The sequence below is a fragment of the Gordonia jacobaea genome (genome assembly GCF_001186365.1).
Lineage (GTDB): Bacteria > Actinomycetota > Actinomycetes > Mycobacteriales > Mycobacteriaceae > Gordonia > Gordonia jacobaea.
On record NZ_LDTZ01000022.1, the window covers coordinates 1 to 57,671 of the forward strand.

50 protein-coding genes and 1 pseudogene (1 of these 51 running past the window's edge) are annotated in these 57,671 nt (G+C 65.5%); 30 read left to right on the forward strand and 21 right to left on the reverse strand.

The features are described 5' to 3' along the window. From ABW18_RS18630 to ABW18_RS18645, 4 genes are all read left to right on the forward strand, one after another. On the forward strand, positions 1 to 997 hold a 997-nt coding region (locus ABW18_RS18630), incomplete at its 5' end, for a glycosyltransferase 87 family protein (protein ID WP_049700500.1). Positions 998 to 1,075: 78 nt separating this feature from the next. Next, positions 1,076 to 1,537: a hypothetical protein gene (locus tag ABW18_RS18635; protein WP_049700501.1), complete on the forward strand. Its 462-nt coding sequence runs from the start codon at positions 1,076 to 1,078 to the stop codon at positions 1,535 to 1,537. A gap of 109 nt (positions 1,538 to 1,646) precedes the next feature. Then, positions 1,647 to 3,215 carry an acyl-CoA synthetase gene (locus ABW18_RS18640; protein ID WP_049700502.1) on the forward strand — a complete coding sequence of 523 codons (1,569 nt, stop codon included), beginning with the start codon at positions 1,647 to 1,649 and terminating at the stop codon, positions 3,213 to 3,215. 76 nt (positions 3,216 to 3,291) lie between these two features. Further along, positions 3,292 to 5,721 (forward strand): DNA polymerase III subunit gamma and tau, encoded by a 2,430-nt coding sequence (locus ABW18_RS18645; protein WP_049700503.1) that lies wholly within the window; start codon positions 3,292 to 3,294, stop codon positions 5,719 to 5,721. A 39-nt stretch (positions 5,722 to 5,760) separates the two neighbouring features. Here ABW18_RS18645 and ABW18_RS18650 read toward each other — a convergent pair whose 3' ends face one another. Together ABW18_RS18650 and ABW18_RS18655 are read right to left on the reverse strand one after the other, a co-directional pair. Then, on the reverse strand, positions 5,761 to 7,092 hold the full coding sequence (locus ABW18_RS18650; protein ID WP_049700504.1) for a class I SAM-dependent methyltransferase: 1,332 nt from the start codon (positions 7,090 to 7,092) through the stop codon (positions 5,761 to 5,763). Further along, positions 7,089 to 8,480 carry an FAD-binding oxidoreductase gene (locus ABW18_RS18655; protein WP_049700505.1) on the reverse strand — a complete coding sequence of 464 codons (1,392 nt, stop codon included), beginning with the start codon at positions 8,478 to 8,480 and terminating at the stop codon, positions 7,089 to 7,091. The genes ABW18_RS18650 and ABW18_RS18655 overlap by 4 nt, the downstream gene beginning before the upstream one ends. An 80-nt stretch (positions 8,481 to 8,560) precedes the next feature. Here ABW18_RS18655 and ABW18_RS18660 point away from each other — a divergent pair, with 80 nt between their 5' ends. From ABW18_RS18660 to ABW18_RS18690, 7 genes are all read left to right on the forward strand, one after another. Then, positions 8,561 to 9,001 (forward strand): SRPBCC family protein, encoded by a 441-nt coding sequence (locus tag ABW18_RS18660; RefSeq protein ID WP_049700628.1) that lies wholly within the window; start codon positions 8,561 to 8,563, stop codon positions 8,999 to 9,001. Between the two features lie 28 nt (positions 9,002 to 9,029). Continuing rightward, positions 9,030 to 10,010 (forward strand): pseudouridine synthase, encoded by a 981-nt coding sequence (locus ABW18_RS18665; RefSeq protein ID WP_083444459.1) that lies wholly within the window; start codon positions 9,030 to 9,032, stop codon positions 10,008 to 10,010. A gap of 152 nt (positions 10,011 to 10,162) precedes the next feature. Then, entirely contained in the window at positions 10,163 to 10,534 is a 372-nt protein-coding gene (locus ABW18_RS18670; protein ID WP_049700630.1) for a hypothetical protein, read from the forward strand. A 23-nt stretch (positions 10,535 to 10,557) separates the two neighbouring features. Further along, entirely contained in the window at positions 10,558 to 10,926 is a 369-nt protein-coding gene (locus tag ABW18_RS18675) for a YbaB/EbfC family nucleoid-associated protein (protein WP_039856699.1), read from the forward strand. Positions 10,927 to 10,932: 6 nt separating this feature from the next. Continuing rightward, positions 10,933 to 11,544 carry a recombination mediator RecR gene (gene recR / locus ABW18_RS18680; RefSeq protein WP_049700506.1) on the forward strand — a complete coding sequence of 204 codons (612 nt, stop codon included), beginning with the start codon at positions 10,933 to 10,935 and terminating at the stop codon, positions 11,542 to 11,544. Between the two features lie 5 nt (positions 11,545 to 11,549). Then, complete coding sequence (locus tag ABW18_RS18685; protein WP_049700507.1) at positions 11,550 to 12,092, forward strand: uridine kinase family protein; 543 nt, start codon at positions 11,550 to 11,552, stop codon at positions 12,090 to 12,092. Positions 12,093 to 12,110: 18 nt separating this feature from the next. Further along, a complete protein-coding gene (locus tag ABW18_RS18690) occupies positions 12,111 to 12,836 on the forward strand; it encodes a uracil-DNA glycosylase (protein WP_049700508.1) in 726 nt (241 codons plus the stop codon). A gap of 491 nt (positions 12,837 to 13,327) precedes the next feature. Here ABW18_RS18690 and ABW18_RS18700 read toward each other — a convergent pair whose 3' ends face one another. Beyond that, complete coding sequence (locus tag ABW18_RS18700; protein WP_049700510.1) at positions 13,328 to 14,050, reverse strand: type 1 glutamine amidotransferase; 723 nt, start codon at positions 14,048 to 14,050, stop codon at positions 13,328 to 13,330. Continuing rightward, complete coding sequence (locus ABW18_RS18705; protein WP_049700511.1) at positions 14,047 to 15,372, reverse strand: MurT ligase domain-containing protein; 1,326 nt, start codon at positions 15,370 to 15,372, stop codon at positions 14,047 to 14,049. The genes ABW18_RS18700 and ABW18_RS18705 overlap by 4 nt, the downstream gene beginning before the upstream one ends. A gap of 179 nt (positions 15,373 to 15,551) precedes the next feature. Between ABW18_RS18705 and ABW18_RS18710 the strand changes: the two genes are divergently transcribed. The 3 genes from ABW18_RS18710 (at position 15,552) to ABW18_RS23515 (ending at position 17,506) form a co-directional block, all read left to right on the forward strand. Then, positions 15,552 to 16,610 carry an alpha/beta hydrolase gene (locus tag ABW18_RS18710; protein WP_049700512.1) on the forward strand — a complete coding sequence of 353 codons (1,059 nt, stop codon included), beginning with the start codon at positions 15,552 to 15,554 and terminating at the stop codon, positions 16,608 to 16,610. 140 nt (positions 16,611 to 16,750) lie between these two features. Then, complete coding sequence (locus ABW18_RS18715) at positions 16,751 to 17,116, forward strand: DUF732 domain-containing protein (RefSeq protein WP_049700513.1); 366 nt, start codon at positions 16,751 to 16,753, stop codon at positions 17,114 to 17,116. Between the two features lie 210 nt (positions 17,117 to 17,326). Further along, on the forward strand, positions 17,327 to 17,506 hold the full coding sequence (locus ABW18_RS23515; protein WP_414651987.1) for a hypothetical protein: 180 nt from the start codon (positions 17,327 to 17,329) through the stop codon (positions 17,504 to 17,506). A 274-nt stretch (positions 17,507 to 17,780) separates the two neighbouring features. On the opposite strand, the pseudogene ABW18_RS23520 reads toward ABW18_RS23515, so the two are convergent. From ABW18_RS23520 to ABW18_RS18730, 3 genes and pseudogenes are all read right to left on the reverse strand, one after another. Continuing rightward, positions 17,781 to 18,851: pseudogene (locus ABW18_RS23520) on the reverse strand (MinD/ParA family ATP-binding protein); the annotation flags it as partial. A 194-nt stretch (positions 18,852 to 19,045) separates the two neighbouring features. After that, on the reverse strand, positions 19,046 to 20,038 hold the full coding sequence (locus ABW18_RS18725) for an EamA family transporter (RefSeq protein ID WP_049700515.1): 993 nt from the start codon (positions 20,036 to 20,038) through the stop codon (positions 19,046 to 19,048). 196 nt (positions 20,039 to 20,234) lie between these two features. Then, positions 20,235 to 21,257: an LLM class flavin-dependent oxidoreductase gene (locus ABW18_RS18730; RefSeq protein WP_049700516.1), complete on the reverse strand. Its 1,023-nt coding sequence runs from the start codon at positions 21,255 to 21,257 to the stop codon at positions 20,235 to 20,237. 116 nt (positions 21,258 to 21,373) lie between these two features. Between ABW18_RS18730 and ABW18_RS18735 the strand changes: the two genes are divergently transcribed. Further along, complete coding sequence (locus ABW18_RS18735) at positions 21,374 to 22,258, forward strand: LysR family transcriptional regulator (RefSeq protein ID WP_049700517.1); 885 nt, start codon at positions 21,374 to 21,376, stop codon at positions 22,256 to 22,258. 5 nt (positions 22,259 to 22,263) lie between these two features. On the opposite strand, the gene ABW18_RS18740 is transcribed toward ABW18_RS18735, so the two are convergent. Further along, the gene (locus tag ABW18_RS18740; protein WP_049700518.1) at positions 22,264 to 23,517 is read right to left on the reverse strand and encodes an MFS transporter; all 1,254 of its coding nucleotides are present in this window, start codon (positions 23,515 to 23,517) and stop codon (positions 22,264 to 22,266) included. A gap of 63 nt (positions 23,518 to 23,580) precedes the next feature. Between ABW18_RS18740 and ABW18_RS18745 the strand changes: the two genes are divergently transcribed. Next, a complete protein-coding gene (locus ABW18_RS18745) occupies positions 23,581 to 24,456 on the forward strand; it encodes a LysR family transcriptional regulator (protein ID WP_049700519.1) in 876 nt (291 codons plus the stop codon). 25 nt (positions 24,457 to 24,481) lie between these two features. Here ABW18_RS18745 and ABW18_RS18750 read toward each other — a convergent pair whose 3' ends face one another. The 3 genes from ABW18_RS18750 to ABW18_RS18760 form a co-directional block, all read right to left on the reverse strand. Next, positions 24,482 to 25,510, reverse strand: coding sequence for a type IV toxin-antitoxin system AbiEi family antitoxin (locus ABW18_RS18750; RefSeq protein ID WP_049700631.1), 1,029 nt, complete (start codon positions 25,508 to 25,510; stop codon positions 24,482 to 24,484). Positions 25,511 to 25,656: 146 nt separating this feature from the next. Further along, entirely contained in the window at positions 25,657 to 27,033 is a 1,377-nt protein-coding gene (locus ABW18_RS18755) for an FAD-dependent oxidoreductase (protein ID WP_235434449.1), read from the reverse strand. A gap of 290 nt (positions 27,034 to 27,323) precedes the next feature. After that, positions 27,324 to 28,664, reverse strand: a complete 1,341-nt coding sequence (locus ABW18_RS18760; protein ID WP_049700521.1) for a DUF1254 domain-containing protein — start codon at positions 28,662 to 28,664, stop codon at positions 27,324 to 27,326. Positions 28,665 to 28,789: 125 nt separating this feature from the next. On the opposite strand from ABW18_RS18760, the gene ABW18_RS18765 reads away from it, so the two are divergent. The 6 genes from ABW18_RS18765 (at position 28,790) to ABW18_RS23410 (ending at position 35,953) form a co-directional block, all read left to right on the forward strand. Then, on the forward strand, positions 28,790 to 29,242 hold the full coding sequence (locus ABW18_RS18765; RefSeq protein ID WP_049700522.1) for a DUF6325 family protein: 453 nt from the start codon (positions 28,790 to 28,792) through the stop codon (positions 29,240 to 29,242). 94 nt (positions 29,243 to 29,336) lie between these two features. Then, entirely contained in the window at positions 29,337 to 29,636 is a 300-nt protein-coding gene (locus ABW18_RS18770) for an SHOCT domain-containing protein (RefSeq protein WP_049700523.1), read from the forward strand. 76 nt (positions 29,637 to 29,712) lie between these two features. Next, positions 29,713 to 30,120: a DUF7144 family membrane protein gene (locus tag ABW18_RS18775; RefSeq protein WP_049700524.1), complete on the forward strand. Its 408-nt coding sequence runs from the start codon at positions 29,713 to 29,715 to the stop codon at positions 30,118 to 30,120. A gap of 24 nt (positions 30,121 to 30,144) precedes the next feature. After that, positions 30,145 to 31,584: a DUF2252 domain-containing protein gene (locus ABW18_RS18780; RefSeq protein WP_082937867.1), complete on the forward strand. Its 1,440-nt coding sequence runs from the start codon at positions 30,145 to 30,147 to the stop codon at positions 31,582 to 31,584. A 5-nt stretch (positions 31,585 to 31,589) separates the two neighbouring features. Continuing rightward, the gene (locus ABW18_RS18785) at positions 31,590 to 33,107 is read left to right on the forward strand and encodes a hypothetical protein (protein WP_049700633.1); all 1,518 of its coding nucleotides are present in this window, start codon (positions 31,590 to 31,592) and stop codon (positions 33,105 to 33,107) included. 92 nt (positions 33,108 to 33,199) lie between these two features. Beyond that, entirely contained in the window at positions 33,200 to 35,953 is a 2,754-nt protein-coding gene (locus tag ABW18_RS23410; protein ID WP_064868902.1) for a winged helix-turn-helix domain-containing protein, read from the forward strand. A 55-nt stretch (positions 35,954 to 36,008) separates the two neighbouring features. Here ABW18_RS23410 and ABW18_RS18795 read toward each other — a convergent pair whose 3' ends face one another. The 5 genes from ABW18_RS18795 to ABW18_RS18815 form a co-directional block, all read right to left on the reverse strand. Then, positions 36,009 to 37,313 carry an ion channel protein gene (locus ABW18_RS18795; RefSeq protein ID WP_049700526.1) on the reverse strand — a complete coding sequence of 435 codons (1,305 nt, stop codon included), beginning with the start codon at positions 37,311 to 37,313 and terminating at the stop codon, positions 36,009 to 36,011. A gap of 52 nt (positions 37,314 to 37,365) precedes the next feature. Continuing rightward, positions 37,366 to 38,592, reverse strand: a complete 1,227-nt coding sequence (locus ABW18_RS18800) for a DUF2254 family protein (RefSeq protein WP_049700527.1) — start codon at positions 38,590 to 38,592, stop codon at positions 37,366 to 37,368. Positions 38,593 to 38,941: 349 nt separating this feature from the next. Further along, positions 38,942 to 40,792: a 2-isopropylmalate synthase gene (leuA, locus tag ABW18_RS18805; protein ID WP_049700528.1), complete on the reverse strand. Its 1,851-nt coding sequence runs from the start codon at positions 40,790 to 40,792 to the stop codon at positions 38,942 to 38,944. 208 nt (positions 40,793 to 41,000) lie between these two features. Further along, on the reverse strand, positions 41,001 to 42,644 hold the full coding sequence (locus ABW18_RS18810) for an FUSC family protein (RefSeq protein ID WP_049700529.1): 1,644 nt from the start codon (positions 42,642 to 42,644) through the stop codon (positions 41,001 to 41,003). Positions 42,645 to 42,668: 24 nt separating this feature from the next. Beyond that, positions 42,669 to 43,526: a glycoside hydrolase family 16 protein gene (locus ABW18_RS18815; RefSeq protein ID WP_049700634.1), complete on the reverse strand. Its 858-nt coding sequence runs from the start codon at positions 43,524 to 43,526 to the stop codon at positions 42,669 to 42,671. A gap of 238 nt (positions 43,527 to 43,764) precedes the next feature. Here ABW18_RS18815 and ABW18_RS18820 point away from each other — a divergent pair, with 238 nt between their 5' ends. Further along, positions 43,765 to 44,199, forward strand: coding sequence for a hypothetical protein (locus ABW18_RS18820; RefSeq protein ID WP_049700530.1), 435 nt, complete (start codon positions 43,765 to 43,767; stop codon positions 44,197 to 44,199). Between the two features lie 6 nt (positions 44,200 to 44,205). On the opposite strand, the gene ABW18_RS18825 is transcribed toward ABW18_RS18820, so the two are convergent. Beyond that, positions 44,206 to 44,772: a nitroreductase family protein gene (locus ABW18_RS18825; protein ID WP_049700531.1), complete on the reverse strand. Its 567-nt coding sequence runs from the start codon at positions 44,770 to 44,772 to the stop codon at positions 44,206 to 44,208. A 69-nt stretch (positions 44,773 to 44,841) separates the two neighbouring features. Next, the gene (locus ABW18_RS18830) at positions 44,842 to 46,392 is read right to left on the reverse strand and encodes an MFS transporter (RefSeq protein ID WP_049700532.1); all 1,551 of its coding nucleotides are present in this window, start codon (positions 46,390 to 46,392) and stop codon (positions 44,842 to 44,844) included. A 140-nt stretch (positions 46,393 to 46,532) separates the two neighbouring features. Here ABW18_RS18830 and ABW18_RS18835 point away from each other — a divergent pair, with 140 nt between their 5' ends. Beyond that, positions 46,533 to 47,213, forward strand: coding sequence for a TetR/AcrR family transcriptional regulator (locus ABW18_RS18835; RefSeq protein ID WP_049700533.1), 681 nt, complete (start codon positions 46,533 to 46,535; stop codon positions 47,211 to 47,213). Between the two features lie 25 nt (positions 47,214 to 47,238). On the opposite strand, the gene ABW18_RS18840 is transcribed toward ABW18_RS18835, so the two are convergent. Then, positions 47,239 to 48,699 carry an MFS transporter gene (locus tag ABW18_RS18840; protein ID WP_049700534.1) on the reverse strand — a complete coding sequence of 487 codons (1,461 nt, stop codon included), beginning with the start codon at positions 48,697 to 48,699 and terminating at the stop codon, positions 47,239 to 47,241. Positions 48,700 to 48,935: 236 nt separating this feature from the next. Here ABW18_RS18840 and ABW18_RS18845 point away from each other — a divergent pair, with 236 nt between their 5' ends. Beyond that, a complete protein-coding gene (locus ABW18_RS18845; protein WP_160318057.1) occupies positions 48,936 to 49,553 on the forward strand; it encodes a TetR/AcrR family transcriptional regulator in 618 nt (205 codons plus the stop codon). Between the two features lie 147 nt (positions 49,554 to 49,700). Here ABW18_RS18845 and ABW18_RS18850 read toward each other — a convergent pair whose 3' ends face one another. Then, positions 49,701 to 51,107: a hypothetical protein gene (locus tag ABW18_RS18850; protein WP_414651985.1), complete on the reverse strand. Its 1,407-nt coding sequence runs from the start codon at positions 51,105 to 51,107 to the stop codon at positions 49,701 to 49,703. A gap of 150 nt (positions 51,108 to 51,257) precedes the next feature. Here ABW18_RS18850 and ABW18_RS18855 point away from each other — a divergent pair, with 150 nt between their 5' ends. From ABW18_RS18855 to ABW18_RS18870, 4 genes are all read left to right on the forward strand, one after another. Then, entirely contained in the window at positions 51,258 to 52,523 is a 1,266-nt protein-coding gene (locus tag ABW18_RS18855) for an aspartate kinase (RefSeq protein WP_005209522.1), read from the forward strand. A gap of 3 nt (positions 52,524 to 52,526) precedes the next feature. Beyond that, positions 52,527 to 53,555 (forward strand): aspartate-semialdehyde dehydrogenase, encoded by a 1,029-nt coding sequence (locus ABW18_RS18860; protein ID WP_049700535.1) that lies wholly within the window; start codon positions 52,527 to 52,529, stop codon positions 53,553 to 53,555. Between the two features lie 65 nt (positions 53,556 to 53,620). Beyond that, positions 53,621 to 54,652, forward strand: a complete 1,032-nt coding sequence (locus ABW18_RS18865; protein ID WP_049700536.1) for a fused (3R)-hydroxyacyl-ACP dehydratase subunits HadA/HadB — start codon at positions 53,621 to 53,623, stop codon at positions 54,650 to 54,652. 63 nt (positions 54,653 to 54,715) lie between these two features. After that, the gene (locus ABW18_RS18870; protein ID WP_235434450.1) at positions 54,716 to 56,005 is read left to right on the forward strand and encodes a lipase family protein; all 1,290 of its coding nucleotides are present in this window, start codon (positions 54,716 to 54,718) and stop codon (positions 56,003 to 56,005) included. An 86-nt stretch (positions 56,006 to 56,091) separates the two neighbouring features. Here the strand turns inward: ABW18_RS18870 and ABW18_RS18875 are convergent, their stop codons facing one another. Beyond that, on the reverse strand, positions 56,092 to 57,258 hold the full coding sequence (locus ABW18_RS18875; protein WP_049700538.1) for a hypothetical protein: 1,167 nt from the start codon (positions 57,256 to 57,258) through the stop codon (positions 56,092 to 56,094). Positions 57,259 to 57,364: 106 nt separating this feature from the next. Here ABW18_RS18875 and ABW18_RS18880 point away from each other — a divergent pair, with 106 nt between their 5' ends. Next, on the forward strand, positions 57,365 to 57,671 hold the 5' portion of the coding sequence (locus ABW18_RS18880; protein WP_049700539.1) for a TetR/AcrR family transcriptional regulator. Its footprint extends 308 nt past the window's final position; the window shows 307 of its 615 coding nt (coding positions 1-307); its start codon is at positions 57,365 to 57,367; its stop codon lies beyond the right edge, outside the window.

Here is a 57,671-nt window from a genome sequence, read left to right on the forward strand (position 1 = left end):
CATCGCGCTGTACCTGGTGATCATGCTGTGCTTCCGGTCGCTCGGCAGGCAGGCAACGTGGCCGCTGCGGCTCATCGCGCTCTCGCTGATCGCCGTCTCGCTGCTGCTCGAACCGGTCCGCACGACGGTCTGGTACGGCCAGATCAACGTCTTCCTGTTGCTCATCATCCTGGCCGACCTGCTGCGTGTCGACAGACCCAAGGGCGACAACAGTCGGGGCATGGGGGTCGGCACCGGGATCGCCGCGGGTATCAAGCTGACCCCGTTGATCTTCATCTTGTACCTGGCGATTCTGCGTCGATGGCGCGCGATGTTCGGGGTCATCGCGGGTTTCGTCGGCACCATCGTCGTCGGATTCATCGTGCTGCCAAGCGAATCCTGGTCGTACTGGACCGACAAGCTCTTCGACTCCAATCGAGTCGGAGCGCCGCAAACCGTTGGAAATCAGTCGATCCGCGGGTGGTTGGCCAACCTCATCCACACCGACGCGCCGAATTCGTTGCTGTGGGGTGTCCTGGCCCTCGCGGCGCTCACGCTTGGCATGTATGCGGCCGTACTCGCGCACCGGCACGGCCAGGAACTCCTCGCGCTGAGCATGGTCGGCATGACGGCATGCGCGATCTCGCCCATGTCATGGGGACACCACTGGGTGTGGTTCGTGCCGATCTTGGTGATCTGCGTGAATCTTGTGCTGCGCATTGATCTGTCGCCGCTGCGTCGAGTACTGGCAGGCGTGGCGGGTGTCTGCCTGATTCTGGTGGCGTTCTCGTGGCGCACCTACCTCGCGCACCCGATCTGGTTCGTCAACAAGACGGTTCCCGACGCCTACCTCATCGGACTGTTTTTCAAACACGGCATCAGTTGGCTCGAATGGTTCACCGTTTATCCCTACAACGCGGTGTTCCTCTGCACGGCAATCGCGACAATCGTCGTCTATCGGTCGTCGAACAACACGGTTGTGACCGGCGCCGATAACGTTCGCGACACGGTCGGCTAGTTGCGCTAACGACTCGTCGCTGCAACTCGACGTGAATGGTGAAGGGTCCGAGGCTCCACATTCTCAAGGAGGCGCACCATGATTCGACGTTCGATGACACGCAGAATGATCACTGGGCTCGTCGGTGCCTGCGCGGTAGCCGCAGCCACGATCGGGGCAGGGCACGCCGCGGCTGATGAATCGGTCTACGGCGAGGTCGGAGTGCGGTGTTACAGCCTCAACCCCAACGTCTTCGATTTCCCCTCGTACGCGGGCATACATGTCCAGCGGCGAGCGGGAGACAACACGTTCACCATGTGGGGAGACAGCAAGAGCTTCTTTCGCTATTACTCGGACACGAGAGTCGCCGTCACCCAACTCTCCAATGGCGCGACGCGCACCTACAACACGCACTGGGTCCACACGATCGCCGACGACAGCGGCTATCGGATCGACGACATCCCGGGCCGCGGCAAGGTGAAGATCACGATCAATGCCGTCAACCGCGGACTGCTGACGCTGCGCGCACCCGAATGCTCCGGCGTCGTCGATCTGCAGTAGCACTACTCGGTTATTGTCAATTCACTGAACTCGGACACGGGTGGGCAATAAGCTGTCGCCAACTCGGCGGAGTCGCGAGCATGCTCCGCCCCGATGGTGGGAGTCAGTCATGGCAGGACGAGTGGTGGTACCCGATTCGATGGATCTCGGTTCGTGGATTGCGCGACGCGCAGCGATCATCCCGGATCACCCGGCACTAACCTTCGACGGTGAGACACTCACCTTCGCCGAATTCCAGCGTCGAATCGACCTGCTGGCCGAGCGATTGGTCGACGGCGGAGTCGCCCACGGCGATCGCGTTGCCTACCTCGGACCGAACCATTCGGCTTTCTTGGTCGCGCTGTTCGCCTGCGCGCGAGCGGGCGCGACGTTCGTCCCGCTCAACTTCCGGCTCACCGGACCCGAGCTCGCGTACATCCTCGATGACTGCGGCGCAACAACTCTCATCGCCGACGCCTCGCTGACCGGCGTCGTCGACGACGTGCGCGCAGACATCGACGTGCAGCGGTTCATCGCGGTCGGCGGTGCTGACGGATGGGAGAACTTCGACGACGTGCTGGCATCGGGTGTGCCGGTCGCCGATCCGGTGTTCGCCGACGCCGAGGATGTCGCGGTCATCATGTACACCTCGGGGACCACCGGCCGTCCCAAGGGTGCCATGCTCACGCACGGAAACCTGTTCTGGAACAACATCAATGCGCTACTCAGCTTCGACACCGTCTCCACCGACATCACCTACACCGCGGCGCCGCTGTTCCACATCGGCGGCCTCAACGTCACCACACTGGTCACGCTCCAGAAGGGCGGCCACGTGATCCTGTCGGGAGCGTTCGACCCAACACAGACACTCGCCGACATCGAAAAATACCGTGTGACAACGATGTTCGGCGTGCCCGCGATGTTCCTGTTCATGAGTCAGGTGCCTGCTTTCGTCACCGCCGATCTCTCGTCCCTGCGATACCTCATCTGCGGTGGCGCTCCGGTACCCGAGCCGTTGATGCGCACCTACGCCGACCGCGGAGTCACGTTCGCGCAGGGCTACGGCCTCACCGAGACGGCTCCGCTCGCACTCGTGATGGGTATCGACGAGTCGGAGAAGAAGATCGGAGCCGCGGGCAACAGGGTGCTGCCGCTCTCGAACGTGCGACTCGTCGACGCCACCAACGCCGAGGTGGCGCCGGGGCAGCCGGGCGAGATCTGTGTTCGTGGACCCCAGGTGATGGTGGGCTACTGGGACAATCCCGGCGCCACCGATGCCGCGATCGACGACGACGGGTGGTTCCACACCGGGGACGTCGGACGTGAGGACGAGGACGGTTACGTCTACGTCATCGACCGCGTGAAGGACATGGTGATCAGCGGTGGCGAGAACGTGTACCCCGCCGAGGTCGAGAGCGTGCTCTACAGCCATCCGGCGGTTGCCGAGGTCGCGATCGTCGGACTCCCGGATGACAAGTGGGGTGAGGCCGTCACCGCGGTCGTCGCGACGGCGCCCGGCGAGACCGTGACACTGGAAGAACTGCGCGAGTTCGCGGCCGACCGACTCGCCCGCTACAAGCTCCCGCTGCGTCTGGAGTTCATCGACGCGCTGCCGCGCAATCCGTCCGGCAAGGTGCTCAAGTTCGCGCTGCGCGACCGGTTCGGGGCTGAGAACACCACGGCCAGCCCGGCAGTCTGACCTGCCGCGACAGGTCGCTGTGCACAGCCGTAGGGGAGGGGGCTGCGCTGTCGGTGATCGCCGGTAGTCTCGACGCGTGGCTCTGTATCGCACCTATCGTCCGGCAACGTTCGCCGAAGTCGTCGGGCAGGAGCACGTCACCGATCCGCTCAGCCGCGCCCTCGACGGAAACCGCATCAATCACGCGTATCTGTTCTCCGGACCGCGCGGATGCGGCAAGACGTCATCGGCCCGCATCCTTGCGCGCTCACTGAACTGCGAGCAGGGCCCGACGTCGACGCCGTGTGGCGTCTGCTCGTCGTGCGTGGCCCTCGCGCCGGGCGGGCCGGGCAACCTCGACGTGATCGAACTCGACGCAGCCAGCCACGGAGGCGTCGACGACACACGTGAACTGCGCGACCGCGCCTTCTACGCACCGTCGGAGTCGCGATATCGCGTGTTCATCGTCGACGAGGCGCACATGGTCACCAACGCGGGGTTCAACGCGTTGCTGAAGATCGTCGAGGAGCCGCCGGAGCACCTCATATTCGTCTTCGCCACCACCGAGCCCGAGAAGGTCTTGCCGACCATCCGCTCGCGCACCCACCACTACCCGTTCCGGCTGCTCGCGCCGCCGGTCATGCGCGGGCTGCTCGAGAACATCTGCGCCAAAGAGGGCGTCGTCGTGGCGCCGGATGTCTATCCGTTGGTCATCCGCGCGGGTGGCGGCTCGCCCCGCGACTCGCTGTCGATCCTCGACCAGCTACTCGCTGGTGCATCCGACGAGGGCGTCACCTACGACCGCGCCCTCGCACTGCTCGGCGTCACCGACATCGCACTCATCGACGACGCCATCGACGCCCTTGCCGCCTCCGATGGCGCAGCGCTGTTCGCGACGGTCGAGAAGGTCGTCGACGCCGGGCATGATCCTCGACGCTTCGCCGTCGACCTACTCGAGCGGCTGCGCGATCTCATTCTGCTGCAAGCAGTTCCGGACGCTGCCGAACGCGGACTGGTTGAAGCACCGGGAGACCAACTCGCGCGGATGCAGGGGCAGATCGAGCACCTCGGACCGGGCGGACTCACCCGCTTCGCCGAGATCGTGCACGAAGCTCTCGGCGAGATGCGCGGCACCACGTCGCCGCGCCTGCTGCTCGAGGTGATGTGCGCGCGGATGCTGCTGCCATCGGTCTCCGCCGACGACGCAGCGCTGCTCCAGCGTCTCGAACGACTCGAGTCGGGCGTCGCTCCGGACGGAGGGAACGCCGGCGGTGCAACGCCCTCGCCGTCCGCGCGCGCCGAGGGTGCACCCACCGCGGCACCCGCCCCGCCGCCCGTCGACCCGCCCAAGTACGTCCGCCCCTCGCAGCGCAAGACGGCCGACGAGCCCGCCGCCCAGGCTGACGCGGCTCCCGCAGAGGCCGTGGCGCCCCCCGCTCCGCGCGATGAGGCTGCCCCGGCCGTCGGCGGCGATACTCCCGCTGGTCGAGCAGACCGGAGCGCCAGCGAAGGCGTCACTCCCGCTGGTCGAGCAGACCGGAGCGCCAGCGGAGGTCGTGTCGAGACCACCCCGCCCGAGCCCACGCGCGGTGATGCTCCCGCTGCCGCGTCCGCGGGCGATTCCCTCGCTGCCGCTGCCGAGCCCGCGAGCGATTCCCTCGCTGGTCGAGCAGACCGGAGCGCCAGCGGAGGTCGTGTCGAGACCACGCCCTCCGAGCCCACTCCCGCGGCGGCAGCACCCGCCGAGCCCACGCGCCCGATGCCGAAGCGCGAAGCGCAAGCGACGCCCGAACCTGCCCCGACGCCGGAACCGGCCGCGGTGGTAGCCGCAGACGACGACATCCCGCTGCCCGACGAGCCCGTCGACGACTACGACGCGCCAGTCCCCGACGACGGTCGACCGTCCATGCCGCGCAGCGTCGAACCCGAACCCGAACCACAACCAGAACCCGAGCCGCAGACCGGCCTCGACGTAGAGACCGCGCGCAAGCGTTTCCAGGAAGTGCGCGCCGCGGTCCGTGAGCGGTCGAAGAGTCTCGAGCCGATGCTGTCGAACGCCGTCGTCGACGAGATCCGCGACAACATCGTGGTCTTGGCGCATCCCGTCGAGGTGTTGGTCGGCAGGTTGTCGGCGCCGCACGCGGTGAACATCATGCGCGAGGCGCTGCGCGAGGTCTTCGGAACCGAACTCGACGTGCAGACGATCCACAAGATCGTCGACGTGAGCGCGCCCGCGAAAAACGCAGCGGGCCAACCGGATCGGCAGCAGCGTCGTGCTCAGACCTTCTCGCGTCCGAGCCGCGCTCGGGGCAGCTCGGGCGAGCAGTCCGACGCTGCCGCGGCACCGGAGGCCCCGGCCGAGCCCGAGGAGCCCGAACCGCCACGCCAAGACGACGACATCCCCGACGCGGAGCGTGCGGAGATGGTCGCCGAGGTGCAGAACGCCACCCCCGAGGGACGCTTCGACCCGAACAAGGTCGCGATGGAACTGCTCAAGACCGAGCTGGGCGCCCGGCCGCTGGAGTAGCGCGAACCTCGCGCCGCTACCAGCGGATTCGAGTCGCCTCTATGCGTCCCACCACGGGCGCAGCGGGAGATCGCTCTGACCGTACTCGTCGAGCTTGGTCGCGAGGACGTGGTGGAGCTGAACGATGTTGCGCTCGAAGCCGATTCGGCATCCGGCCATGTAGAGGCCCCACAGTCGGGCGGTACCCTCGGTGACCTCTTCGACGGCCTCGTCCCAGTGCTCGACGAGGTTGCGGTTCCAGTCGCGCAGGGTCATGGCGTAGTGCGGGCGGAAGTCCTCCTCGTGCAGCACCTCGAGCCCGCCGATGTCCTGGATCTTCGAGATGATCTTGCCGGAGCCGGTGAGCTCGCCGTCGGGAAAGACGTACCGGTCGATGAACGATCCGGCGCGTGCGTTCTTGAAGTTGTCGGGCCGAGTGATGCAATGGTTCAACATCATTCCGCCGACCCGGAGCTTGTCGCGGATGAACGAGAAGTACGCCGGGTAGTTGTGGACCCCGATGTGCTCGGTGAGTCCGATCGACGAGACGGCGTCGAAGTCGCTCTCGGTCACGTCGCGGTAGTCGCTGAACCGCACCTCGGCGAGGTCGCTGAGTCCCTCGTCGACGATCTTCTTCTGCGCCCACTCGGCCTGTTCCGCGGAGAGTGTGACGCCGAGCGTCTTGACTCCGCGCGACGCTCCGTAGCGCACCATTCCGCCCCAGCCGCAACCGATGTCGAGGAGACGGTCACCCGGCTTGAGTCGCAGCTTGTCGAAGATCAGACGGTACTTGTTCTCCTGGGCGGTCTCCAGCGACGCCTCGAGATCGGGGTAGACCGCGCAGGTGTAGGTCATCGACGGTCCGAGGACCCACTCGTAGAACGTATTCGACACGTCGTAGTGATGATGGATCACCTCGGCGTCGCGAGTCTTACTGTGCCGCAGTCCTTCCGCGAAGCGTCGCCAGCGCGGCAGTGCCTCCTGGGGCGGCGGCGCGATCGGCTTGAAATGCTCGATGCCCAGCGAGCGGGCCACATGTGCCAACGTCAGCGGAGACGGACGCTTGAATTCGAGGTCGGCGGCCAAAGCACGCAGCGCCTCGTAGGGGTCACCGGGGTGGGCACCGATCAACTCGAGGTCGCCTGAGACGTATGCGCGCGCCAACCCGAGATCCCCGGGGGCGGTGACGAGATACGTTGTGCCACGGGCGTTCTTGAGGTTCAATCCGTACTCGGCGTCGGCGGGACCTGCCGAGCTGCCGTCGTACGCGGTGACCCTGATGCTGAGATTGCCGCCGACGAGCGACTCGAAGATCTGCGCCAGAGTCATTTTGCCCTGCGAGGTGTCCGAGGGAGAGGGAGACGCGGGTACGTTGTCCTTGAACGTGGTCATTGCCGTTTCACCGCTTTCGCATAGAGGTCGAGAAGCCGGCCGCGAGGGTCGTACCGCTTCTTCAGGAGTCGATAGTGTTCGCCACCGTAGAGTTCGTCGAACTCTTCGGGGGAGTAGAAGGATTCCGAATACAGCGATTTGTGGCCGTCGAGATCGGCCACCTCTCGCTCGATGAGCTTGTTGGCGTGTCCCGGGTCGTCGGGCGTCACGGGCACCGCAGACCAGAACCCGACGTTGACGTAGGTGCGCTTGGGCTCGAGCGGGTAGAGCGGCCAGGGGCGTGCGGCGTCGGCGACAGCCAGCGCCGGCTCACGTAAACGCAACGGGCACAACCACACCGGCTCGATCGGAATGTTCTCGAGGAACCACTCGAGGTACGCGGTGGTGTTCTCGATGGGAACCTCGATGTCTTGCACCACCCGCTCGTTGGCGGGCAAACCCTTGCGCTTGTTGAGTCTGTCGGCGATGTCGAAGCGCTGGTCGTAGCCGATCAACTTCCAGTAGAAGCTGCTGCGCAGCAACTTCTTTGGCCAAAGCCGTCGAATCTTGGGGTTCTGGGCACCGAAGGCTCGTGAGCACCAGAACCAGTCGGTGTCCCAGCGCCAGAGGTAGTCGTGGATGGTCAGGCGGTCGCGCTTGATCCCCGAGGCGTGCTGGATGGACCGGTAGTAGATGTCCATCCCCGTGTAATCGCTGACCGGACCGGCCTCGTCGGTTTGGCGGCCGACGGTCAGGTAGGCCTCGTCGGCGGTGAAAACCACACCATCGAGGTAGTCGACGCGCTCGCCGTCGTAGCTACGCTCGTCTGCGATGGTGTTCATCGTCGACTGCAGTGCCGCAAGATCGTGAAAACGTATGTGGCGCAATGCGACGTACGGCTGAACGGTTTCGAGCTCGATCTTCAGTCTGACCGAATACCCCAGCGTCCCATATGAATTGGGGAAGCCGAAGAAGAGTTCGGAGTTCTCGTTGGTCGGGGTTGCGGTGACGATGGAGCCGTCGCCGGTCAGAATGTCTATCTCGAGCACCGACTCGTGCGGCAAGCCGTTGCGGAAGGATGTGCTCTCGATGCCGAGACCCGTGACCGCTCCGCCGAGGGTGATGGTCTTGAGCTGCGGCACCACCAGCGGCGCCAGCCCGTACGGCAGCGTTGCGGCGACCAGGTTCTCGTAGGTGCACATCCCCGCGACGTCGGCGGTCTTGGCCACCGGGTCGACGGAAATCACCCTGTCGAGACCCGATACGTCGAGGCCGGGATGCGGATTCTTGGCGCGTGCACGAAACAGGTTCGACGTCTTTTTCGCGAGACGGACCGTTGCTCCCGGCGGAATTGCCCGATAGCTGGCCAGAAGGGTGGCAACCCCGTCGTCGAATGCCTGTGCCCCCATCTCCAACCGTCCAGAAGTCACTTGGCTAGCCTAGGACCTGATCAGCACGCCCGCCAATCTGCCATGAAGGAGTGCCCGTCGTGGGTGAGATTTCCGCCAGTCAATCGATCGACATCGCCGCAAGTGCCGACCAGGTGATCGGGGTGCTTGCCGACTACGTCGACGCGCGTCCGGCGATCCTTCCCGAGCAGTACCGCGACTACAAGGTCATCAGCGGCGGCCAGGGCGACGGCACGGTGGTGCATTGGATTCTGCAGGCGACCTCGAAGCGTCAGCGCGACGTCAAGGCGACCGTCAGCGTCGTGCCGGACACCATCACCGAACGCGACGAGAATTCGTCGATGGTCACCACCTACAAGGTCACCCCGGCCGGTAGCGGTTCCAAGGTCACCACGACCACCACGTGGAACTCCAACGCCAGCGGCATCGGCGGCTTCTTCGAGAAGACGTTTGCGCCCAAGGGTCTCGCGAAGATCCAGGCACAGTTGCTCGCGAACCTGAAGGCGCGGGTCGAGAAGTAAAGGCCAGTTCTGCGGACCGGTTCGCACGATGAGTCCGCAGGACGACGCCCGGACGCCACGACGTCGCGGTCGCGCCCGGCCCTCGCCGCTGCCGGTGCGCGACGGCGTCGACGCGACGCGCGTCGTGGTGCGCCACGGCGAGGAGCGGACCGTCGGGGAGTCGCTGCTGGCCAGCCCGTCGCTGGCCGACCTGACCGTCGACGGCCTACGGGAGCGGACTGCCGCTGGCGAAGTGGTCGACGCAGATGGCAATCGCGCCGACCTCGACGCTCCCGCCCGTGCCAACACGTCGTATTACCTGTATCGGGACCTGCCCGACGAGATCGAGATCCCGTTCGACCTGCCGATCCTGTACCGCGACGAGAACATTGTCGTCGTCGACAAACCGCCGTTCCTCGCGACCATGCCGCGCGGGCGGCACGTCGCCCAGACCGCTTTGGTGCGGCTGCGGCGTGAACTCGGCAACGACGCGCTCGCGCCCGCTCACCGGCTCGACCGCCTGACGTCCGGGGTGCTGTTGTTCACGGCCCGCCCGCAGGTGCGCGCGGCGTATCAGGACCTGTTCGCCCGACGACTCGCGCGCAAGGAATACCGTGCGCTGGCACCGCTCGACGACGCGCTGCGCACCCCGGCGACCGTGCGCAATCGCATCGAGAAAACGGCCGGTGACCTGCGGGCTCTGGTCGTCGACGGCGAAGTCAACGCGGTCAGCGAGATCACTCTGATCGAGGATGTCGGGCTTGGCCACGGCCTCTACCGTCTGCGTCCGCACACCGGACGCACCCACCAACTCCGCCTGCACATGGCATTGCTCGGGGTGCCCATCGTCGACGATCCGCTGTACCCCGACGTACGCCCCGACCTCGCTGAACTGCCCGATCGAGGCGACTTCACCCGGCCGCTGCGCCTACTCGCGCACAGCCTGGAGTTCGACGACCCGCTGACCGGCGAACCGCGGAGATTCGTCAGCGGTCGGCACCCGGAACAGTCGCCCGCCCGGGCCGGGTGAGCAAGTGCGTACACAATCGTGTCGTCAGCGGAGGGCCATCGAAATTATTGTCGCGGCCCCTCGCTCAGGTACGAGTTGTGTACGTAGTAGTGGCAGTTGCGGGCCCGGACGTGGGCTCGATCAGCCTCGAATGCGTCGCTAGGCTGACATTCGTGACCATCCACGCCTCCTACGAGCGACACCCCGATCTCGGGTGCGAGGCCGTCGTCTTCATCGACGACGAATCGATGGGCTGCTTCCAGATTCAGCGCGACCTGGTCAGTGACTCCGAAGCGGGTGGCCGTGTGGGCCCTGGCCTTGGAGGCTCTGGCCGCGAAGGCTATTGCGTCACCACGGGAGCCAGTGCGCCCGTCTACGGCGGGGTGGTCGAGTGGCGTCGCGTCGACAACGACCGGATCGAGTTCGCGCTCACCCCGAAGGCGGGCAGGCTTTTCGGCGACAACCTGCTCTCCTTCCAGATCACGCCGGTCGGCGACGAGAGTGTCGACGAGATCATCGAGCATGTCGAGCGACTGCTGCGGTGAGCGCACCGACTATCCTGGTGAACGTGACTCAACCTTTTGACCCCAGTTCCCTGTTCGGCGGCGGTGACGGCGGCGAGAATCCGATGGCGGGCCTGCTCGCTCAGGCGCAGCAGATGCAGGAGAAGTTGCTCGCGGCGCAGGAGGAGATCGCGGCAACCGAGGTCACCGGTTCGGCCGGCAACGGGCTGGTCACCGTGACCGGAACCGGTACCGGCGAGGTCACCGCGGTGACCATCGATCCCAAGGTCGTCGACGCAGACGACGTCGAGACGCTGCAGGATCTGGTCCTCGGTGCGCTGTCGGATCTCGCGTCCAAGCGTGACGAACTGACGAGCGCGAAGATGGGACCGCTCGCAGGCGGACTCGGCGGCGGACTTCCCGGCCTCGGCTGACACTTCATGTACGAGGGCCCCATCCAGGATCTGATCGACGAGCTGGCCAAACAGCCAGGGCTCGGCCCCAAGGGTGCGCAGCGCATCGCCTTCCACCTGCTCGCCGGTGAGAAGTCCGACATCGACCGACTCATCGCTGCCCTCGGCCACGTCCGCGACGACGTCACCTTTTGTGCGGAGTGCGGCAATGTCTCCGCGGATCGGCTTTGCCGCATCTGTTCCGACGCGCGTCGCGATGCCACCAAGATCTGCGTCGTCGAGGAGCCCAAGGATGTCCACGCGATCGAGCGGACCAAGGAGTTCCACGGTCGCTATCACGTGCTCGGCGGTGCGCTCGATCCGCTGTCGGGGATCGGGCCCGATCAACTGCGCATCCGCGAACTGCTTCGACGCCTCGCCAATCAGCCCGACGGTATCGACGTCAGCGAGATCATCGTCGCGACCGACCCCAACACCGAGGGCGAGGCCACCGCGACCTACCTCCTGCGCATGCTCAAAGACTTCCCGGGGCTGTCGGTGACTCGCCTGGCTTCGGGTCTGCCGATGGGTGGCGACCTTGAGTTCGCCGACGAACTCACACTCGGCCGGGCGTTGTCGGGGCGGCGGGTGCTGGCCTGACCGCCATGACACCTGAACTCGATATCCAGCTCGACGAACTCGCCGCGGAAATGGTGTCCGGCATCGTCGCCATCGACGGGCCATCCGGATCGGGAAAGACCACCGTGGCGGACGCGCTCGTCGAGAAGTTGCGCGCTCGCGGCACCGGCGTCGTGCTCGTCCGCACCGACGATTTCGCCACCTGGGACGACCCCGTGGCGTGGTGGCCGGAGATGGAATCCGATGTGCTGCATGCCTTTGTCCGACGTCGCGACTACCGGTATCGCCCACGGGAGTGGGTCGACGGTGAGCCACGCGTCGGCAAAAGGGTCTGGTATCGCTGGGAGCCCTTGCTGATCATCGAAGGGGTGTCGGCGGCGCGGCGTCGTATCGCCGACCGGTTGACGTACTCGCTGTGGCTCGACGGCGGCGCTCCCGACGAGCGACTCGAACGCGCTATTGCGCGCGACGGCGAGGCATCCCGGCCTCACCTCGAGAAGTGGCAGCAGTTCGAGCGCGGCTGGTTCGCCGTCGACCGCACGCGCGAGCGGTGCCGGGTGCTGGACTGACCCGCGTACCGTGAGCTCATGGCCTACCGCAGCATCGCGACACTCGACGCGGCGCTGATCCAGTGTCGTGCGTGCCCGCGGCTCGTCGCGTGGCGTGAATTGGTCGCCAGGGAGAAGCGTGCGGCCTTCGCCGACCAAACCTATTGGGGCAGGCCGATTCCCGGCTTCGGTCCGGCCGACGCCGCGATGCTGATCCTCGGGCTGGCGCCCGCGGCGCACGGCGCCAACCGGACCGGCCGAATGTTCACCGGCGACCAGAGCGGCGACGTGCTCTACCGTGCGCTCTACGACGTCGGGCTGGCCAACAAACCCACTGCGGTCTCGATCGACGACGGCCTGGAACTGACCGGCGTGCGGATCACCGCGCCCGTCCACTGCGCGCCACCGCAGAACAAGCCGACTCCGGCTGAGCGCGACCAGTGCGCGCACTGGCTACACAACGAAATCGACCTTCTCGCACCGACTTTGCGATCGGTCTTCGTCCTTGGCGCATTCGGTTGGCAGGCGGCGCTGACCGGGTTCGCAGGTCTCGGGTGGGAGGTCGCGCGGCCCCGACCGAAGTTCGGTCATGGAGCGCAGACCGTGATTCGACGCGGCGACCGCGAACTCACCTTGTTCGCGAGTTATCATGTGAGCCAACACAATACGTTCACCGGACGCCTGACGCCCGCCATGCTGCGCGAGGTACTGCGCGCCGCGGGCCGCCACGCGGGGTTGCCCGTTGTCGACGACGCGAGCGCGTGACTGATCGACCCGCTGAGGTGAGCCTTCGTATCGGAGCCGGCGGCCGAGTGGATACGATCGGCGTCAACAACGGTGTCCGCGTCGAAGCGGTGTGCAGCAGAACGGAAGTGACGGCGTCCATGAGCGAGAAGATGCGACGGCTCGCAGGTCGCGATCCCGACTCGACGTGCCGCTGCGGTCATCCCCGCGCAGCCCACGAACACTTCCGATCGGGCACCGACTGCGCCATCTGCGGGCCGGAGAAGTGCCCGCGCTTCCGCCGGGCGTGGTCTCGACAGGCTCGACCAGCGGAGTAGCGCTCGGCCGGCGGGTGGTCTCGACAGGCTCGACCAGCCGCGTGGGCGCTCGACCTCTCCCGCCGATTGAGCAGGGGGCGAACGCAGTGAGCACCCGTGTCGAAATCAGCCTCGACGCGGGGTGGTCTCGACAAGCTCGACCAGCGGGCTGGGCGCTCGACCAGCGGAGTAGCGCTCGACCAGCGAAGGTGGAGCTCAGCCTCGACGCCCGGCGGCGAGCCGCTCGCGGCGCAGCCGGTCCACTTCGGGCAGGTCCAGCGGTGCCAGCGAGTCGACGCCCATCGCGCGTGCCAAGAGCAGGTCGGCGAGCTGCGGGTTCCTTGCCAGCGCCGGACCGTGCATGTACGTCCCGAGCACCGAGCCCTGCACGACGCCCTCGGTCCCGTCGCCGACACCGTTGCCGACGCCGTGGCGGACCTTCGCGAGCGGCGCTGCGTCGGACCCCAGCGTTGTACCCCCGCGGTGGTTCTCGAATCCGGTGAGCTGATCGGTCAGTCCGGGCATCACCGGGTCGGTGACCACCTCGCCGATACTGCGTGTGGCCTGCGGCGACGTGGTCAGGTCGAAGAGTGAGATGCCGTCGACGCGTTCGCCTGCCGACGTCTCGTACCAGTGGCCGAGCACCTGGATCGCGGCGCAGATGGCGAGCACGGGACGTCCGGCGGCGGCGGCCCGCTGCAGACCCGGGTATCGCGTGAGATGCCGAGTGGCGAGCCGCTGGGCATAGTCTTCAGCGCCGCCGAGGGTGTAGACGTCGAGCGAGTCGGGCACCTCGTCGTCGAGGGTGATCTGCACGATCTCGGCGTCGACCCCACGCATGCGCGCCCGCTGACGCAGGATCAATGCGTTGCCGCCGTCGCCGTAGGTGCCCATGACGTCGGGCAGGACGAGGCCGATGCGCAGCGTCGACGTACTCATTGCTGTCCCTTCCGTGCGCGCTCGGCGCGTTCGATTGCGACGCCGAGGTCGCGGAACGCCGTGTAATTGGCCAACACCTCGACGCGTCCGGGCGGGCACGAGGCGATGGCTTTCGTGGTGTCGGGGATGGTGGTGTGCTCGGCGCCCGCGTAGAGCAGTCGGACCGACAGGTCGGCGGCGCGTTCGCCGGCCGCGACCACCTGCATCGTCTCGAATGCCTCGAAGCGCACGTCCCACAGCCAGGAGAGATCCTCGCCGTCGGGGACCTGACCGTTGACGGCGATGACCAGGCCGTCGGCGTCCTGATCGATCATCGAGAGCGCTTCCTGCCAACCCGCGGGATTCTTGGCGAGCAGCGTGCGCACGGAATGGTTGCCCACCTGGTGGATGCCGTAGCGTCCGGCCACCTCGCCGACGGTGCTGACGGCGGCAACGGCCTTCGCGGGGTCGGCGCCCATCGCGACGGCAGCGGCTACCGCCTGCGCGGCGTTGCCCCGGTTGGCGCGGCCGGGCACGCTCAGCGTCATCGGGGCCTCGAATCCGTCAGGGCCATAGATCTTTTCGTCGTCGACCCACCACTGGGGCGTCGGACGACGGAACGTCGGATCGCCTGTCGAATACCAGTCGACGCCGCTCTGAATCGACGGGTCGGTGGGGTCGCCGGAGGTGCGCGCGATCGGTTCGCCGGTGCGCGGGCAGCTCACCGAGTCGCCGACCCAGCTCGCACCCGCAGCCACCCAGACGACCTTCGGAGCGTCGAACGCGGCAGAGGTGATCAGGACGTCGTCGCAGTTGGCGATCACCGTCGTATCGGGGTGGCGTGCCAGGCCTTCGCGGAGTCGTCGTTCGATCATGTTGATCTCTCCGACGCGGTCGAGCTGGTCGCGTGAGAGGTTGAGCATCACCACGACCTCGGGGTCGACGGCGTCGCTCACGTGCGGAACGTGCAACTCGTCGACCTCGAGTGCGGCGACCGGCGCCGTCCGCTGCAAGCTGAGCGTCGCGATGATGCCCGCGTCCATGTTGGCGCCGTCGGCCTGGGTGGCGACCTCGCCGAGTTCCGCCAGAGCCGCGGCGGTCATGCGTGTTGTCGTCGACTTTCCGTTCGTCCCGGTGATCAGCGCGGTCCGTTTTCCGGCGGCGAGACGCCCCATGATGTTCGGGTCGATCTTTTCGGCGACCAGGCCGCCGATCATCGATCCCTTGCCACGCCCCGCGGTGCGCGACGCCCAGCGGGCAGCCGACGCAGCTCCGAGGGCTAGCGACGTACGAAGGGGGACACGGGTGGTCGAGCCACCCGGAGCGGGGACGCGGTCGGGCATGGGGAGAGTCTTTCACAGCGCCCCACGGCGCGCCGTCGGGGCGCAGCGCCCGCGCTGGTCGGGCCGCTCTTCGCTGGTCGAGCCGCCCCCTCGCTGGTCGAGCCGCCCCCACTGGTCGAGCCGCATCCCGCTGGTCGAGCTTGTCGAGACCACGCCCTCGTGCGGGTAGTCTCGCGGCCGTGAGTCGCGCCTCCAATCCCACGCTGTCCCCGCCGCTACGACCCGTTCGCTCGCTGTTGCGAGTCATCGGCCACGTACCACCGCAGGTGTTCGGTGCAGTGTCGCGATGGTGTCCGGTCAACGCTGACGGCGACCACGTCAGCGTCGAGATGCTGGCCGCGGCGGTGGCCACCGCAGTCCTCCCGGATGCCGACATGGGAGGCCCGACCATCGGCAGGGCGCGCAGCGGTTTGGCGCGGGTCGCAGCGCTCACCGCAGAAAAACTCCCGGTGCTTGCCGTCGAGGAGGATTTGGAGTTCGACGGCCCGGCAGGCCCGATCCCGGTGACGCGCTACCGCGCGGGCGTCGAGAGCCGCGGGTTGATCCTGTTCTTCCACGGCGGAGGGTTCACCACGGGCAGTCGCAGAAGTCACGACCCACTGGCGCGCAGGCTCGCCCTCGACACCGGCGCCGACGTCGTCTCGGTCGAGTACCGACTCGCGCCGGAGAATCCCTTCCCCGCAGCGGTCGACGACGCTCTCGCCGCCTGGCGCGGTGTGGTCGACGCCGCCCCGGGCTGGGGTATCCCCAGCGACCGGATCGTCGTGGCAGGCGACAGCGCAGGCGGCAATCTCGCGGCGGTCATCGCGCAGCAAGTTCGTGGCGAGCAGGTGACGCCGCTCCTGCAACTCTTGCTCTACCCCAAGACCGATTCCGTCGGCGAATACGGCTCAACCCGCGAGTTCTCGAAGGGCTACTTCTTGACCGCCGAGCGCATCGCTGACTTCACGGACATCTACGTGCCCGATCCTGCCCAGCGCGCCGATCCACGCGTCTCTCCGCTACTGGCACAAGACCTTTCAGGACTACCGCCTGCACACGTGGTAGTTGCTGGATTCGATCCTCTGCGCGACGAGGGCATCGCATACGCCGACGCTCTCGGTGCTGCGGGGGTGCCCGTCACGCTGCAGCGCGAGGGTTCGCTGATCCACGGGTTCGCCAACATGGCTGCGTTCAGTTCTGTTGCAGGTCAAGCGATCTCGCGGTTCACCGCCGTGGCTTCCGATGCCCTGCGCTGACGCGGGCCGCGCATCAGTAGAGTGGTCGACGGTTCGGGGCGAGTTCAGCTGTTTTACATGGGGGATGTGGCGTGAGGATGCCGAAAAGTGGACGCCCGGTGATCGGGGCAACGGGGATCAGGACGACGGGGATTAGGGCAATGCTGATTCCTGCGGCGGCCGCGGTGGTCGTCGGACTCGCGGGATGCGGCGGAGGCGAGAGCGATTCGACGCCGCCGAGCTCCTCGACTCCCGACGCTGCGAAAGCGTCACCGCTGCAAGGTGATCAGCTCTACCTCGCAGGGCTGAAGCAGCTCAACGTGCGCTTTCCCGACGACGCCGCCGCGGTCGCAGCGGGCAAGCAGGTGTGCGCGAATCTGAAGGCGGGCGACGGCCTCCTCGACGCCATACGCAAGGTGGGCAACGGACTCGACGACGCCGAGTCCGGCCAGGTCGTCGGCCTCGCAGCACAGACCTATTGCCCCGATCAGCTCGGAAAGCTCAGCGGCGTCCAGTCGGAGAACTGACTCAGAAGCGTTCGTCGGGCTGCGGGATCGACCCCGGTGGTGCCGGCTCGTAATGACTCTGCGCCGCAGCCGGATACGGCTGCGGCGGGGTGTCGGACTCCCTGGTCGGATACCCCGGTGCGCCCGCCGGAGGCTGGTATCCAGGCGGGGGCCCCTGATACCCGGCAGGAGGCCCCTGATACCCGGCAGGAGGCGCCTGGTAGCCGGGCGGTGGCCCTTGGTACCCGGGCGGAGGCGGCTGGTAGCCGGGCGGTGGTGCTTGGTATCCGGGCGGTGGCCCTTGGTACCCGGGTGGAGGCGGCTGGTAGCCGGGCGGTGGTGCTTGGTATCCGGGCGGTGGTCCTTGGAATCCCGGGATTCCGACACCAGCGGCAGGCATGCCCGGGTTGAACGAATCAGACACTGTCGCAGCGAGTTCCAGGAACGCATTACGGGTGTCGCGATTCATCTGGTCGAGGTCTATCTGCGCACCGGTCGCGAGATGGTCGTCGAACGGGATGATCTGCACCGCCCTTGTGCGGCCGAGGAAGTGCTGCGTCAGCATGTCCAGGTCGATCGGCGCACCTCCCGGCTTCGACGCAGAGATCACCACGACAGCTTGCTGGACGAGTCGCTGATAGCCGTGAGCGTTGAGCCAATCGAGTGTCGCTGCGGCACTTTCGGCACCGTCGACGGCCGGTGACGTGACCAGGACGATAGCGGTCGCCGAACTCAGGACCCCCTCCATCGCCGAGTGCAACAGACCGGTACCGCAGTCGGTCATGATGATGTTGTAGTAGTTCTCCAGAATTCCGATGACGTCGAGGTAGTCGTCGGCGCTGAAAGATTCCGATACTGCCGGATCACGTTCGGATGCAAGCACTTCCAGACGGCTCGCGGACTGCGACGTATGGCGCCGAACGTCGCCGTATCGGGTGACGTTCGGATCGTTCAGTAGTGAGCGCACAGTCGAACCGGTTTGCTGCGGGACACGTCGGCCGAGCGTCCCGAAGTCGGGATTCGCATCGACCGCGATCACCCGGTCGCCGCGCAGCGACGCGAACGCCGACCCGAGACCGATTGTGGTCGTGGTCTTTCCGACGCCACCCTTGAGGGAGAGCACCGCCAGGCGGAAATCGCCGGCCATCGGCCGACGGATGCGTGCGACCATTTCGTCGAGTTGTTGCTGCGACTTGCTTTGGCCCAGATTGATCAGACCGCCCGACACGGTACTCAGTGCACGACGCCATCCGGTTCCGCGCGCCGAAAACGGTATCGCTGCCTGTTGATTCGGATTGCCGGCACCGGGCCCTCCGGGGAATTGAGCACCCGGGTGCATTCCCGGCTGTTGCGCGCCACCCACGTAGAGGCCGCCGTACTGACCGGGCTCGGGATGGTGGGGCCACGGGGGAGTGGGCTGCTGTGCAGGCGCATTCGGGTAGGACGTGCCGGGCGCAGTCGGGTTGGGAGCGGCTGGTGCGGGGCTCGGCTGCTGTGGTTCGAAATGCTGATCGGGCGGGAGGTACTGCGCGACCGGCGGTGCTGGCGTCTGTGGCGTCTCGCCCGAGCGGCCCGTGTACCAGTTGACCTGCGCGGCGGGTGGCGCGAACTGCGCTTGCGGCGGTTGGGGAGCGTCTGACGGATGCTGACCCGCACCGACCGGCGCGTCGAGACGGCTTTCGTCGTCTTCGTGGCTATCGGACTTCGGCCACGATGACGGCTGTGAGCCTTCGGCGTGCGACATCTCGTTGATCATCCCCTCGTGCGTCCCTCGGCGGGCTCATCGCCCACCCCCTGATGCTGGTTCGACCACTGAATACTAGGGCGTCTAACAGTTGCGGTCGTGACGACGTCCTGCGACGACGCCATGTGCAGCGGGGCGGCTATCGATGGCAACGTATCGATCGCGCCGGAGCTTTCGGATGGGGAGCTAGTTGCCGCGCCCCGTTTTCAGTCATTTTCGGCGGCGCTGCCTACTCCGACCTGGTCTTTTGCGGCGGAGTCGCCGTGGGAATGACTGAAAACGGGAGGGGGTGTGGTGTGGGCGCGTGATCGTGGGGCGGCGAGCGCTCCTGCCGCGCATCCGGCGATGACCAGCGCGGCTCCGCCGATCTCGACGTAGGTAGGTTGCTCGCCGAGGAAGAGCCACGCTGCGGTGATCCCCACGACGGGAACCAGCAGCGACATCGGCGCGACTCGGCTGGCCGGGTAGCGCTGCATCAGCGACGTCCACAGACCTGACCCGGCGATGGTCCCGAGCAGCACCACATATGCCAGCCCAGCCAGCGCGATGAGACCTGACGTGGAGCCGAGTGTGGCCATGGCGTGGAAGCCCGCGGATGGTCCATCGACAGCGAGACTCAGCAAATACAGCGGGATCGGCGGCACCACCGACATCCACAGCGTCATCCGCAGCGCATCACCGGAGTTCGGCGGCAACGCGAGGCGGTTTCCGATGTTGCCGAATGCCCAGGACAGTCCCGCCAGAACGGTGAGAAGGATCGGAACGACGATGCCGACTCCGAGCGAACTGTGGCCCGCGCGGTCGACTCCGATCAGAACGATTCCGCCAACTGCGACTGCGATTCCGACCACCTGCGCCGGCACGAGTCGCTCCCGCAAGAACACGACGCCGAGCAGCACCGTGAACGGGGCCGACGTCTGCAGCACCAGCGACGCGAGGCCTGTCGGCATTCCGATGTTCATCGCGAGAAAAAGGAATGCGAACTGTCCGACGCCGAATCCGAACGCGTACAACAGAAACCATTTGATCTGCATTCGCGGGAACCGCACGAACAGCACCACCGGCACGGCCATGCCCGCGAACCGGAGTGCGGCGAAGAAGAACGGAGGGAAGTGGTTGAGGCCCAGGCGAATCGCGATGAAGTTCAAACCCCACAGCACGACGACGGTGAGTGCCAGCATGCGGTCGCGCGTTGTCATGTACTCATGTTCGAGGCTTCGGGAGTGAAGCACAATCGAAATAAAGTGCACTAAAGATGTAGGACAGCTTCATAAAATCGCCGCGCCGGCGCGCTGACGGCGTCGAAGGATCGCAGCCCACAACGCAAAACGCCGACGGCACCGGAAGTCGGTGCCGTCGGCGTTGGGTCAGAGGCGTATTGCCGCCAGCGGAGCGTTACCGCCAGCCGAGTGCGGGAGCGACGTCGTTGAGGATCGACTCCATCACGTGGGCGTTGTATTCGACGCCGAGCTGGTTGGGGATCGTCAGCAGCAGCGTGTCGGCGGCCGCGATGGCCTCGTCTTCGCGCAGCTCCTCGATGAGCTTGTCGGGCTCTGCGGCGTAGCTACGTCCGAACCGTGCCAGTCCGCCTTCGAGGTGACCGACCTGATCCTGGTCGTTGCGATCACGTCCGAAGTAGGCGCGGTCCATGTCGGTGGTCAGCGGGAAGATGCTGCGGCTCACTGAAACTCGTGGCTCGCGAGTGTGGCCGGCCTTCTCCCACGCGTCGCGGAAGCGCTCGATCTGCTCGGCCTGCAACTTGTGGAACGGGATGCCCGTGTCCTCGGTCAGCAGCGTCGAACTCATGAGGTTCATGCCCTTCTCGGCCGTCCACTTTGCGGTGGCCCGGCTGCCCGCGCCCCACCAGATGCGGTCGCGCAGACCCTCGGAGTAGGGCTCGATGCGAAGCATGCCCGGCGGGTGGGGGAACATCGGCCGCGGGTTCGGCTGTGCGAACTCCGCGCCCTCGATCACCTTGAGGAAGACGTCGGTGTGCTGGCGTGCCATGTCGGCGTCGGTTTCACCCTCGGCCGGGACGTACCCGAAGTACTTGTACCCGTCGATCACCTGCTCGGGGGATCCCCTGCTGATGCCGAGTTGGAGTCGACCGTCGGAGATGAGGTCGGCTGCGCCCGCGTCCTCGGCCATGTACATGGGATTTTCGTAGCGCATGTCGATCACGCCGGTGCCGATCTCGATGCTGTTGGTCTTTGCGCCAACCGCTGCGAGCAGCGGAAATGGTGAGCCGAGCTGGCGTGCGAAGTGGTGCACGCGGAAGTACGCGCCGTCTGCGCCGAGCTCTTCGGCGGCAACGGCGAGGTCGATGGATTGATGCAAGACATCTGACGCCGTCTGGGCTTGCGAACCCGGAGACGCCGACCAGTGTCCAAAGGACAGGAAGCCGATTTTCTTGGTCATGTGATATACAACCGGACCGCGGTCCAGTTATTCCGCTCCTCGGCGGCGTAGGTCGGTCGCGGCGCGACCGTTAAGCAGATAGACCCCGAGGTGAAGCGTCGTCGTAGCATCGCTTCATGGATGTCAAGCGCCTGCGGCTGCTCAGGGAGTTCGCCGACCGCGGTTCCGTGGGAGCGGTCGCCGACGCGATGCACATGACGCCGTCGGCCGTCTCGCAGCAGTTCAAGGTGCTCACCAAGGAGGCGGGCGTCGAACTGCTCGAGGCCGACGGTCGGCGGGTGCGACTGACTTCGGCGGGGCAGGCTCTCGTGCTGCGCGCCGACGAGGTGATCGCTGCGGTCGAGCGAGCGCAGGAGGAGATGGCCGCGTACCGCTCGGGTCGATCGCGGGTCCGGCTCGCGATGTTCCCGTCTGGCGCGACACTCCTTTTGCCGACCGTCCTCGACCGTGCCGCCTCCGATGCGATCGAGATCGACGCGTCGCACCTCGACGTCGGCTACCCCGACGCTCCGCCCGCTCTCGCCGACTTCGACGTCGTGGTGACACACCGAGACGAGCGCACGCCACCCGTCAGTTCGCCGCGTGTGCGCGTCACCGAGCTGATGCGCGAGCCGCTCGACGTCGTCGTATCGCGCAACTCGTCTCTTGCAGAGCGTGATTCGGTCGCGGTCACCGAGCTTGCGGACCATGACTGGATCAGCGTCGAGGGCGGCTTTCCTGTCGACGATGTACTGCTGTCGATCTCGGCCATCACAGGCGTTGCGCCGAGAGTCACGCAGCGAATGCTCGACTTCACGACCATCGAGGCACTCGTCGCGGCTGGTCACGGAATTGCCTTGATGCCGCGTCACGCATCACGCCATCCGGGAGTGAAACCACTTGAATTGCAGGGTGTTCGGGCAGCGCGCGTGTACGAGGCGCTGACCAGGCCGCGACCGCGTCGCGCGGTGACATCGGTAGTCGACGCCCTCGCTGCCGCGGCCGCTCGGTACGGCGCCTGAGCGCATTACGCCGAACGTCGACGCCGCGGAAGCGCCGCCAGCAGAACCCCTGCGGCAGTAAGAGTTCCGACGTACGCCGCGACCCCCGCCCAGCCGAATGCCGAGTACGTCAGACCGCCGAGCGCACCCACCACGGAGCTGCCGAGGTAGTAGTGGAAGAGATACAACGACGACGCCTCGGCGCGATGCTCGGTCGCCCGTGCGGACACCCAGCCGCTCGCCACCGAGTGCGCGGCGAAAAAGCCTGCGGTGAAGAGGAATAGCCCGACGATCACCGACCACAGATGGTCCGGAATCGTGATCAACAATCCCACGAGCATGATCGACGTCGCAGTCACGAGAACCCGGCGTCGACCAAGCCGGTCGGCCAGCCTGCCACCCCACGCCGACGACACCGTGCCCGCCAGGTACATGAAGAAGATTGCTGCCACGATTCCCGCCGGCAGCCCGAAAGGACCACCCAGAAGCCGATATCCGATGAAGTTGTAGACGGTGACAAAGCCACCCATCAGCACGAAGGCCAGGGCGAAGAGCGACAGCAGGCCCGGATCACGAAGGTGCGCAACCAGATTGCGTCCGGTCGTGCGTAGGGAGACAGGCTGCGGAGTGAAGAACTGTGAGCCGGGAACCATGCGCCAGAACGCAATCGCGAATGCCAGAGACACCAGCGCGGCAATCTCGAGTGCCCACTGCCAGGACACAAAGTCGACAGCAAAGCCCGGAATGAGCCGCCCGACGAGACCGCCGATCGTCGTGCCCGCGACGTAGCGGCCCATCGCACCGCCGAGCGACATGCCGTCGACCTCTTCGGCGAGATACGCCATGGCGACGGCGGGCACGCCCGCACAGAGCAGTCCCTGCAGGGCGCGGCCGGCCAGGAGCAACTCGATCGACGGCGCCCACGGAAGCAGTAGTCCGATGACCGAGGCGGCAACCGCGGACCCGACCATGAGGCGCACCCGGCCATACCGCTCCGACAGCGCGCTCGCCGGGATGATTGCGACGGCGAGCAGGCCGGTCGTGAGCGAGACCGCCAGAGCCGACGTCGTCGGCGAGACGTCGAAGTGTGACGACAGTTGGGGCAACAGACCCTGCACGTAGTACAGCGCCATGAACGTCGTCATCCCGGCCGCGAACAGCGAGAGTGTGGCACGCCGATACCCGGGCGAGCCGGGTAAGTGTTTGACGGGTGCGCGGTCGGTGGTCACTGGGAGGACGGTTGCTGTCACTCCATCGAGTCTGAGCCGCGCAGTGGTCATTAGGAAATGAATGTTTGACCACTGAGTCATTCAATAATGAATAACCACAGCTAGAATGGCCAGATGTACGACGACCTGCGGTGGTTCATCGCCATCGCCGAGGCAGAGAACCTGACCGCGGCCGCCGACCGGGTCCACTCGTCGCAGCCGACGCTCTCGCGCTTCCTGGGCCGTCTTGAACGCGACCTCGGGGTGCCGCTCTTCGACCGCGATGGTCGACGCCTCGTGCTGAACCGGTTCGGACGTGCCTACCTCGACAGGGCGCGTCGCGCGGCGTCGCAATTGGAAGCCGGACGTCGGGAGATCGAGGAGATGCGCGCTCCAGCCCGCGGTGCGGTGCGGTTGGCGTTCCTGCATTCGTTCGGACTGGGGTTGGTGCCCGACCTCATCAGCCGGTTCCGGGTGGAGAACCCATCGGCACGTTTCACGCTGACCCAAGACGCGGCGGCAACCGTCGTCGGGCATGTGGTCGACGGCGACGCCGACCTCGCGATCGTCGCGCCCCGCCCGATGCGTACCGACATGGCGTGGGCGCGCGTCGCCGAACAAGAACTCGCGCTCGTGGTACCCCGTGATCACCGCTTCTCGGGCCGGGAGACGATCGGCATCGCCGAGGCCGCAGACGAGGAATTCATCGTGATGCAACACGGCTACGGCATGCGACGGATCTTCGACGAGATCTGCGCCGCACACGATCTCACGCCCGCGATTGCCTTCGAATCGTCGGAGCTCGCGACGGTGTCCGGCCTCGTCGCCGCAGGGCTCGGCGTCGGACTGGTGCCGGTCGAGGAGTCGGCGCGCCATCCCGGCGTCGAACTCGTCCCGCTCGCGGGTGAAACGCGCGAGATCGGGCTGACGTGGTTTCGCGGTCGGCCATTGAGCGACGTCGCGTCGCGCTTTCGGGACTTCGTCCTCGCGGGGAGCACGTCCGACGGATGAATCGCGCTGCCGTGCGGGCTCCCGCTCACCCGTTTCCCTCCCGCTTATTGAAATCAATAAGCGGGAAGTAAGCCGGTGAGCGCGAACCGTGGTGGGGCGGGATGATCTCGTAGGTGACGAGCCATGGGCGCAGCAGGTCGGCGAGCAGACGTCGCTCGAGAGTGGCCCAAATCCAGCGGACCACCATGGTGTCGAGGCCGCGGAGTTCGTCCTCGCGCAGCTTCTCCCGGACCACCGCGTCCTCGGGCGACTCGCCTTCGCGGAGCAGACGGCCGTACTTGGCCAGACCGTCGAACTCGCCGATCAGCTTGCCGTCCCAATCGAAGTCCGTCTCGTACGTGCCGGACGGGCAGACGAAGCGGTGCTGCTGACGCGGTACAGGCAGGTCCGCCTCGTACATCTGTGCGCTGCTCCATGATTCGCCGACGCTCTGGGAGAGGCCGTTCGCGAGGGGAAGTGCCCGCCGAGCGTGTTGCGCACCGCGTCGACGTCGAGAGCCCAGGATCTCCGACATCTTCGCCCGGTCGGCGCCCAATGCCAGAGCCGCCTCGAGGACGGTCAGTGCCTGCGCGAAGTCGCCGCTCGACGCGACGTCGACCGCTGTTCGCTCGATAGACGTGACCCGGATGCCGTCGACCTCGGTGACCTCGTCGTCGCTGAGCGGCGCCCCGTGAAGGTGGCGCAGGCTGCGGACGGATCCTCCCGATCTGCGGCCGGTCGTCATGTGAACGTGCGAGAGGTTCGGTTTGAGCATGCGCAGCCCATGCATCGTCGCCGCCGACACATGACTGAGCACGTGCGGCGTGTCGCCGCTCAACTCCGACGTGACGACTGCGATCGAGGTGAGCCGGTGCAACGCTTGGGCACCGGCATGGCCGTCGAATTGTGTTGTGCGCGGGACCAATACACCGGGTACCAGCCTGATCAGCTTGCCACGATCGACTGCGGCGCAGAGCTCGTTGTCGCTGAACGCCGCTGTCTTCGCGGCGCCGCGTCGGATCAGGCCGAACTCGTCGAGCGGGTAGCCGGGGAGACCGAGAGTGGAGTCCGTCATGCAGCTTCGACGCCGCGCCGGGCCGCGCGGTTCCACTCCGCACCGATTCAGATCGACGTCGACCTTCTCGCTCACCCATTTCCCTCGCGCTTATTGAATTCAATAAGCCGCAAGGAAATCGGTGAGCGGGAGGCACGCTCACGGGGTCAGATCCGCTCGGACACCCGCCGAGAGGCCAATTGCACTGCCTCCCAAACGGTTGCGAACGGCGGGGCGTACGCGAGGTCCATCTCGGCGAGATCGTCGACGGTCATCTCGCCCCACAGCGCCGCGGCGACGGTGTCGATCCGCTTACCCGACTGCGCTCCGCCGACGATCTGAGCGCCGAGGATGCGGCGGGTCAACTTGTCTGCGGTGAGTAGCACGGTGATCGGGGTGGCCTCGGCCATGTAGCCGCTCGCGGTGTCGCTCTGGGTGATCAGCGTGAGGGCGTCGTGACCGAAGCGCGCGGCGACCTCGGTGTTCATTCCCGTCCGTGCGATCTCCAGATAGGTTGGGCCGGAAGAGAATCGGGTGATCGCCGTCGCCAACACCCCGGCGAATCGTTTACTCTCGTCGCCGCCCAGATTGAAACCGCACACCCGCCCCTGCTTGTTGGCGTGTGTTCCGAGCGGTGCAAAGATTCGCTCCCCGGTCATCCGGTCGAGAGACTCGCAGCAGTCTCCCGCCGCCCAGATGTCGTCGGCGACGCGCTGATGGTCGTCGGGTAGGTATCCGCCGTGAACTCCGATCGGCAACCCGGCCGCGGCGCCCAGCGAGGTCGACGGCCGAACGCCCAGCGCAAGTACCACGACGTCGGCTTCGATTGTGTCGCCGGAAACCGTTGTGACGGAACGTATTCTGCCACCCTCGGCGTTGGCGCTCGCGACGACGGTATCGGTCAGGACGGTGACGCCTGCGGCGCGCATACCTTCTTCGATGCGGTCGCTCATCTCCGGGTCGAGCTTGCTCATCACCCTGGTGCGCGTGGCGAGAGTGGTCTGGAATCCGCGCTCCGCCAACGCCTCTGCCATCTCCACGCCGATGTAGCCGCCACCGACCACGACTCCTCGACGGCCGGAGCCGGCAATCAGATCGAGCCAATACCGCGCGTCCTCAAGGGTCTTCGCCGGATTGACACCGTCGATCAGCGATCCGTCCGCGTCACGCGCCCAGTCCGGGACCATCGCCGAGGCACCGGTGCACAAGACGAGTTGGTCGTAGGCGACCTCCGACGACTCGTCGAACTCCGACGTCACCGAGACGACCTTCCGATCACGGTCGATTCCGGTGACCGTCGTTCCCATGCGGAGGTCGACGCCGAGTTCCCGGTGTTGCGCGGCGCTGCGCGCAACGAGATCAGTGTCGGAGTCGACGAGGCCTGCGACGAGGTACGGAATGCCGCATGCCGAGTACGACGTATCCGACGTCTGCTCGAGCGCGATCACCTCGACGCTGCGCCCGGTGACCTCTGCTGTCCGAAGTGCCTGATGAGCGGCACTCATACCGGCGGCGTCCGCGCCAACGACGACGATGCGTTCCACCCGCGTCACGCTACTCGCGTTCGACGATCCGCCGCGCCGGCAAGGGTCAGAGATCGGCGCCCGCGACCTTACCCATGACAACCCCGATCCCCGCGACGACGAGCGGCAACGCGACGAGCACCGAGACCAGGAGAACTAGCATCTGCATGCCTCAATGGTCCGCGCGGTTCCGCGCGTTGTCGCTGTGACCAGGCAAATCGTAGTCGGCCTCACAATTGGTACGGGTGACGCAGTTTTGGTCGGCAGACAGTGATTCGACGCTATCGACGTGGTTGAGATGCGGCGTCCGATCAGGCATCGCTGTCTGGAGATGCGCGCTTGACGCGCTGCACAGCGGGCGGCGCCCATGTCCCGTCGAGTACCTCGGCGCGCGGAGCGTACAGGCGCATCGTGACGCCGAGCGCGGCCTGTGGCGCGGGAAGCCAGTTGTCGGTCTTCTCGCCACCCGGATTCTCGTGCTGCAGATACAAGACGAGCGAGCCGTCGTCGTTGAACCGCAGTTCGTCGCGATCGCCCAACGCGAACCGGTCGAGTTCATTGGCGACCTGATAGCCCTCGGCGTCGTACATCGTGACCGACCAGAAGGCATTCACGGGTGGAAGGCCATCAGCGGGAAACGTGATTGTGTAATCGTTGTGCCCGTCGAGTGGCTGACCGTCGGCGTCGGCCACGACGACTGGATAGATCGCATCCTCGGGAGGGTTGGCACCCAACCCGATCAGCGCGAGCTGTGCTCGTTGAAAATAGTCGTTGCCGTAGACGCCGACCGATCGCGACATGATCTGCCAGCCGTTCACGCGATCACCGAGGCCGGAGATGTCAGGCAGCTTCTTCCTCGCCGACGCGATGCCCGACTCGAGTGCCGTGAGGCCGGCCTCGTCGAATCCCGATGTGTCGAACTCCAGTCCGGGGACGATCCCGATTGCAGCGATACGCGCCAGCACGGACTGATCCGTGAGGTGCGGTGGCGTAGTTGTCAGAACCTCTGCTGCGAGTGTGAAGAACTCAGGAGCAGACAGTTCCGCGACGATGCGCAGTGGTTCGGTGTCCAGGTCGATGGGAGTGCTCGACTCTGGTCGGGTCGGGCCGCCCAACGGAGTGATGGTGAAGCCGTCCTGGAACTTGCCGACGGCGTCGTAGTCGCTCGGGCCGTTGGTCTGCGACCGACCGATGGCCCACACGTACGGTGTCGGGGCCTCGATGATGAGGGCATCGTCGGGGACATCGCCGTCAAATCCCGGTGGTATCACCATGATTCGCGTGCCTGTGTTTCCCGTCGTACGGGATCCCGGAACCGCGAACACGTCGGTCCACATGTCCAGTAGTGGCAGCATGTAGTAGCGACCGTCGCTGTCGGGAAGTTCGATCAGGACTGCTCCACCGGTCAGGTCGAGCCAGGCGGACGAGTACAGCGTGTCGAAATTCGGACGGACGATAGCGCGGAAATCCGCAGTCGGAAACGCCCGCATGTGGTGGAAGGCGTTCGAGGCTCCGAAGCCCGGTTTGCCCGAGGATCCCCGTGCTGTTTGTTGTCGACGGCTGACCTCCATGATGACGAGGGGATACATATAGACGTAGGCCTCCGCTGCCAAGCTCGCGGTATCACCGGTAAGGGGTTTCGATGTCGTCATGGTCTAAGACTCGACGATCGACCCGTGATTTCAGTCATTCGAATCGTATGAGCGCTCATCATCAGCGTATGTCTCACCCGATACGGGTGATGTAGTCGCATCCTATTGATGCCAGCATCGGGAATATGACCGAAACCTCTGCCGATGTGCCCGTCGATGTGGAAACGGGGCCTATCGATTACCTTCTCGTCGAATTTCCCGCCGATCACAATCCAGACGGCTCGGCGCTGATACACCTGCTCGATCTTGTCGATCGAAATGTGATCAGCGTGCTGGATCTCGCAGTGATCCGACGAGACGGCGATAGTGTTGCTGCGCTTGCGGTCTCGGATCTCGACGTCGGTGCTGATCTGGACGCCAATGTCCTCGCAGAGGCGTCGAGCGGACTGCTCGACGATCAGGACCTCGCCGACGCGGCGTCGGTGCTGGCGGACGGCTGCCTCGGCGTTCTCGTCGTCTACGAGAACGTGTGGGCTGCTCCGTTCGCCACTGACCTGCGGCGAGCCGGCGCTCAACTGGTCGCGTCCGGGCGGATTCCCGTCAATGCCATTCTCGAGGCCCTCGGCACAACCGACTGACCGACGTCGGGCTGACCGCAGGGCTCTGCTTGAAGCGTTATGCCCGATCGATTCAACTGAGAACCACTCGAGTGAGAAAGTGCAGGTACCAGCCATGCCAGGACTATTACGCGGGGTCGCCCGAACGGCCGCGGTTGCAGGGACTGCAACCGCGGTGTCCAACAGGGTGTCGCGTCGTCAAGGCGAGCGGTGGGCCAGACGGTCGGCCGAGGCAGCACCCCAGGCCTACGCGGCCGCGCCCGTCCAGAACCCGCAACCGCCGGTTCCCACCGAACAGACAACAGCGCCGGATGACCGAATCGCTGCATTGACGAAACTCGGTGAGCTTCGAAGTTCAGGTGTTCTCACCGAAACGGAATTCGAATCGGAGAAGCGACGTATCCTCGGTCTCTGAGAATCGGCCGATCCGTCAGTGTTCATTTCCAACCACATCGTTAACAGCCACATCGATAACAACGAGTAGGAATTTCATGACCACCTCATCACCTTCCACGAAGCAGCGTTGGGCAGGCGGGCTATCCATTGTCAGTGGCTGCGTGCTGCTCGTCGTCGGGATACTGGAGTTCCTCCAGGGTGTCTCGGCCATCGCGGCTGACAATGTCTTCGTCGTAGGAACCAACTACATCTATAAGTTCAACCTGACGACGTGGGGTTGGATCCACCTGATCATCGGCCTCATCGTCGCTGCGACGGGTATTGCGGTGTTTTTCGGAAAGACATTTGCACGGGTGCTCGCGATCGTGCTCTTGTCACTCTCCGTGATAGCCAACTTCCTCTGGATTCCGTACTACCCGTGGTGGTCGATCACTCTGATCGCACTCTCGATCGTCGGAATCTGGGCGTTGGCGGCGTGGAGTCCTGAGACCGACGAGATCTGACGCGGCGCAAGGAAGGTGACGGCGATGACGAGCGTGGTCGATCCCGCGGACGCGGCGACGTGCTATGACGGCCCTGGCCGCAGGACCCGTGCCGAGAGTGTCTATCTGGGGCTGCAGGCTCGGGAGCGGTTGCCGCTCAGCGGCATCGGCGACCTCGGCGACGAATCGGGCCGTGACCCGATCGGTCTACTCCAAGATCAGGCGCGCACCCGGGTTCCGGAACTCGTTCCGGTCAGATACGGGCGAATGGCTGTTTCTCCCTTCACCTTCTACCGCGGGGCAGCGCTCGTCATGGCCGATGACCTGGCTCGAACCGAGAACTCAGGCCTGACCGTGCAACTGTGTGGCGACGCGCATCTGTCCAATTTCGGGTTGTTCGCCACGCCTGAGCGCAAACTGGCGTTCGACGTCAACGACTTCGACGAAACCTACCCTGGGCCGTTCGAATGGGACGTGAAGCGCTTGGCCGCGAGTCTCGTGGTTGCGGCACGCGGCAACGGATTCGACAACAAGACCGCCAAGCGGATCGCCGGTGCATGTGCCCGTGAGTACAGGGAGTCCATCGCGTCGCTCGCGGGACTCGACACGTTGGACGGCTGGTATCGACGCGCCGAGCCCTCTCGAAAACTGGTGAACATCCGCGATCTCATCGATTCATCGACCGCGAAGAACGTGCGAAAGCAGATCGACAAGGCGTGGACGCGTGACGGCCTGTCTGCGCTCAAGAAGCTGACCACCACCGTCGACGGTGAATTGCAGTTCGTCAGCCAACCTCCGCTCATCGTGCCCATCGAAGAACTGTGGGACGCGGAGGTCACAGCGCGTCTGTACGGTCAGCTTGCCGATCGTGTCGACGCTCTTCGCGCGACGCTCGCTCCCCACTACCGCGTGCTGTTCGACAGATTCACATTTGTCCGCATGGCGCGCAAGGTGGTCGGGGTTGGCAGCGTGGGAACTCAGGCGTGGGTCTTGCTGATGGTCGGACGAGACGAATCCGATGTGCTGCTGCTCCAGGCCAAGCAAGCCGAAAAATCAGTTCTCGCACGGTATCTCGACGGTCCGAAATATGACAACGAGGGCAGGCGGGTGGTGGAGGGACAGCGCCTTACGCAAGCTGTCAGCGACGTGTTCCTGGGGTGGTCCGGAGGTCCAGGAGCTGATGGTGTTCGGCGTGATCTCTACCTCAGGCAGCTTCGGGATGCAAAGGGCTCCATCGTCGTGGAGGGTCTGGACCCACGGGGTCTCGAGGTCTACGGGCGAGCGTGCGGTCGAGTCCTCGCCTACGGTCACGGTCGGTCGGGCGATGCGGTTGCCATAGCGAACTATCTCGGCGACGACGACGAATTCGATAGGGCTGTAAGGCGTTTCGCATCGCGCTATGCGAAAAGGAATGACGAGGATCATCGCGTGTTCGTCGACGCGATTCGGGCAGGCGCGGTTGCGGCTGTCGCCGACGAGCGGTGACGCGCATGCCCGAGACGGTCGTGAGCGCGGAAGGCGAATCGGGACGCGGTCTCGACGCAGACGAACGAGCCGAACTCGAACGTCTGCGCGTCGAGATCGCCGAGATCAAGTCGGGGCAACCGTCGGATGTCGGCAAGGAGTCCAAGCGTCGGCGGATCAACTGGCGAATGATCGGCGTCGTCGCGCTGGTCATACTGTGTGCGGTACTCACGCTGCTGTCGGTCACCACGCGGTACGTCAGGAGTCAGATCCTCGACACCGATCATTACGTATCGACCGTCGCACCACTGGCATCGAATCCCGCTGTGCAGCAACAGGTCACCAACTCGATCACGAACGAGATCAATCAGCAGGCGAACATCGAAGAGGTGACGTCGAATGCGCTCAACGAACTGACTCAACTCACACCGGCCGATCGTCCCCGGGTGGATCAGGCGATCACCGGACTCGCTCCGGTGATCAGCGCACAGGCGGAGAGCTTCATCCACAACACGGTGGCGCAGTTCGTCGGCTCTGATCAGTTCGCTGCGCTGTGGACGACGGCCAATCGCGAAGCGCACGATGCTGTTGTTGCGGCGGTGACCGGTGATACGCAGCATGGCGCGGTGAATGTCGACACGACCAACGGATCGATCAGCATCGAGCTCGGGCCGATCATCACCCAGGTGAAGCAGCGGCTGAGTGCGCAGGGGTTCGCCTTCGCCGACAAGATCCCCGTGGTGAACAAGCAGTTCGTCGTCTGGCAGTCCAAGGAACTCGCTCGGGCGCAGAACCTCGTGAGGTCGCTCGACAAGGTCGCCACCGTGCTGCCGTGGCTTGCGATTCTTGTCGCTCTCGCTGCGATCGGACTCGCGGGAGTCGGTCGCCGTATCCGAACCCTGACAGCAATCGGGATCGCGGTCGTCGGCGCGATGCTGGTGTTGGCAATCGGCATCATCGTCGGTCGCACGATCTACCTGAACAACGTGCCTGCAGACGTCTTGTCTCCCGCCGCCGCCCAGGCGATCTTCGACACCGTGATCAGTCCGCTGCGCACTGCCCTTCGTGCGGTGGCGGTGCTCGGACTCGTCTTGGCACTTGTGGGCTTCTTCGCAGGCGGAACTCGTGCCGCGGCCGCCACTCGACGTGTCATCGCCGGGGGATTCGAATCGGTCGATCGTCGTCGAAAGCAACGCTCGGCGTCGATGGTGGAGGTCCAACTGTGGCGGCTGCGGTACGTCGTGCGTCTCGGGGTCCCGATAATCGCTGCGTTCGTCCTTATGTTCTGGCACTACCCGACAGGCATGGTCGTCTTCTGGGTGGTGGTCGTCGCGTGCCTCATCCTGGCGGCTTTCGAATTCGCCATCGCTCCCGCGCGCCGCGGAGTGGCCGCCGGGAGCGTTGTTGCCAAGGATCTTGTCGTCGAGAGTGCCAGTCCTGAAAGCTCCGAGATCGTTGTCACCGAGACCGTCGTGACCGAGACCGTCGGCGATGACGCGGCTGCAACCGTAGTCGATTCGACTGACAGTCCCAGAGCGAAATGAACCGCACGTCGTAGGGGGTCAGCACCTCGTGCGCGACCTCGCGAGGAATATTCGCCCGTCGCATTCGCGCTGGTCGTCGTACCATTCAGTGCATGAAAGGCGCGGTACCCTCCCCACGAAGCGGTCAGGACGGCGAGGGTGAACCCGACGCACTCGAAGTAGACACAATCGCGGCAGCTCCGCCGATTCTGAGTCTGCGTTTCGCGCCACCGTCATTACCTCCCGGGTTTGTGGTGCGTTCTCGCATCGACGAGATGCTCGACGCTGCACGGGGCGGCGACGTGACCTTGGTGTGTGCCGGGGCCGGGTACGGGAAGACTCTTGCTGTCGCGGCTTGGGCGCAAAGCGTACATCGGCTCGATCGGACCGCATGGCTCGCCGCGGGCGAAGGCGTAGGCGTTGCGGCGTTTTGGCATGACGTGATCGTGGCACTTCGAATGCTTCCGGTCGTGGCCGACGAAGCGCGGATCGCCGAGTTCATGCCCGGACCCGCATTCGGGGATTCTGACGTGGCGGGTCTGGTTGATGCCCTGTCGTCTCTACCAGAGACTGTGACGCTGGTGATCGACGACTTCCATCGCCTCACGTCGGTGGACCTTCTGAAGTCGATCCACCGAGTGATCGAGTGTGGCGTTCTGACAGTGCATCTGGTTCTCATCTCACGCGTGGAACCGCGAATCCCGATGCGCCGTCTGCAGGTGATGGGAAGGCTTCGCGAGATCGATGCCGCCGTACTGGCGTTCACGCCAGGCGAAGCTGAAGATCTGTGTGCACGCATCGGATTCGGGCTGGACCCGGAGAGCCGGGAGCGTCTGATGAACCGGACGCAAGGCTGGCCCGCCGGAATCCGGTTGGCCTTGCTCAGTGCCACAGTCGAATACGGAGGTGATGTGCATGCGGCACTGACGGGCTTCGGCGGCGGTGGCAAGCTGGTGGCGTCGTATCTACTCGAAGAGGTACTTGCGAGGGTGGCCAGCTCCGATCGTGAGTTCCTGCTCGCCACAAGTGTGACGCCCGTTGTCTGTGCGGATCTCGCGCAGGCCTTGACCGGACGTGCTGACAGCCGCGCGATTCTCGAACAATTGGTTGCGCGAAACGTGTTGACGGTGCGATTGACCGGCCGAGCCGGATGGTTCCGCTATCACCCCCTTCTACGCGAGTTTCTCCGCGACCGACTCACTATTGAACGCCCACAGGAGATTTCGACGCTCCATCGGCGGACGGCACAGTGGTACCTGGACAGCGGTGAGCTCATCCCCGGGATCAGGCATCTGGTCGCGGCGGGCGACTGGCTCGCGGTGGCGAAGGTGGTGGGAAAATCGGCACTCCCACTGATCCTGACGATCCACGGGGGTGAGCTGGCGGCGGCGTTGGCTCCTGCGCTCGACGTCGTCGAACGCGATCCGCGACCGGAGGTGCTTCTCGCGGCAAGTGTTGTGGCGCATCATTCTCGGGACTTCGTAACCATGCGCCAGAACGCCTTGGATGCCGAGACCGCGCTGTTGGCGAGCGGCGTCGAACCACCTCGATGGGCCCAGGTCATCGTCGCGCTGGCGCGGATGGTCGCAGCTCGGGTCTTCACACCCGTGGAACTGTACGAGAGTGCGAACGAAGTGCTGACCGTCGCGACCGGGGCATCGCGCAACGAGCTGCCCGCGGTAGGTGCGTACGCGGTCATCGGCCGGACCAACGTAGCCATCAGCCTCGTTCTTCGCGGCGAATTCGACCGTGCTCGTGTGCATTTGGAAGATGTGCGGGTCGAGGCTGATCGTGCCGGGGTGGCACTCACCTCGGCTGCGGCGCATGCCTACCTGGCTCTACTGGATGTCATCGCGGGTGACCTCCCGGAAGCGGGACGTCGAAGCGACATGCTCGCGAGACTGGGTGTTCGACGCGGTTGGACACAGCAACCCCAGTTGCTTGCGGCCAACGCCGCCTCCGCTTTGGTGCACCTGGAGACAGACGAACTCGACGCCGCAAGCGAGTGCATCGACTCCGGCTTCGACCTCGTTCTCCACGGGTCTGATCTGCCTGCGACAGTGGTCCTTCAGATCGCGGCCGTCGGCGTTGCGCTCGCGCGGCGTGAACTGCATACCGCGCGAGCGGCGGCGAGCCGCCTCCGTGCGCTGAGCGCGAGTTGCACTGGACTCCCTCTGCTCGACCACTGGGTTGCGGTCTCGCTGGCCCGCGTCGAATTACTCTGCGACGACGTCGATTCCGCTGAGAAGATCCTGACCGGGCTGCCCGCATCGACCTCTTCTTCATCGAGCGAATTCAGTGCCGAACTCGTCACCATCGCGCGTGCGGAAGTCCTCCTCGCGCAGCATGAACCACGCGCCGCGTTCGACCTTCTGGGTACGCCGGCTCGGTATGCGGCCCACCGCACGCTCGTCGTCGAGGCCGCGCTGTTGTCAGCGATCGCGGCGGATCGGCTCAGGTTGGACTCGATCGCACTGGAGCGGATGGGGCAGGCCATCGATGCGGCGGCTCCGATCGGAGCGCTGCGGCCCTTCGTGGCTCACAGCGAGGAGATCACTGTTCTGCTGGCGCGCTATCGACATCTGAACGCTGAACCCTCAGAACTCGATCGGGCACTTCTCGTACGGCTGACAGCTGCCGATGGGGCCGCAACGATTCGACCTGCGACTCCATCGGACCCGCTCACCGAGCGGGAGCTCGCCGTATTGCGTTATCTGCCAACGATGTACAAGTCGGCGGAGATAGCCGCGGACCTCTTCGTGTCGGTGAACACCGTGAAGACACACCAGCAGTCGATCTACCGCAAGTTGGGGGTATCGACACGCCGCGCCGCCGTCGACCGTGCCCGCGAGTGGCGCCTTCTGTAAAACGCAGCTGAGGACAATGGCTGCGGGGACTATGGCTGGCCGTACGCAGTGCGCGTCAGGTGCTCCCTGCCGCGTCGGGGCTCGGGTCGTCGACCGGCTTCGCACGCAATTCGGGGGCATTGGCCACGACAAGCCACGCGGCCAGCGTCGCGAACAGGAGCGGTATCAACAGATCGAGTTGCGGCACAACAGCGAGTCCGAGGAAGAGGCTGATCCAGCCGTTCCGTGTTGCCGCGACGACGATCCCGACGATGCTCGCGGCCACCGTGATCGTCAACGGAAGCGACGGCCACAGCACGTGCATGCCGAATCCCGCTGCGGCACCGGCGAAGACAGACGGAAAGATGCGACCACCACGGAAGCCGCCCGCGCTGGCCAACAGCATGGCACACATCTTGATGCCTGCGAACGCGAAGAACCCGAGGGCGGTCGTGGTCCCGATCCGGTCGGGCAGTTCCTTCATCTGATCGAGGCCCTTGAACAGCGTGATCGTTCCGCCAAGGATGCCGAGGCCGCCGAGGATCGCTCCCACCAATGTCAACCGGATGATGGGGTCTCGTAGCGAGCGATGCAGCACGCGGTGCAGCGGATCGAACACGAAGGCCGCGACAACACCGCATGCGGCGATGACCACGGCTACCCCGACGGCGATCAAGGTGTCGATGATGCTGCCAACCTTTTCCTCCGGTAGGTCGATCGACATCGTGAGGTCGGTGAAGCGCAGGATGACGAACGATCCGGTAGCCGCCGCGACCAGGGGCAAATACAGGCGATTCCACAGGGGAATTCGCTGATCGCCGGGATTGGCCTCCGACAGCATGAGGGCCGCGGCGACCGGGGTTCCGAACAGTGCGCCGAGTGTCGCAGCAGTTGAGAGGCCCATCCACTGGGTCTGGTCGATCCTCGGAATCAGGCGCACACCGACGGCCACCACGATCGCCGCATTGATGACCATGATCGGGCTCTCCGGACCGAGGCTGACGCCGCCTGCCAGCGCCAGGATCGCCGCGATCGCGAGGCCGGGGGTTGCACCGACGGCGATCGGTGTGGACACCAACTCCTGCGTCGCGGGATCATCTCCGGCGTGGCCGGGAGCGAATCGGATCACCAGTCCCACCAGAACGCCCGCGATGGTCAGCACGAGCAGAATCCACCACCAGGTGCTGTCGGTGATGCCCAGCCACGACGTCACGGTGTGCCAGAGGAAGTGTTCGAGAGTGCTGGCGACGGCCGAGATTCCCCACAGCAGCAGGGCACATACGACACCCACGAGTAGGGCGACAGGTGTGAGTGCGAGTAGTTTCCCGACGGGTACTCGCGTCGAGTCCTGCTGTCCGGTTCCGGTGGTCGCCTCACTCATGACTTCAACTGTCGCGCATCCGAAGTCGGTTCACACCACGAAACGCAGAGGTTCACTGATCGAGGGTGGGGAATCGGTCGGCCCGCGCCTGTGCGACCCACGTGCGTCGTCGCGCGAGTTGCGTACGTTGTTCGACGGTTGCCGCGACGGTCGATACGCGAGTGAGTGCCGCGTCGAGTCGGGCGAGCATCAATGGGGATTCGAGCGAGGCTGCGATGACATCGTCGAATCCGACGACGAGCATGTCCGTCCACGACGGTCGGGGGACCACGAGCCTGAGATGACCACCGGCATCGCGCCAGCGCCGCGCGCTCTCGTCGATAGACGTCGCGGATACCAACAGGAATTCGATCTGGTCGACCGCCTGCGCCGCGGTCGCGGGATCGTTGATCGCAGGCGACATGGCACGGAGTGCGATATCGGCGATGAGGCGGAATGCCAGGAGCGAATCGCCGTCGAATGTGCGTTCCGGCCCGGTGTCGAGCGCAGCGAAGAAGGCTCCGGTATCGATCTCTCCGGTGTCGCTGTCGCTGTCGCCGTTGCCGTTCCTTTGTGCGGCAGGACCGTACACGTGGGCGAGCGTAGCGCCTGCGCGCAGTGTTGACCCGACCGTCTGCTCCATGACGATCACGGCGTCAGCGGATTCGGCGAGGTGAACCAGCCTCTCGACGTGTAATCGCTGCAGTACCAACGGATTGCGAGACCACGGGATGCTGTGCGGTTCGGCAGTGGAGTCGACGGGTTGCTGCGGGTCGAGGTCGTCGCTCGTGGGGTACGTCGCGACAATCGATTGCTGACCGTGTTCGCAGATCGTCGTCAATACCGGCGAGATCTGGGTTGCGGCAAGGGCATTGGCCAGTACCACGCGCAACAGCACAAGCACGGCCAAGGTACCCACGACCGCCACGAGCGGAACACTCGCCGAGATCGTGTCCCGGCTGCCCGACGCGAGGATCGCGGTGATGCAGAAAACGATGACGCTCATTGCCACGGCGGCTGTACGCCAGACGATGGGAGCGTCCCGGAAGAGCGTCAGTCGGGGTGTGAAAGTGGTTGCCACCCATTGGACTACGAGGAACAGCAACGAAAAGATCACTGCAAGTGTGCCGAACACCGCGCCGCCGAGGCCGATGAGAACGGTCGCGACCGATGACGTTGAGATCTGTGGAGCGGCTCCGATGTGCGTCAGGCCGATTGCTGCCCCGGCACCGAACAGCACGCCGATGGTCTGTGTCAGGCCGGCGCGTGCACGCCTTCCGAGCGTGTCGAGGCCGGTCATGGGGCAGGGTTTTTGGTTCGGCGTCGAACTGTCATCACACCGACCACCTTCGCGACGCTCTCCACAGCTGCCGTCTCACAAACTACAGGGTGACACGGGTCTACAGGGTGGAACCGGACTACAGGGTGAAGCCGAACTACGGGGTGAAGCCGAACTACAGAGGGTGGAACCGAACCACAGGGTCGACTTCGGACACGGGCTCACGTCGGTTACGAGTGTCGCGCAGACGGAATGGGCCGAAACCTCGCGCGCGGGGATCGCCCGCTTGACGAGAGTTTCGGCCCATTGCCTGACACAGCGACGGCGGGGGGTACCCGCGTCACCGTGAGTTCATCGGTGAGAGAAAGGTTTACGGCGCCCAGGTACGTGGGGCGGCATCGGTCTCCACTGGAGCCGAAGCGGTCACGCGGTAGGCGCGATTGACTGCGGACACCACGGCACGCAGGCTCGCCGTCGTGATCGACGACGCAACGCCGACGCCCCACACGGTTTCACCGTTGACCTCGGTCTCGACGTAGGCGGCCGCGCTGGCGTCGCCGCCCGCGGTGAGTGCGTGCTCGGCGTAATCCAGTACGCGGACGTCGAATCCGACGGTCGACAGCGCGTCGACGAATGCCGCGAGGGGTCCGTTGCCGCTGCCCGAGATCTCCTTCTCGGCGCCGTCGACCTTGACCACAGCGGTGATGTGGTCGTCGCCGCCGTCGATCTCGGAGGCGTCGACCTTCTGGCGCATCCGCTCGAGCGGGCGGATCGGATGCAGGTATTCGTCGGCGAAGACGTCCCACATCTCCTTGGGAGAGACCTCGCCGCCCTCGCCGTCGGTGATCTTCTGGATCTCGCGGCTGAACTCGATTTGCAGGCGTCGCGGCAGGTCCATGCCGTGGTCGGCCTTCATGATGTAGGCGACGCCGCCCTTGCCGGACTGGCTGTTGACGCGGATGACGGCTTCGTAATTGCGGCCGACATCCTTGGGGTCGATCGGCAGATAGGGCACCTGCCACAGGATGTCGTCGACGTCGGAATCGGCGGTGTCGGCGTCGACCTTCATCTGGTCGAGACCCTTGTTGATCGCGTCCTGGTGGCTGCCGGAGAATGCGGTGTAGACCAGGTCGCCGCCGTAGGGGTGGCGTTCGGGTACACCGAGCTGGTTGCAGTATTCGACGGTGCGTCGGATCTCGTCGATGTCGGAGAACGAGATCTGCGGGTCGACGCCGCGGCTGAACATGTTCATGCCCAGTGTCACCAGGCAGACATTGCCGGTGCGCTCACCGTTGCCGAACAGGCAGCCCTCGATGCGGTCGGCGCCCGCCTGATAGCCGAGTTCCGCTGCGGCGACAGCGGTTCCGCGATCGTTGTGCGGGTGCAGGCTCAGGATGATCGAGTCGCGGCGGGCGAGATTACGGCTCATCCACTCGATGGAATCGGCGTAGACGTTCGGTGTTGCCATCTCGACGGTGGCAGGCAGGTTGATGATGAGCGGCTTATCGGATGTGGGAGCGATGATTTCGCTCACCGCGTCGCATACTTCCTTGGCGTAGCTCAGCTCCGTGCCGGTGTAGGACTCGGGCGAATACTCGTAGCGCCAGTTGGTGTCCGGGTACTTCTGCTGCTCCTCGAGAACCTTGTGCGCGGCGTGCGTCGCGATCTCGGTGATCTTCGACTTGTCGGCACGGAACACGACCCGACGCTGCAGCACCGACGTCGAATTGTAAAAGTGCACAATCACATTCGACGCTCCGCGGCACGCTTCGAAGGTGCGCTCGATCAGCTCGTCGCGGCACTGCGTCAGCACCTGGATGGTCACGTCGTCGGGGATGGCCCCGTCTTCGATGATTTCGCGAACGAAGTCGTAGTCGGTCTGGCTCGCCGACGGGAAACCGACCTCGATCTCCTTGTAGCCCATGCGCACCAGCAGCTCGAACATGCGGCGCTTGCGAGCGGGACTCATCGGGTCGATCAGGGCCTGGTTGCCGTCGCGCAGATCCACGGCGCACCACATCGGTGCCGCGGTGATCACCTTGTCTGGCCAGGTGCGATCGGGGATCGAGATCTGCTCGACCTCGTCGGCGAATTGCCGGTAGCGGTGAACGGGCATCGCGGAACTGCGTTGCGGGTTCCAGGAGGGCTGTCCTGCTGGGATGGGGCCGGACGGCTCGACGATGCGGCTCGGGCCCGAGGTGAAAGTGTCTGCTGGTGCCATGATGGTCAATCTCCGAAGTAGGTCTCAGATTGGGGAGTGACCGGCGCGTGATGAGGCCCCGCGACGGAGGGCCGGTCGTGTCAGACCCCGCCGCGGCAACCGAGAAGGAGTGCACGCTGCATGCGAGTAAATGTACTCCCCGGGCTGGTCGTCGATCAAATGAGGTCAGTCGTTCGGACTCTAGGTCCGCATTGTCCGAACTCGCATGTCAGGGGTCCTCGGGTGTGTGAACGAGGGTGCGATGCATGCGCAGGGTGCTCCGGATTCCGGGAGCGATCGGAGTCGACGGATCGGTGCGGTAGCACCAGTCGAGTGCTTCGTATCCCACCCGACACAGCGCGATGTGGCGCGGCCACCGCGGTGTTGCCCAGTCCGGTTCGTCGCTGGCGCTGTCGGTTGCACTCATCTCGGCCTCGAGCAGCGACCACTGCAGGTCACGCCGGGCCGCGAGCATGCGCGGTGAACCGATCGGTGAGAGCGCGGCGTCGTCGAGGAGATGGTCGACGTTGTCGAGGACGTCGGTGTCGGCGCGTGCCCACGTGCGTCGGTGCGCATGCGGAAGCAGCCACAACAGTGCTGCGACAGCCAACCCGACGCCGAGCAGCGTTTCGAGGAAGCGGTCTCGCACGGGGATGGTGATGTCGGATTCAGGGTTGCCCATGAGCATGGCGAGAGGAGTGATGAACGAGACCGCGACGCCGTAGTTGCCGACGATCGTCAGCTCGATCAGCACGTTGAGCACGGCGATCACCACGATGAGCCACAGTGTGGTGAGGCCGAGGTGGTGGAGTCCGACGAAGATCACCAGGCCGACGATGGTTCCCGCGAGTCGGTGTGTTGCGCGGATGACGCCCCGGATGCGGTCGGGCCCCAACTGCAGCACCAGGACGGTGCCGAGGATTGCCCAGTCCGGTCGCGAGAGACCGATCGCGAGCGACGCCACGCCCGCGACCAGCGCGGTGAGTGCGACTCGCGCAGTGGTGACGCGTGCATGGCTATAGCGGCGAAGTGCCGTGGACAGGCGGTGTCGCACCGATGGTCGACGCAGCGGCGGCGACAGCGGACCCGGCGGTGCCACGTGGAACTGATGCAACGACGTCCAGAGCCGTTGGGCGAGTGGAGTGTCGGTGGCAGCGGCGTCGTGCAGGACCGTCCACGCGTTGAGCGTCGACATCGCCACACCGTGCCGATGTGCGGGATCGGTGGACTGGTTGTCGGCGAGGTAGGCGTCGATCGTCTCGATCGCGGCGAGCGTCGCCGCAGTCTGTGGCCCTTCCGGACGCCACAGTGCCGGTGCCATTCCGACGATCAGTGAACTCAATCCGCCTGCGCACGTCGCGATGACCAGCGCGGAAACGTCGACGCCGTGTCCGGTCACCACGGACGAGATGCAGGCCGTGAGCACGAAGAAGAACGGACCGGGCGGACCGAGTCGCATGGCGTTGACGGTGAACACCGTCGCCGACGCCCACGCCACGAGAGCGACGACCACCGTCAGCGCGATCGCTGTGTTCGGGTGCGGACCGGCGAAGTGGCCGAGAAGCCCGAACAGTGTGGCCGCGGCGATCAGTACGGCGGCCGCGAGCACGATCGCCCGCCACCGCACTCGGTATGGGCGCTTCTCGCCGTAGAGCACGGCGAAGGCGCCGAGCGCCGCGAGTAGCGAGTCGCGCTCGAATCCGACGGCGAGCAGGACGCACGCGGGCACCGCAAACGCGAGACCCGCTCGGATGGCCGCGGGCCAGCGCCCGCGAACGTCGGGGATCGCGAACAGTGCGCGCCTGACGTGCAGGCGAGGGGGAGGCTGTGGTCTGAACGGTTCAGCTGGTGTTGGCGAGTCAGAGCCGGGCACCGGTCAACCCTACGGCCGGGTCGGTCAGGGGGTGTAGCGCAGCCAGTCGACCTTCATCGTCGCCGGGTTGGGCGTGGCAGAGTTCGTCGGACCAGGCCAGACACCACCGATGGCCAGGTTCAGGATCGGGTACATCGGCTTGTCGAAGACCCACCGCTGGCCGGCGGTGAGGTCGGCTCGATTGACGGTGTACACCGACTGCCCGTCGAAGAGGAACGTGATCGAGGTGGCCGTCTTGCGGACGCCGTAGGTGTGGAAGTCGGTGGGGTCGATGCCCGTGATGTCGGAGCCGCGCTGGTACTTGCCGTTGGCGCCGTCGGGAAGCGGGATGGCGTCGGGCAGGATGTCGCGCAACGACCCGGCGTCGGCCGAACCGAAGCCGTCGGAACCGGTCGGGCCGTGAACGCCGATGTGCACGAAGTTGTAGCTGTTGATGTGTTCGGCGATATCGATCTCGCCGGACTCCGGGAACCCGACTTCCCAGATGTCGGCTCCGAGTAGCCAGAACCCGCTGTGCAGGCCGGCGCCGGTGGGAAGTGAGAGCCGCGCGGAGATGGTGCCGTAGGTGAATTCGCGCTTGTCCTTGGTGTTCAGCCGGGCCGACGTCCACCCGCTACCGGAGTTCTTGGCCTCGATGAGAAGATTTCCGCTTCCGTCGAGGCGTGAGTTCTCTCGGCTCGAGGTGTAGGTCTGCTTTTCGTCGTTACCCCAGCCCCCGCCTCCGGTTTCGTAATTCCACAGGGCGCTGTTGGGAGCCGATCCGGCCGCACCGTTGAACTCGTCCGAGAATGCCGTGTCTGCCGCATGGGCGGCCGGAGCGGCCGTGGTCACGGCAGCACCGATGCTGCCGACGGTCAGGGCTGTCACGATCGCACGACGCATGAGTTTCACAGGCTAGGCTTACCATAGTTTGCGGCCCGCCACATTGGGGTGTTCTGTCGGATTAGTGGCGAAAAAGGATACTTTGGCGCCGACTGAAAGTCTCTTTGCCTGAGCATTACTGGGCGTTCGCACTGTGAATTCTCAGGCGGCACTTAGCTTTTGGGCGTTTGCTTCGAGGAGCCGCCGGAAGGTTGGCTGCGACACTCAACCGCGAGTGTGTGCCGAGAAAGGTAGAGACATGTCACGTTTGTTCACCGGAGCGACGGCACGTCGCATCACTGTCGCGTTGGCCGGTGTCGGCGTCGCGAGCGCGATCGCGACGGGCGGAGTGGCGAACGCCGCTCCGGCCCCGCATGAGGCAAAACCCGCACCCGCGCAGACAACCCCGGTGCCCGGCACCAAGTGCACGTTGGCCGGAGTCGAGAAGGCGTTGGCCAAGGAAGACCCCGCGCTGTGGAAAGAGATCCAGTCTCATCCGCGCGCCAAGGAGCATTTCGAGAACACGATCGTGCTGACCCCTGCTCAGCGCAAGCAGCAGCGTGAAGAGATGCGCAAGAAGCACCCGGAGCGCGCCGAGATCAAGAACTTCCTGCGCGACCATGGCATCGCCAAGAAGGATCGCAGCGCGCACCGGGCCGCGATCAAGAAGGCGCTCGAGACCTGCAGCGGGTAGAGGCGCTCAGCGAGCCGCGAACGGCTCGCCCCAGTGGCCGCTGAACGCGACCTCGTCGAGGGGTAGCCGTTCGCGCGGCTCGGCGTCGCGCTCGCGGATCTCGGCGGGCAGCGTCGAGGGGTCGGCGAGATGACCGACGGCCAGCATCGCAAGGGGCTTCTTGTCGGCGGGTATGCCGAAAGCCCTTCTGGCGGAGTCCTTGTCGAATCCGGCGAGTGGATGTCCGTTGAGGCCGAGTGCGCCACACTGCAGGATCATCTGTGCCAACGCGAGCCCGAGGTCGACGCCGCCGTAGAGGTCGGGCTTGGGGTCGGACGGATCGTCGGTGGTGCACAACAGGATCAGTGCACCTGCGGCGGGCGCCCACGTCGTGTTGCCCCGGTTGAGTGTGGCGGTCAGCGCGTCGAACGTCGTATCGCCGCGCAGACCGACCACAAACCTCACCGGCTGCATGCGTCCCCACGTGGGTGCCCACCGTCCGGCGTCGAGGATCTCGGTGACCTCGTCGACCGAGACGGTGGCCTCGGCGTCGTAGCCGCGAGCGCTCCAGCGCTGACTGATCAGTTCATGCACCGCGCCAACGGTACTGGAGCACAACGGCATGAGGAGCAGCGTGCGTGGGAGCGGACTCCCGCGACAGGGCTAACTGTCCTGCGCGGCAGGCAGTTCGGGATCCACCGACTGCTCGACGACGCGCGGTGTACGCATCACGACCGCGAGAATCACGCCGAGCACACCGAGCGCGATCACCGACGCGAGTGACGCCGCGTGGATGCCGTCGACGAATGCCTGCTTGGCCGCGGTGGCGAGTTCGGCGCCCGCGGGACCCATCTCGTTGGAGCGGTGCAGAGTCTCGCCGAGGGTGTCGCCGAACGCCCAGCCGTCGCCGTGTTCGCGGAACATCAGCGTTGCGAGCGAACCGAGCAGAGCGAGGCCGAGCGCGGTTCCCAGCTCAAAGCTGGTCTCCGAGATGCCCGACGCCGCACCGGATCTCTCCGCGGGCACCGAGCCGACGACGACGTCGGACACCAGCGAGAACTGGATGCCGTAGCCGATACCGGCGATCGAGGTGAACACGAGGTAGACCCACAGCGGGCTGGACGTCGTGAGCCACAGGAGTCCCAGGTTGCCCGCAGCGGCGAGTGCGACCGACCCGACGAACGCCGTCCGCATGCCGACACGCGCAGCGATGCGCGTCGCACCGATGGAGAACACCGCGACGGCGATCGCCATCGGCAGTCCGGCGAGTGCGGCGTTGAGGACGTCGAAGTCGCGCACCGACTGCAGGTAGACGCCCGTCAGATACGACATACCGCCGAGCGCCATCATGCCGAACAACGCGACCGTCACGGCGGCGCTGAACTGCACGTTGCGGAACAGTTTCAGGTCGAGCAGTGGCGCTGTGGTTCGACGCTGGTGCATGAGGAAGAACACGAACATCACGACACCGAGCACGCCGACTGCTGCGACCGGGAGGGTGGCACCTTCTGACGCCATCGTCTTGATCGAGTAGACGATCGGCAGGATCGCAAGCAGGGAGAGTCCGACGCCGATGAAGTCGAACGGTTCACCGGTGCCTGCGCGGTACTCGGGGATCAGCTTGGGTCCCAGGAGGAACAGCACGGCGAGTACCGGCACGTTGATCAGGAAGACGACGCCCCACCAATAGTGGTGCAGCAGAACGCCTCCGACGACGGGGCCGATGGCCGAACCGCCCGCGAAGGCGGCGGTCCACACACCGATGGCCCGGCCGCGCGACTTGGCGTCGGGAAACATGTTGGCGATCAGCGACAGGCTCGACGGCATCAGCGTCGCACCACCGATACCCATCAGCGCGCGAGCAGCGACCAGGACGCCCGCGGTGGGAGCGAACGCGGCGATGACCGAGGCGATGCCGAACATCGCGGCACCCAACAGCAGGATGCGTCGACGGCCGACGCGGTCGCCGACGTTGCCCATCGTGATGAGCAGTCCTGCGATGAGGAACCCGTAGATGTCGAGAATCCACAACTGCTGGGCGGCGCTGGGATCGAGGGCGTCGGTGATCGCCGGGATCGCGAGGTAGAGGACGGAGAAGTCCATCGAGACCAGGAGAACCGGAAGGGTCAGCACGGCCAGTCCCCACCACGCGCGTCGATCGGCGCCCGGATTTTCGCGGGTGCGCTTCTCGGACGGACGGATGCGGACGGACATGACTACTGCTCTCCTTCGATAAGTGTGAATGCGTCGACGGTGTTGTGCTCTCGGGCACCCGCGTACGCCGTACGCATCGACGGTACGGTGATGAGTACGCTGTACGCAAACAATTTATTCCCGACACGTGAGGAGAGTTGGTGGCCGACGAGCGTGCGCCCAAGCTCACCACCGAGCTGATCGTCGACACCGCCATCAACGTCGCCGACCGGGACGGGCTGCCCGCGCTGTCGATGCGACGCATCGCTGACGAACTGGGCGTCGGCGCGATGTCGCTCTACCGGCACATCTCCGACAAGGACGCGCTGCTCGAGGCGATGGCCGAGGAGATCGGTCGTCGATTTCCCTATCCCGTCGACGAGGCGGGGCCATGGTCGTGGCGCGAACGGGTCGCGATCGCCGTCGACATCGATTGGCAGCTCTATCGCCGCCATCCGTGGGTGGTGCTGGCGTACTCGGCGCCGCGCTACAGCTTTGGTGTCGACGCGCTCGAGGGCCTTGACTGGCTCGCGGCGGGCTTCACCGAACTCGGCATCGACATCACTACCGCCACCGAAATGGCACTCACGTTGTGGAGCTACGTCAATGGCGTCGCGCTCGCGCAGGTCAGTGAAGAGTTGCTCGACGCATCGCCCGGTGAACATCCGAGTGGACTCGCTGATCTCATCGCCGGTCGGGTCACCTCGCGGTTGCCGCACCTGTCCACGTTGTCCGACGCTGCCGACGCCACACGGTTGAACGATCCGCGCGCGCTGCTCGACGCCGGAGTCGACTATCTGTGCGCGGGGTTCGAGGCGAGAGCGGCGTCGTCGAAATCGTAGGTGAGGTCGACGACGCCGCGTCGGATCACGTGAGTGATGTCTCGACCGGTCGCGGGCGCGCCTCACCCTGGGTGAGTGCCATCAGCACGCCGCCAGCCGTCAGCAGGATGGCAGCGACCAGTACGGTGACTGTCATGCCGTGGGCGAATGTGATTGTCGACGTGGGCATTCCGCGTGTTGGGGCCCCGAAGACGGCAACCATGATCGCCAAACCGACTGTGCCGCCGAGCTGTTGCGCGGTGTTGACCAAGCCCGACGCCGCGCCGGCATCCTGAGGGTCGACGCCGCGTAACGACGCCGTGGTCAGCGACAGGAAGGCCATACCGCCGCCCGCACCGACGAGGATGAACGGCCCGAGCAGTGACAGATACGGAGTAGGAGCGTCGAGAGTGCTCAGCCAATACAGGCCGGCTGCCGCTGCACCGAAGGCTATGAGTAGCAGGGTGCGAGTACTCAAGCGTGGCACCAGAACTCGCGCACTCAACTGTGATGCGCCGAAAGTCGCCGCCGTCATCGGCAGGTATGCCAATCCGGTTTCGAGTGGGCCGTAGTGCAGCACCTCCTGCATGTATTGCGTGAGGAAGAACATCATGCCCATGAAGCCCGCGACCATCACCAATCGACCGGCGAATGCAGCGCTCCGCGGCGTCGAGGCGAAGAGGCGCAGCGGTGTGATCGGTTGGTGTGCGCGGTCTTCGGCGTAGACGAACGCGCCGAGAAGTGCTGCGCCTGCGACGAGGGCGATGATGGTGATCGTGCTGCTCCATCCGTGCTCGGCCGCGTTGACGAGGCCGTACACGATGAGACCTATTCCGGCAGTGGACAATACGGCGCCTGGTAGATCGAAGGAGCCGCGCTCGCGTGTGGTGCGCGGTAGTGACAGTGCACCCGCGACGATCACCACGAGTCCGATCGGCACGTTGACGAAGAAGACCCAGCGCCAGTCGAGCCACTGCACGAGCGCTCCGCCTGAGACGAGGCCAAGCGAGAATCCACCGATCGAGACGGCGGTGAACAGCGCCAGTGCGCGCGTGCGCTGCGCGCCGTCGGAGAATCGGGTCATCAGTAGTGCCAGTGCAGCGGGTGCTGCGATCGCGGCGCCGACGCCCTGCAGGGCGCGGGCAACGAGGAGCATCGTCGAATCGGTTGCGAGACCACCGAATGCCGACGCCGCGACGAACAGTCCGAGACCGTCGAGGAAGGTGCGGCGTCGACCGAGAATGTCGCCCAGGCGGGCGCCGAGTAGTAGCAGCCCACCGAAGGTGAGCGTGTAGGCGTTGAGCACCCAGGAGAGATTTGACGTCGAAAAGCCAAGGGAACGTTGAATATCGGGCAGTGCGACGTTGACGATGGTGGCGTCGACCACCACCATCAACTGGCACCCGAGCACCGCGATCAACACCAGCGCGTCGGTGTTGATGCGCGAGCGTAGGCCTGAGCCCGAAGGCGTCGAATCTGCTGTGCGATCAATGGAGGAAAGGGACATGTGGCCGCTCTTTTCGAATGAATGGATCGGCGGAGCAGTGCACTGAATTCGGCGTGAGTCTGATCGGGCTCACCCACGCCGGTGTGGAGTACACTCACTGGAGAAACGGAAGCTTCCTCCGATTAATATACGGAGGGTTCCTCCGCTTTGCAACTGTTGTGTCTGCTGGCGCCGCTGTGCTCGATCTGTGCGCGCGGCGTCGTCGGTGTTATTCGTGTCGGAAGGTAGGAGTCGCCGTGGCTGGGGAGTCAGTGACCGGGGCCGCGAGTGGGAACGATGCGCGGCGAACTCTGTCCCGACGGCCCGCCCGCGCCGATGCCGCACGCAACTACGACAAGCTGATCGCCGCGGCCGCGGACCTCTTCCACGCCGAGGGCGTCGACGTCGCGCTCGACAAGGTCGCCGCCGAGGCTGGGGTGGGCATCGGGACGCTGTACCGGCACTTTCCCAATCGTGCGGCGCTCGTCGAAGCCACATTTCGGAGCTACTCGGACTCGATCATCGCCGACGGTTGGCGCCTGCTGGAGTCAGGGCCCGCCGACGTCGCGCTGGCCGGGGTCTTCGAGGCGTACATGTCCACCGCGAGCACCAAGCGCGGCATGAAGGAGGCGATCCTCGCGGCCGTCGGCGACGAGGCTCCGGTCTTCAGCGAGGCCCGCGACCAGTCACGCGAACTGATGGCCGCGACGCTCGAGAAGGGCCAGCGCGAGGGCGTGTTCCGCGAAGACATCGAGCCGTCGGACATATCCCGCCTGGTCGGCGGACTGTCGATGACGTGCGTCGCCGAGGACACACCCGAGACGCGCCGACGCATGGTCGGCCTCGTGCTCGACGGCCTGCGCCCGCGCGGCTGAGCGTCGGCCGGGTGCAGAAAGTAGGGGAAGGATTCTTTCCGTGCCTTCCTTCGCTTTCGGCGAGAAGTGTCGCGGGGAATCGTGCAAACCCCGGGGAAGAGCCGCGCGGCCGGGCTGGAACCCGCGGAACAACCCCGAGCCCCGGCCTCACATCGCGTGCGGGTAGACGGTCAGCATGTGCGCGCCGAACCAGGCGCTGCCGATGATCATCGGGACGACGACGGCCACGCCGACCGATGTCCGCTGCTTGGCCAGCGCGATCGCGAGCGGAAGTAGCAGCACAAAGGCGGGCAGCAGTAGCCGGGGGCGGCTGATCATCAGTCCGCTCGACAGCATGATCGACGCCACGACGAGCGTCCCGTACACGACCACCGGCCACGGCAGGCGCGCCCAGAACGCGACGACGACCATGATCAACGTCGCGAGGATGATCCACGCGGTGGCGACGGAGGCGACCTCGCCGGAGTTCACCAGCGCGTCGTTGACGAAGTTGAAGGTGACGACGCCGCCGTCGATCCGGGTGTCCCAGCCCTCGGTCTGGATGCGGAACCAGCCGGTTGGGGAGCCGGTGTGTGCCCAGACGACCGCGAGGTAGCCGAGATATCCGAGTGGGCTCAGCACGATCGCCAGCCACAGGTAGGCGCCACTTCCGCGTCGTGATCGCCACGAGCGCGCATCCCGATCACGCACCAATGTCAGCGCCGCGGCCACCATCACGACGCCGATGATGACGACGGCCGTCGGGCGCACGGTCCCCGCGAGGCAGGCCGCAACGCCTGCAAGCAGCCAGTTGCGTTCGATCACTCCCACGAGCGCCCACACCGTCAGCGCGCAGAACAACGCCTCGGTGTAGGCCATGTTGAGCACGATCGCCATCGGCGTCGCGGCCAGGATCGCGACCAGGTAGAGCCCGACGCGTTCGGGATTGACCGACACCCCGCGCGTCAGTGGCGAGCGGTTACCCATCGCACGTACGCAGTCGGCGCCCAGCCGAGCGGCTCCGACGGCGGTCAGGCAACCGAGAACGACGTTGAGCGAGATCGCCGCACCGAACGGCGTGATGAACGGAAGCTTGGCGATCCACCCGACCAGATACGGATACCCCGGAAAGAAGGCGTACGCGGTGTCGGCGGTATGCAGACCGCGGGCGTCGGTGAGGGAATACGGCACGTCGCCGTAACCGTGCTCGGCAATGGCGAGCATCCACTTGCCATCCCACGCCGACAATGCGTTTCCGACGCTGGTCTCGCGCAACTGCGCGAACCGACCGAGCACCAGCAATCCGACGATCCGGATCGCGATGAACACCCCGATCGCCGTCACCCAGTAGGGCAGCGAGTCGTCTTCGACGGCCGGACGTGAGGTGGCTTCGATCTCCGGACGTCCGTCGCCGGCCCGGGGCTGCTCAACCTGGCGGACTCGACGCGGATTCGCTCCGGGCCGACCCGCGGCAGGTGCGTCGGCTCGATCAGCGGACGTCGCGCCGGGTGCGGCGCTGGTCTTCGGGGAGCGGCGTTGTCGGCTCGCCTTCCCGACCTCGGTCTCGCTGGTCACCTCAGCGATGTTAGGGGACGCGTGTGGTCTGCAGCACGTGGAAGCCGTCCCGCCACCACCACGACGTGGAGCCCGCGGGCATCGTCGGTAAGGTTGTCTCGGCAGTCAAGCGGAAAACCCGACGTCGAGCCCTGCCGGGAGGTTATCTACGTGGCACTCGTGGTGCAGAAATACGGTGGATCATCGGTTGCGACAGCTGAGCGCATCCGTCGGGTCGCCGAGCGCATCGTGGAGACCAAGAAGCAGGGGAACGACGTCGTCGTGGTCGTGTCCGCGATGGGCGACACCACCGACGAACTCCTCGACCTCGCGCAACAGGTCAACCCGGCCCCACCGGCTCGCGAGATGGACATGCTGCTCACCTCGGGCGAGCGCATCTCCAATGCTCTCGTCGCGATGGCGATCAGCTCGCTCGGTGCGCAGGCGCAGTCGTTCACCGGCTCACAGGCGGGTGTGATCACCACCAGCAGCCACGGCAAGGCCAAGATCATCGACGTCACACCCGGTCGTGTGCGCAGCGCGCTCGACGAGGGCAAGATCGTGCTGGTCGCAGGTTTCCAGGGCGTCTCGCAGGACACCAAGGACATCACGACGCTCGGCCGCGGCGGATCGGATACGACGGCCGTCGCGTTGGCCGCGGCCCTCGAAGCCGACGTGTGCGAGATCTACACCGACGTCGACGGCGTCTACACCGCCGACCCGCGCATCGTTCCCGACGCCCGACGCCTCGAGACCGTCTCCTTCGAGGAGATGCTCGAGATGGCCGCGTGCGGCGCGAAGGTCCTGATGCTGCGGTGTGTGGAATACGCCCGCCGATACAACGTTCCCGTACACGTGCGCTCGTCGTACTCGACCAAACCCGGCACGCTGGTTGCCGGCTCGATGGAGGACATTCCCGTGGAAGAAGCGATTCTCACCGGTGTCGCACACGATCGCAGCGAGGCCAAGATCACCGTCGTCGGCCTCGACGATCAGCCCGGTTACGCCGCGAAGGTGTTCCGTGCCGTCGCCGACGCCGAGATCAACATCGACATGGTGCTGCAGAACATCTCGAAGGTCGAGACGGGCAAGACCGACATCACCTTCACTCTCCCGCGTGAACTCGGGCCGCTCGGCGTCGAGAAGCTCACCAAGCTGCAGGAGGAGATCGGCTTCACCGAGGTCCTCTACGACGACCACATCGGCAAGGTCTCGCTGGTGGGCGCAGGCATGAAGAGCCATCCCGGCGTCACGGCGACGTTCTGCGAGGCGCTGAGCAACGTCGGCATCAACATCGAGTTGATCTCGACGTCGGAGATCCGAATCTCGGTGCTGTGCCGCGACACCGAACTCGACGACGCCGTGCGCGCACTGCACGAGGCCTTCGACCTCGGCGGAGAAGAAGAAGCCGTTGTCTACGCAGGAACGGGGCGCTGAGCCATGGGCGTACGTATCGGAGTTGTCGGAGCCACCGGTCAGGTCGGCGGCGTCATGCGAACCCTGTTGGCGGAGCGCAACTTTCCCGCTGACGAGGTGCGATTCTTCGCCTCTCCTCGGTCGGCGGGTAAGAAGCTGCCGTGGGGTGACGGCGAGATCGTCGTCGAGGATGCTGCGACCGCAGACCCGACCGGCCTCGACATCGCGCTGTTCTCGGCAGGTGCCACCATGTCGCGCGAGCAGGCGCCACGGTTTGCCGCCGCGGGCGTGACCGTGATCGACAACTCGTCGGCGTGGCGCAAGGATCCCGATGTGCCGCTGGTGGTTTCGGAGGTCAACGGCGAGCTGGCGAAGAATCCACCCAAGGGGATCGTCGCCAATCCGAACTGCACCACGATGGCCGCGATGCCGGTTCTCAAGCCGCTGCACGATGCGGCAGGGCTGCAACGACTGATCGTGTCGTCGTATCAGGCGGTGTCGGGCAGTGGGCTCGCAGGCGTCGATGAGCTCGCCACCGAGTCGCGTGCGGCGATCGACGACCTCGAAAAGCTTGTCTACGACGGCTCGGCGATCGACTTCCCCGCGCCGGTCAAGTACGTCGCGCCCATCGCGTTCAATGTGTTGCCGCTTGCCGGAGCGCTGGTCGACGACGGTTCCGGTGAGACCGACGAAGATCAGAAGCTGCGCAACGAATCTCGCAAGATCCTCGGGCTTCCGGAGCTGCTCGTCAGCGGAACCTGTGTGCGGGTGCCGGTATTCACCGGGCACTCGTTGTCGATCAACGCCGAGTTCGCACAGCCGCTGTCTCCCGCCCAGGCCAACGAGATCCTCTCCGGTGCAGCGGGAGTGGAGTTGACCGACGTTCCGACCCCACTCGCTGCGGCGGGCAAGGACAACTCGCTCGTCGGTCGGATCCGACAGGATCCCGGCGTGCCGGACGGTCGAGGACTCGCGCTGTTCGTGTCGGGTGACAACCTGCGAAAGGGTGCGGCTCTCAACACGATTCAGATCGCGGAGCTGCTCGTCGGGTAACAGCCCGGCCAACTAGGTCCCGCACCATCACACCTGATCCGACAACCGCCGATTGGTGAATCACGATGTCAACTCCCACAGACGCTCCGGCGGTTGCCGACAGACTCGGCCACTACTACAAGATCGACGAGCCCTATCTGGTCGGTCGCGAGAAGGTGCGCGAGTACGCGCGCGCGGTCCAAGACCACAACGCCGCACACCGCGATGAAGAGGCTGCACACGCACTCGGCTACTCGGGACTTGTTGCGCCACTGACGTTCACGGCGATCCCGGCGATGGGCGCCAACCGAGCTCTGTTCGAGTCGGTCGTGGTCGGTTACGAGACCTACGTGCAGACCGAGCAGGTCTTCGAGCAACATCGACCGATCGTCGCGGGTGACGAACTGACGACCGACGTCGAGCTGTCGTCGATTCGACGCATCGCCGGTCGCGACCTGATCACCGTCACCAACACGTTCACCGACGCCGCGGGCGAGGTCGTGCACACCATGCACACCACGGTCGTCGGCGTGACGTCCGACGATGTCGACCCGGGCATCAACGACGCGGTCCGCAGCATCATGGTGCACGACGTGAACGTCCTGTCGTCCGACGATTCGGACGCCGCGTACGTGAAGACGGTGCGACCCGAAGGCGCACAGGTCATTTCGAGTGCGGGCGCCCAGCGAGCTCCGGGCAGCCTCGACTTCGACTCGCTGACGGTCGGCGACGCGCTGCCGGTGCGGCACGCCCGCCTCTCGCGCGGAGATCTGGTCAACTATGCGGGCGTCTCCGGAGACGGTAATCCGATCCATTGGGACGAGTCGATCGCCAAGCTGGCCGGCCTTCCCGACGTGATCGCTCACGGAATGCTGACGATGGGGCTCGGCGCGGGCTTCGTGTCGGCGTGGTCGGGCGATCCGGGCGCCGTGACGCGGTACGCGGTGCGTTTGTCGCAGGTCGCGGTCGTGTCTGCTGCAGAGGGCGGCGACATCGAGTTCAGCGGCAAGATCAAGTCGCTCGATCCCGAGACCCGCAGCGGCGTCGTCATCATCGTGGCGAAGTCGGCTGGTCGCAAGATTTTTGGCCTAGCAACAATGAATGTGCGCTTTGCGTAGTTTCCCGTAACACGCCTGCGCCCTGGATCACACCCGTGACTTACTGTGCGGTAGGTTACGTCCATGACACGAATTCGGGGATTCATCTCAGGTAGGCGGATCGGTCGTGTGACACGACGGTCCACGGTTGCGCTCACGACGGGTGCGTTGGCTCTTGGTGCTGCGACGGCGGCAGTCGGACCGGCTCACGCGGCGGATTTCTACACCCCGCCGTCGCAGTTCTCGGCGACTCCGGGGTCGATCATCCGCAGCGAGCCCAGCCCGCTGCTGCTGCAGATTCCCGGCATCAAGAACCAGTGGCCGGGCACGGCGACGCGGATCATGTACACCTCTCGCTACCAGGATGGAACGCCCGCGGCGGTCACCGGGACCGTCGTCGAACCCACTGCGCCGTGGCGAGGCAAGGGTCCGCGACCAACCGTCGTGCTCGGCCCGGGAACCATCGGTCAGGGTGATCAGTGCGCTGGCTCGAAACTGATGAGCCTGCCCGTCGCGATCGACCCGAGCAAGCCGAGCCTCGCGCTGAACTACACGGCTCTCGAACTGAATCTCTTGCTGATCAACGGCGTGCGCGTGGCCATCACCGACTACATCGGCATGGGCACCCCGGGAATTCACACCTACGTGAACAGGGTCGAGTCCGGCCAGGCGATGCTCGACGCGGCGCGTGCGGCGCTGAAGGTCGAGAAGGCGCCCGCCAACGCGCCGGTCGGCTTCTCCGGTTACTCGCAGGGCGGCGGTGCGTCGGCATCGGCGGCCGAACTGGCGTCGAGCTACGCTCCCGAACTGAACGTCAAGGCATCGTATGCGGGTGCACCGCCCGCGGACCTGTCGAAGGTGATCGACCAGATCGACGGCACGTTCATCGTCGGCGGAATCGGTTATGCCATCAATGGTCTCGAGGCCCGCTATCCCGAACTGAAGACCGTCGTCGACAAGGAGACGACACCCCGCGGACGTCAGGTGCTCAAGCAACTGTCGACGCAGTGCATCGCCGATACCGGGCTGAGTTTCGGATTCCAGCGCACGAGTTCGTGGACGCGCGACGGAAAGTCGTTGTCTTCGGTCATCAATCGCTACCCGAACGTCAAGAAGATCGTCGACGAGCAGCGGATCGGCAGGCTCAAGCCGAACGCACCGGTCCTGCTCGAAGGTGGCCTCAGCGACGACGTCATTCCGTACGGCCAGGTGGCCGCGCTCGACCGTGACTGGCGTGCACAGGGAGCCGACGTCCGGATGATCACCAACACGATCCCGCCGATCTTCCCCGGCCTCGTGGTCAACCACGCGCTGCCGATGGTGTTCACGCTGCTGCCCGCCACCAACTTCTTGCTGTCGCACTTCGACGGCTGAGTTATCGAACGGAATCACCCCCACAGGAATGAACTACGGCCCCCGCAGTGACGCGGGGGCCGTAGTTGTCTGTGCGGCAGGTCGATTCACGAGGCAGACGGTGCAGGCAGCTCCGAGTCTCTTCGGACGCGCTCCGTGGGGGCGGAGGCCCAAGGGCGTCGGACGCCGACGAACGAGCCGACCGTGAGCAATGCAGACGCCACGTAGGCGGTGATCGCGTACGGAAGTGGTCCGATGCGTCCGCCATTGGGTGCCACGCCGTCGACAGCCGCGAAGTAGTCGGGCAGCGCACTGATCCACAGCACTGCCGCGACGACCAGGTACACCGCGGAGCAGACCACCGGGAACCACTCCCGCGCAAGCGGTTCGGGGAGGAGCGTCGGATCACTGCGGCGTGCTCGGTAGGCGCCCCAGAATGCCGCGACGGTGACGACCGCCAGGATCGCCACGTAGGTCCACGCCGAGACGGCTCGACCGACCAGTAGCGAACCGCCCAGCAGATCGAGGATGGTGGGGGGAATTGATCCGACGAAGAGGACGGGCCAGACGAGCACGCTCGTCATGACGACATCGCGGACGATGTACCAACCGCCGCGGTGCGGGACCGTGCACAACCAGCGCGTCACCAGGGCGATGCCGAACGGGAGCATGACGCTGAACGCGCTCATGTTCAGCAGCGGAATGCCGCTGAACGACGGGTGCGCCGTGGAGACTTCTTGGTTCCATACCCACCACTTCATCTGTGGCCCAAGGCCGTCGACAATCTGGTACAGGCAGTGGAAGACGAACGCCACACATGCTGCAGAGACGAAGACGTTGTAGCGCTTGAAGATTCCCGTCCGCTGGACGAGCGTGTACGCCACGTACAGGTAGACCGGATACATCGCGATGATGTAGAGCGGTAACCGGCCATAGAGGAACTGCACCGTAAACATGTTGTGCGCGAAGGTCAGTCCGAGTTCGTCCTCGATACCGAACCACTGCGGAAAGTAGGCGATGGGTTCGACGAGGAGCAATGCGAGTATCCCGCTGCACCACACCACCAGATTCGACGCGTCGCGCGTGGCGCGATACCAGCGGATGGCGTGGATCAGACACGCGACGAGTCCGACGACGAGCGTCGCCTCGATGACGGGAAGGGTCCAGTTCGCAAGGTTCGCCGGATTGGTGAACGTGACGAACGCATTGCCGTCGCATCGGACTCCGGTCAGCGTCTCCGACAGTCGGAGGTACTCGGCTGTACAGGTCTGCATTGGTGCACCTCAGGCTCGTGAAGGGGCGTGGCCGACATGCTCGATCATACAAACAAGCCTTCTGTGTATGACCGGATTCGAAATACCCGCGTGCGACGATTGACCGATGAGAACCCGAGGTTGGGGCGGCGACCTGCCGCGCACCGAAGACGAAGCACGCGAACGCATCGTGGCGGCCGCGATGCGGTGCATCGATCGTTCGGGGCCGGGCAAGGCAACTCTCGCCGATGTCGCCGCCGAACTCCAGGTCACCAGGCAGACCGTCTACCGCGTGTTCCCGACGACCGCCGAACTACTGACCGCGGTTGGTGAAGCAGGTGCCACGCAGTTCCTCGACCGACTCACCGATCACGTCGCCGATATCACCGATCCGCGCGATGCCCTTGCCGAGGCCATCGTCTACACGTTGGGGC

Bases quoted from the DNA above. Each gene is read 5' to 3' on its own strand.
- ABW18_RS18800 (WP_049700527.1), bottom strand. From the start codon at position 38,592: ATGACCGGCCTCGACACGCTCGGAAGGCGTGCACGCGCCGGCCTGACA.
- ABW18_RS18750 (WP_049700631.1), bottom strand. From the start codon at position 25,510: ATGACGGACTCCACTCTCGGTCTCCCCGGCTACCCGCTCGACGAGTTC.
- ABW18_RS18700 (WP_049700510.1), bottom strand. From the start codon at position 14,050: ATGAGTACGTCGACGCTGCGCATCGGCCTCGTCCTGCCCGACGTCATG.
- ABW18_RS18745 (WP_049700519.1), top strand. From the start codon at position 23,581: ATGTACGACGACCTGCGGTGGTTCATCGCCATCGCCGAGGCAGAGAAC.
- ABW18_RS18635 (WP_049700501.1), top strand. From the start codon at position 1,076: ATGATTCGACGTTCGATGACACGCAGAATGATCACTGGGCTCGTCGGT.
- ABW18_RS18740 (WP_049700518.1), bottom strand. From the start codon at position 23,517: ATGACCACTGCGCGGCTCAGACTCGATGGAGTGACAGCAACCGTCCTC.
- ABW18_RS18865 (WP_049700536.1), top strand. From the start codon at position 53,621: ATGTCAACTCCCACAGACGCTCCGGCGGTTGCCGACAGACTCGGCCAC.
- ABW18_RS18770 (WP_049700523.1), top strand. From the start codon at position 29,337: ATGCCAGGACTATTACGCGGGGTCGCCCGAACGGCCGCGGTTGCAGGG.
- ABW18_RS18760 (WP_049700521.1), bottom strand. From the start codon at position 28,664: ATGACGACATCGAAACCCCTTACCGGTGATACCGCGAGCTTGGCAGCG.
- ABW18_RS18725 (WP_049700515.1), bottom strand. From the start codon at position 20,038: ATGACAACGCGCGACCGCATGCTGGCACTCACCGTCGTCGTGCTGTGG.
- ABW18_RS18830 (WP_049700532.1), bottom strand. From the start codon at position 46,392: ATGTCCGTCCGCATCCGTCCGTCCGAGAAGCGCACCCGCGAAAATCCG.
- recR (WP_049700506.1), top strand. From the start codon at position 10,933: ATGTACGAGGGCCCCATCCAGGATCTGATCGACGAGCTGGCCAAACAG.
- ABW18_RS18765 (WP_049700522.1), top strand. From the start codon at position 28,790: ATGACCGAAACCTCTGCCGATGTGCCCGTCGATGTGGAAACGGGGCCT.
- ABW18_RS18715 (WP_049700513.1), top strand. From the start codon at position 16,751: ATGCTGATTCCTGCGGCGGCCGCGGTGGTCGTCGGACTCGCGGGATGC.
- ABW18_RS18775 (WP_049700524.1), top strand. From the start codon at position 29,713: ATGACCACCTCATCACCTTCCACGAAGCAGCGTTGGGCAGGCGGGCTA.
- ABW18_RS18870 (WP_235434450.1), top strand. From the start codon at position 54,716: ATGACACGAATTCGGGGATTCATCTCAGGTAGGCGGATCGGTCGTGTG.
- ABW18_RS18780 (WP_082937867.1), top strand. From the start codon at position 30,145: ATGACGAGCGTGGTCGATCCCGCGGACGCGGCGACGTGCTATGACGGC.
- ABW18_RS18665 (WP_083444459.1), top strand. From the start codon at position 9,030: ATGAGTCCGCAGGACGACGCCCGGACGCCACGACGTCGCGGTCGCGCC.
- ABW18_RS18730 (WP_049700516.1), bottom strand. From the start codon at position 21,257: ATGACCAAGAAAATCGGCTTCCTGTCCTTTGGACACTGGTCGGCGTCT.
- ABW18_RS18640 (WP_049700502.1), top strand. From the start codon at position 1,647: ATGGCAGGACGAGTGGTGGTACCCGATTCGATGGATCTCGGTTCGTGG.
- ABW18_RS18860 (WP_049700535.1), top strand. From the start codon at position 52,527: ATGGGCGTACGTATCGGAGTTGTCGGAGCCACCGGTCAGGTCGGCGGC.
- ABW18_RS18655 (WP_049700505.1), bottom strand. From the start codon at position 8,480: ATGGGGGCACAGGCATTCGACGACGGGGTTGCCACCCTTCTGGCCAGC.
- ABW18_RS18650 (WP_049700504.1), bottom strand. From the start codon at position 7,092: ATGACCACGTTCAAGGACAACGTACCCGCGTCTCCCTCTCCCTCGGAC.
- ABW18_RS18785 (WP_049700633.1), top strand. From the start codon at position 31,590: ATGCCCGAGACGGTCGTGAGCGCGGAAGGCGAATCGGGACGCGGTCTC.
- ABW18_RS18820 (WP_049700530.1), top strand. From the start codon at position 43,765: ATGTCACGTTTGTTCACCGGAGCGACGGCACGTCGCATCACTGTCGCG.
- ABW18_RS23410 (WP_064868902.1), top strand. From the start codon at position 33,200: ATGAAAGGCGCGGTACCCTCCCCACGAAGCGGTCAGGACGGCGAGGGT.
- ABW18_RS18815 (WP_049700634.1), bottom strand. From the start codon at position 43,526: ATGCGTCGTGCGATCGTGACAGCCCTGACCGTCGGCAGCATCGGTGCT.
- ABW18_RS18685 (WP_049700507.1), top strand. From the start codon at position 11,550: ATGACACCTGAACTCGATATCCAGCTCGACGAACTCGCCGCGGAAATG.
- ABW18_RS18840 (WP_049700534.1), bottom strand. From the start codon at position 48,699: ATGTCCCTTTCCTCCATTGATCGCACAGCAGATTCGACGCCTTCGGGC.
- ABW18_RS18690 (WP_049700508.1), top strand. From the start codon at position 12,111: ATGGCCTACCGCAGCATCGCGACACTCGACGCGGCGCTGATCCAGTGT.
- leuA (WP_049700528.1), bottom strand. From the start codon at position 40,792: ATGGCACCAGCAGACACTTTCACCTCGGGCCCGAGCCGCATCGTCGAG.
- ABW18_RS18705 (WP_049700511.1), bottom strand. From the start codon at position 15,372: ATGCCCGACCGCGTCCCCGCTCCGGGTGGCTCGACCACCCGTGTCCCC.
- ABW18_RS18875 (WP_049700538.1), bottom strand. From the start codon at position 57,258: ATGCAGACCTGTACAGCCGAGTACCTCCGACTGTCGGAGACGCTGACC.
- ABW18_RS18735 (WP_049700517.1), top strand. From the start codon at position 21,374: ATGGATGTCAAGCGCCTGCGGCTGCTCAGGGAGTTCGCCGACCGCGGT.
- ABW18_RS18795 (WP_049700526.1), bottom strand. From the start codon at position 37,313: ATGAGTGAGGCGACCACCGGAACCGGACAGCAGGACTCGACGCGAGTA.